Consider the following 57,671-nt stretch of genomic DNA (forward strand, 5'->3'; position numbering starts at 1 on the left):
CGCCCGGTTACATTCCGAACCCGGAAGCTAAGCCTTTCAGCGCCGATGGTACTGCAGGGGGGACCCTGTGGGAGAGTAGGACGCCGCCGAACAATCTTTGGAGGACCCCTGGTCCCAGCGTTCATGCTGGGACCAGGGGTCCTTTTGTTTTTACTGAAACGCGTTGGCGAGGCCGATGCGCGAGAATGGCTGCAGTACCTCAAGACAGGAGTCACGTCGATGTCCACCAACTCCCCCGACGATCGGCCGAACCGGGAGCCGCGGCGCCGGGACGGCGGTGATCGGCGCGACTTCCGTGAGTCCGGACCGCGACGCGACGGTGATCGTGGCGGGTTCCGGCAGGGGCGGGACGACCGCCCGTACCGTCCGCGGCGTGATGACGACCGCGGTGGGTTCCGTCGGGATGATGACCGCGGTGGCCACCGGCGCGACGACGACCGTGGCGGCTACCGCCGCGATGACGATCGTGGTGGTTACCGGCGCGACGACCGGCGCGACGACCGCCGTGGTGAGCGCCGTGATGACCGGCCGCGTGGGCCGCGCCGTGACGATGACCATGGTGGCCGGCCCGGAGGGTATGTGCGTCGGGACGACCGCGGTGGCCGGCCCGGTGGTGGGTTCGACCGGCGTGACGACCGTGGCGGTTTCCGGCGCGACGACCGGCGTGACGACCGCCGCGACGACCGCCGCGATGATCGTCGTGACGACCGGCGTGATGACCGCCCCCGCGGGCCCCGGCGCGATGACCGTGACGGTGGCTACCGCCAGGGTGGGTTCCGTCGTGACCGGGACCGCGATGACCGGCCGGGGTTCCGGCGCGATGACGACCGTGGCGGCTACCGCCGCGATGACGACCGCGGTGGGTTCCGCCGGGACGACGACCGTGGTGGGTTCCGGCGCGACGACGATCGTGGTGGCTACCGCCGCGACGATCGTCGTGATGACCGCAGGGATGACCGGCGCCGTGACGACCGGCGGGATGACCGGCGGGATGACCGGCCTTCGTACCGCCGGGACGACGACCGTGGCGGTTTCCGTCGTGGTGAGCGCCGTGATGACCGGCCTCGTGGGCCGCGTCGCGACGACCGGGACCGTGGTGGCCGCGTCGGTGGGTATGAGCGCCGTGACGATCGGCGTGATGATCGCCGTGACGACCGTCGTGACGACAGGCCCCGAGCCCCGCGCCGGGACGACCGCGAGGGCGGTTACCGGGGCCGTGACGACCGCGGGCCGCGTCGGCCGTATGGCGGTGGGCAGGGCCGTGGGCGCGACGAGCGTCCCGGCGGTGGCTACAAGCGCCGTGACGACCGGTCCGGTGGCTACGGTCGCCGGGACGAGCGCCCCCGTGACCGCGACCGTGACCGCGAGCCGGTCAAGCGGCTGCCGATCCCCGAGGATGTGACCGGGGACGAGATCGACAAGAGTGTGCGGCAGGAGCTCATGAGCCTGCCGAAGACGCTCGCCGACGACGTGGCGAAGAACCTCGTCATGGTCGCCAAGCTGCTGGACGACGAGCCCGAGCGGGCGTACGAGTACTCGCGCGTCGCGCTGCGGCTCGCCTCCCGCGTCGCGGCCGTGCGCGAGGCGGCGGGCTTCGCCTCGTACGGCGTCGCGAAGTACGCGGAGGCGCTGGCGGAGTTCCGCGCGGCGCGGCGGATGACCGGCAGCGCGGACCTGTGGCCCGTGATGGCCGACTGCGAGCGCGGTATGGGCCGCCCGGAGCGGGCGCTGGCGATGGCCGGTGAGCCCGAGGTGCAGAAGCTGGACCGGGCCGGGCAGGTCGAGATGCGGCTGGTCGCGGCGGGTGCCCGGCGCGATATGGGGCAGACGGACGCCGCCGTGGTGACGCTGCAGAGCCCCGAGCTGGCCTCCCAGTCCGTACAGCCGTGGACCGCGCGGCTGCGCTACGCGTATGCCGACGCGCTGCTGGCCGTCGGGCGTGAGGACGAGGCCCGGGAGTGGTTCGCGAAGGCCCTGGAGGCTGATCAGGGCGGGACCACGGACGCCTCCGACCGGCTTGCGGAGCTGGACGGTGTGGAGTTCGTGGACGCGCTCGCCCCCGAGGAGCCTGAGGACGAGCCGGAGCCCGAGCCCGAGCGGGAGCCCGAGCGGGAGCCCGAGCCCGAGCCCGAGGTCGAGGTCGAGGACGAGCCGGAGCTGGTCGAGGACGAGTCGGATGTTGAGGACGAGCCCGCGGGCGAGCCCGAGGCATCAGCCGAGTCGGACGACCTCGAGTCGGACGACCTGAAGAAGGAAGTTGACGAGGGCGACGGTCGCTGACGGCCGCAGACAGCGAGAGACAGTGAGGGCGGAACCCCGGGCCAGGGGTTCCGCCCTTTCTCGTCAGCTTCTCGTCAGCCGAGCGCGAGACTCCGCAGGACCAGCCCGGACGCCGGCTTCGGCCCGAAGGAGGTCGACTTGTGCGGCATGGGGATCCCCTCCCGGGCCAGGTCGTGGACGACCCCCTCCCGCACCGGGTGCATCAGCACCGCCGTACCGCCGTGCCGCTCCGCCTGTTCCACGGCCGCCGCCGCGTCATGGATGTAGCCGATGTGGCTTGGAGTGTCAGGGACCTCCCAGATGTGCTCGAGCAGCACGGAGTGCAGGACCGTCGCGTCGAGGGTGCGCCATGCCTCCGGCCGGTCGGCGGGGATCGTACGGGCCAGGAGCGCCGGATCGGGGCGGTCCAGGAGGAGGAAGCCGCCGTGCCCGGCGAGGAGGAAGGCGTTGCCGGCCCCCGGCTCGTCGGCGGCCTTCGCGAGCGTGGCCAGCGCCTGCGGGAGCGGACCGTCGACCGGCCGTACACGGAAGGCTGCGCTCCCCGAGCCGGGCGGGCCAGGAGGCGTACGGTGCGCGTCCGGGGCGCCCAGGGCGGCCAGTGCTTCGGCCGGGGACAGCTGGTGCAGCAGCCGGTGGATGGCCCTGACCCGCAGCGGGTATCGGGCGGTGTCGACGAGCAGGACCAGGCCGAAGTCCCAGGGGCCGGGCTCCGTCCGCTCCTCGCGCAGCCGCAGGTAGGTGGCCCAGCGGTGGTGCCCGTCGGCGATGAGGGCCTGCCGGTGGCGCAGGTCGGCGGCGATCTGTGCGAGGTCGGCGGGGTCGGTCACCCGCCACAGGTGGTGGCTGAAGCCGTCCTCGGTGGGCGTGGAGAGCAACGGGCGGCCCTGGACGGCGCGTTCGAGGACGGCCGCCGCGCCGGTCACCGAGCCGTCGCTGCGGTAGGCGAGGAGCAGCGGCTCCAGGTTGGCGTCCGTGGCGCGCATCAGGGCGGCGCGGTCCTCGACCACATGCGGCATGACCTCCTCGTGCGGGAGGACCACACCCTCCTCGCGCGGGCTCAGCCGCAGGGCGCCGATGATCCCACGCTGGAGCACATGGCCGTCGCGCTGCTCGTAGACGTAGAGCGCGGGCTCGGGGTCGGGGGCGAGTATCCCGTCGGCCTGCCAGCGGCGCAGCGTCTCGGCGGCCTGCCGGTGGCGGTCGGCGGGGGTGTCGGCCTGGGGGAGGATGAGGCGGACGATGTTGTACGGGTCCGCCGTCTCGAGCGCACGCAGACCCTCGGGGCGCACCACGACGTCGTACGGAGGCGAGGTCACGGCGGCCAGGCTGCCGACCCGCTCCGCGACATAGCGCAATCCCCGGAACGGGGCGAGCTGCAGACCTTGCCCGACAGGCCCTGGAGTGCTCATCAGTGAATGCTATGCCGTTCGACGCGATGAGCGATGATCGGGGGACAGACGCACATGTATGCGAGGAGCGTGTCCCCCGATGAATCCCCCCGTGACCCAGAACGTCCGGACCCGGCCCGCGGCCAGCGAACGGCCGCTGAGCGCGGCGTACGACACCGCCCTGCTGGACCTCGACGGGGTGGTGTACGCGGGCGGCGAGGCCGTTGAGCACGCGGTGGAGTCGCTGGGCACCGTGCGGGGCGGCGGGATGCGGCTGGCGTATGTGACCAACAACGCCCTGCGCACGCCGGAGGCGGTGGCGGAGCATCTGACCCGGCTCGGGGTGCCCGCGCAGCCCGAGGACGTGATCACCTCGGCGCAGGCGGTGGCCCGGCTGATCGCCGAGCAGGTCCCGGCCGGGGCCAGGGTGCTGGCGATCGGCGGCGAGGGGCTGCGGGTGGCGCTGCGCGAGCGGGGCCTGGTGCCGGTGGATTCGGCGGACGACGACCCGGCGGCGGTGGTCCAGGGGTACGGCGGGCCCGAGATGCCCTGGGGGCGGCTGGCGGAGGCCGGGTACGCGGTGGGGCGCGGCGTGCCGTGGTACGCCTCCAACGGGGATCTGACGATTCCGAGCGGGCGGGGCATCGCGCCGGGCAATGGCGCGGCGGTGGAGGTCGTACGCATCGTCACGGGCCGCTCCCCGCAGATCGCCGGGAAGCCGCTGCCCCCGATGCACCGGGAGACGATCCTGCGGACCGGCGCGGAGCGGCCGCTGGTGGTCGGGGACCGGATGGACACCGATATCGAGGGCGCGCATGCGGGCGGCGTCGACTCGCTGCTGGTCCTGACCGGGGTGACCACCCCCGCGCAGCTGCTGGCCGCCGAGCCCGAGCACCGGCCGACGTATGTGGACCGTGACTTGCGGGGCCTGCTGACGCCCCAGGCGGCGGTGGAGCCTGCCGGGGCGGGGGACGACGGCGGCTTTCGGTGCGGGGGCTGGCTGGCTCGGGTGCGCCAGGGCGCACTGGTGCTGGAGGGGGACGGCGGCGACCCGATGGACGGGCTGCGGGCGCTGTGCGCGGCGGCGTGGACCGAGGCCGGGGACGGGGCTTGCGCCGCGGATGCGGGGAAGGCGCTGGCGCGGCTGGGGTTGTGACGAACCCGCCCCTCCCGAGGCGTGACAAGAAAGGTTAGGTTAACCTAACCTCAATTGTGGTCGGCCTTGCTGCGAGGTGGAGTTCCGCGTGACCCTGCTCAGTCCGGCGAGAGCCGGGACCGAAACAGCGACCGCGCCACCCCGGCGGCAGGCCGCGCGCCGCGCGGTCGGGCTCGTCGCCTCCCTGGGGGTCCTGCTGGTGGTCGTGGCCGCCAGCGTCGCGATCGGTGCCAAGCCGACTCCGCTCGGCGACGTGTGGCACGGGCTGTTCCACTACAGCGGCAGCGACACCGATGTGGTGGTCCGGGATGTGCGGGTGCCGCGTACCGTGCTCGGGCTGCTGGTGGGCGCCGCGCTCGGGCTCGCGGGCGCGGTGATCCAGGCGCTCACCCGCAACCCGCTGGCAGACCCGGGGCTGCTCGGGCTGAACGCGGGCGCGTCCGCCGCCGTCGTCACGGCCATCAGCTTTCTCGGCGTCACCTCCCTGACCGGCTATGTGTGGTTCGCCTTCCTCGGTACTGCCGTCGCGTCCGTGCTCGTCTTCGCGCTCGGCGGCAGCCGAGAGGCCACGCCAGTGCGGCTGGCGCTCGCCGGTACGGCCGTGTACGCGGCGCTCTACGGCTATCTCAACGCCGTTGAGCTGCTGGACACGGCCGCCCTGGACAAGATGCGCTTCTGGACGGTCGGTTCGCTCGCCTCCGCGAACATGACGGTCGTCAAGCAGGTCGCGCCGTTCATCGCAGTCGGCGTGGTCCTCGCCCTGGCGCTCGGCCGGGCGCTGAACGCCGTGGCGCTCGGCGACGACACGGCGCGCGCCCTCGGCACCAACCTCACCCGCACCCGCGCGCTCGCCATGGCCGCCGTCACCCTGCTGTGCGGGGCCGCGACGGCCGCCTGCGGGCCGATCGCGTTCGTCGGCCTGATGGTGCCGCATGTCGTACGGGCGCTCACCGGGCCCGATCTGCGCTGGATCCTGCCGTACGCCGCGGTGCTCTCGCCGGTGCTGCTGCTGGGCGCCGATGTGATCGGCCGGGTCGTGTCGCGGCCCTCGGAGCTGCAGGCCGGGGTCGTCACCACGCTCATCGGCGGGCCCGTCTTCATCTACCTCGTCCGGCGCCGAAGGATGGCCCAGCTGTGAACGCGAGCGCGAGCGACAAGGTCGAGGTCGGGAACGGCGGCGAAAGGGCGCGCGGGGCCACGCTGCGGACCCGGGGCGGGCTCTCGGTCCGGGTGGACATCCGCGCGGCGCTGACAGGGCTGCTGCTGGCCGCCGTGGCGCTGACCATGAGCGTGGTGCTGATCGGCACCGGCGACTTCTCGATCCCGCCCGGCGACGTCGTACGCACCCTCTTCGGCGGCGGCACCCCGATCGAGCACTTCATCGTCAACGAGGTGCGGCTGCCGCGCGTCCTGGTCGGGCTGCTCGTCGGCGCGGCCCTGGGCCTGGCGGGCGCATTGTTCCAGAGCGTGTCCCGCAATCCGCTGGGCAGCCCCGACGTGGTCGGCTTCGGGCAGGGATCGGCGGCCGGGGCGCTCACCGTCCTCGTGCTGTTCAAGGGCGACCCCAACCAGGTCGCGGCCGGGGCCGTCGCCGGCGGCCTGCTGACCGGGCTCGGCGTGTACGCGCTGGCCTGGCGGCGGGGCGTACACGGCTACCGGCTGGTGCTGGTGGGCATCGGCGCGTCCTCGACGCTCACCGCCGTCAACGGCTATCTGCTCACCCAGGGCCATCAGGAGGACGCGGCGCGCGCCATGGTGTGGCTGACCGGCTCGCTGAACGGACGGGACTGGGCGCAGGTCTGGCCGCTGGCCTGCACCTGCGCGGTGCTGGTGCCGGTGGTGCTCGGGCACGCCCGGGGCCTGCGGATGCTGGAGATGGGCGACGACAGCGCGTACGCCCTCGGGGTGCGGGTCGAGCGGACGCGGCTGGTGCTGGTCCTCTCGGCCGTCCTGCTGACCGCGGTCGCCACGTCCGCCGCCGGGCCCGTGGCCTTCGTCGCACTCGTCGCGCCACAGCTGGCCCGCAGGCTCACCCGCGCGACCGGGCCCAACCTGGTCCCCGCGGCCCTGATGGGCGCGGCCCTGCTGATCAGCGCCGACTGGTCCGCGCAGCGGCTCTTCGGGGCGGACCAACTGCCGGTGGGGGTGGTCACCGGGGTGCTGGGCGGCTGTTATCTGCTGGGGCTGTTGATCACCGAGCGCCGGGCGGGGCGGATATGACGAGGGACGGTGCGGATGTGACGAGGCGACGTGGACGGTAGGGACGGCAACGACGGTATGGGTGATATGAGCGGCGTCAGTGGAATAGGCGGTACAGGCGGTAAGGGTGCCCGGTCGCAGCGGCTGACCGCCGAAGGGCTCACCCTCGCCTACGACCGGCGCACGGTGGCCGAGGGCCTGACCGTCGCCATCCCCGACCACTCCTTCACGGTGATCGTCGGGCCCAACGCCTGCGGCAAGTCCACCCTGCTGCGCGCGCTGTCCCGGATGCTCAAGCCGACCGCCGGGTCGGTGTTGCTGGACGGGCAGGCGATCGGCTCTATGCCCGCCAAGAAGGTCGCCCGCACCCTCGGGCTGCTGCCGCAGTCCTCGATCGCGCCGGACGGCATCACCGTCGCGGACCTGGTCGCCCGCGGCCGCTATCCGCACCAGGGGCTGCTGCGGCAGTGGTCGGAGACGGACGAGCGGATTGTCGGCGAGTCGATGGCGGCGACCGGCGTGGCCGAGCTCGCGGATCGCTATGTCGACGAATTGTCCGGTGGTCAGCGGCAGCGGGTGTGGATCGCCATGGCCATCGCCCAGCAGACCCCGCTGCTGCTTCTCGACGAGCCGACCACCTACCTGGACATCCAGCACCAGATCGATGTGCTCAACCTGTGCGCGCAGCTCCACGAGGAGCAGGGCCGCACCCTCGTCGCCGTCCTCCACGACCTCAACCACGCCGCCCGCTACGCCACCCACCTGATGGCGATGCGCGGCGGGGAGGTCGTCGCCGAGGGCGCGCCCGGGGAGGTGGTGACGGCCGAGCTGGTGGAGCGGGTCTTCGGGCTGCGCTGCCAGGTGATCGACGACCCCGAGACCGGCACCCCGCTGGTGGTGCCCGCCGCCCGGCGATCCCGTACGCGGGCGGAAGCGGTGCCCGCGAAGGCTACGGCCCCGGGCGGGACGGAGGCGCCCGCGACGGAGATGGCCGCGGCTACAGCAGCTTCCGCAGCCGCAGAAGATCGCGGAAGCCGGCCTCCAGCTTGACCCGGCCGCTGCCCCAGGCGCGCGCGAAGTGCAGCTCGCCGTCGACCAGGGCCACCAGGTCGTCACCGGACATCGTCAGCCGGATCTCGGCGCGCTCGGCGGGCGGGCCGGGCACGGCCGTCACGTCCTCTATGCGGCCATCGGTGAGACGTCCGAAGAAGGTGATGTCGAGGTCGGTGATACGGCAGCTCACCGAGCGATCGAGCGCGGCGGCGCTGCGGAGGTCCCCGTTCGCGCCCGCCAGGTTCTCCGCCAGCTTGTCGAGTGCGCTGCGGCACTCCTCCATGGTCGCCATCGCGACAGACGGTACCCCAGGTCCCGTACGTCGGAGAATGTGTGGTTCGCGGTAGCGTCGAGACCATGAGTGAGCCGATCGAGGGTGCGCGGCCCGGGCCGGAGCCTGATCCCGGGGTGGCAGCCGCCGAGGCGGCGGCCGCGGAGTCCATGGCCGCGCCGACGGCGGGGCCGTCTTCCGAACCGTCTTCGGAGGCTCCCTCGGGGCCTTCTTCGGAGCTTTCCGCGGAGTCGGCGCGTCCGGCGGATCCCGCGCCGCTCGGCGTCACCCGTACGCCCACCGGCGTCGCCGAGATCGACGCGCAGCTGGACCGGCTGGCCGACGCCGACCACCTCGCCGCGAGCGGCCATCTGGAGGTGTACGAGGATGTGCACCGGGGCCTGCGCGACGTGCTGACCGCTCTGGACCGGCGGCCCGGCCCGCCGGCCCCCGCACCGCCGGTGCCGGCCTCGTAGGCCGGCCCCGCCTTCGTAAGACGACCGACCCCGCCTTCGTAAGACGACCCCGCCTCGTAAGACGACCCGTCCCGTAGCCGACCCTCCTCCCCGTAGACGACCTCGTCTCGTATGACGACAGACGACAGGAGCTGAACCACCCGTGGCTGTGACCCGCCCACGACGCGCACGACTCGACGCGGAGCTGGTGCGCCGCGAGCTGGCCCGCTCGCGCGAGCACGCCAGCCAGCTGATCGCCGCGGGCCGGGTGACCGTCGGCGGGCAGGTCGCGACCAAGCCCGCCACCCAGGTGGAGACCAGCGCGGCGCTCGTGGTCAGGGCGGACGACAGCGACCCGGACTACGTCTCGCGCGGCGGGCACAAGCTCGCTGGCGCGCTGCTGGCCTTCAGCGAGGAGTACCGCCAGGGCGCGGGCGCGGGCGTCGTCACAGATGGCACGGCGAGCGGCGGCGGTCTGAAGGTCGCGGGGCGGCGCGCCCTGGACGCGGGGGCGTCCACCGGAGGCTTCACCGATGTCCTGCTGCGCGCCGGCGCCGCCCATGTCCTCGCCGTCGACGTCGGATACGGACAACTCGCGTGGTCCTTGCAGAGCGATGAACGCGTGACCGTCATGGACCGTACGAATGTACGTGAATTGACGCTCGAGCAGATCGGCGGTGACCCCGTGGACCTGGTCGTCGGTGACCTGTCCTTCATCCCTCTGGGGCTGGTGCTGCCCGCCCTGGTGCGCTGTGCCGCGCCCGGGGCCGACCTGGTGCTGATGGTCAAGCCCCAGTTCGAGGTCGGCAAGGAGCGGCTGGGCAGCGGCGGGGTGGTCCGTAGCGCGCGGCTGCGTGCCGAGGCCGTCCGTACGGTCGCGGAGCAGGCGGCGGGTCTTGGGCTTGGAGTCCTGGGGGTCACCGCGAGCCCGTTGCCCGGCCCGGCCGGCAACGTCGAGTACTTTCTGTGGATGCGCGCCGGGGCGCCGGCACTTGACCCGGCCGATGTCGACCGTGCAGTGGCGGAGGGGCCCAGTTGACCACTTCAGAAGCTTCAGCAGCAGCCTCGGCAGCAGCGGAGCGCACCGTATTCCTGCTGGCACACACCGGCCGCCCCGCGGCCATCCGCAGTGCCGAGCTGGTCGTCCAAGGACTGCTGCGCTGCGGCATCGGGGTGCGGGTGCTGGCCGCGGAGGCCGCGGACCTGCCGCTTCCGGCCGCGGTCGAGCTGGTCGACGCGGGCGCGGACGTCCTGGACGGCTGCGAGCTGCTGATCGTCCTCGGCGGTGACGGCACGCTGCTGCGCGGCGCGGAGTTCTCGCGGATCTCCGGGGTGCCGATGCTCGGCGTCAACCTGGGCCGGGTCGGCTTCCTGGCCGAGGCCGAGCGGGACGACCTGGACAAGGTCGTGGACCGGGTCGTGACCCGCAGCTACGAGGTCGAAGAGCGGATGACCATCGATGTGCTGGTCCGCACCGACGGGCAGATCGTGCACACCGACTGGGCGCTGAACGAGGCGTCGGTCGAGAAGGCCGCGCGCGAACGCCTGCTGGAGGTCGTCACCGAGGTCGACGGCCGCCCCGTCTCCCGCTTCGGCGGCGACGGCGTCGTCTGCGCGACCCCGACCGGCTCGACGGCGTACGCCTTCTCGGCAGGCGGGCCTGTGGTGTGGCCCGAGGTCGAGGCGCTGCTGATGGTCCCCATCAGCGCGCACGCCCTCTTCGCCAAGCCGCTGGTCACCTCGCCGCGCTCGGTGCTCGCCGTGGAGGTGCAGCCGCAGACCCCGCACGGGGTGCTGTGGTGCGACGGGCGGCGCACCGTCGAACTGCCCGCGGGCGCGCGGGTGGAGGTGCGGCGGGGGGCGGTGCCGGTGCGGCTGGCGCGGCTGCACCACGCGTCGTTCACGGACCGGCTGGTGGCGAAGTTCGCCCTCCCGGTCGCGGGCTGGCGCGGCGCGCCGCACTAGGGTCTGTCGTCAAGGGGGGCGTCCGGCCGCGAGCGGCGTCTGGTGCAGGGGGCACCTCCCAGCGGTGGCTGGGGGAGGATCGCAAGGCGGAGCGTCGCCCTCGTACTGGGCGCTGCGGTCGATATGCCGCTGACGCGGCGTGGCCGGGCGGTGCGACAACGCGGCGAGGCGCCGCCCGCCGCGGTAGCGGCTGATGTCACTGCGGCGTCGGGAGCAGGGCGCCCCCTTTGACGACAGGCCCTACCCCCCCCGACGGGGCGCCGGGGGCGGGCTCAGCCCGGACCGGGCGCCCCACAGAGGGAACCCGCCGTCGCATCGAGGCCGCGAAACCTCGTATGGTCGTGGGCGTGCTGGAGGAGATGCGGATACGTGCGCTGGGCGTCATCGACGACGCCGTCGTCGAACTGTCGCCCGGCTTCACCGCGGTGACCGGTGAGACCGGAGCGGGTAAGACCATGGTCGTCACCAGTCTCGGCCTGCTGCTGGGCGGGCGGGCCGACGCGGCCCTGGTGCGGATCGGCGCCAAGGCGGCGGTCGTCGAGGGCCGGATCACCGTCGACGGGCGGTCGACGGTGGCCGTCCGGGCCGAGGAGGCGGGCGCCGAACTCGACGACGGCGCGCTGCTGATCAGCCGTACGGTCTCCGCCGAAGGCCGTTCCCGCGCCCATGTGGGCGGCCGCTCGGTGCCCGTGGGGCTGCTGGGCGAGCTGGCGGACGACCTGGTGGCCGTGCACGGCCAGACCGATCAGCAGGGGCTGCTCCGCCCTGCCCGGCAGCGGCAGGCCCTGGACCGGTACGCGGGAGCCGCGGTCGCCGGGCCGCTGGAGAAGTACGGGGCCGCCTACCGGCGGCTGCGTGCGGTCGCGGCCGAGCTGGACGAGCTGACCACCCGGGCGCGGGAGCGGGCGCAGGAGGCCGATCTGCTGCGCTTCGGCCTCGAGGAGATCGCCGCGGCCGAACCGCTGCCCGGCGAGGACACCGAGCTCGCCGCCGAGGCGGAGCGCCTGGGCCACGCCGAAGCCCTCGCCTCCGCCGCCACCGCCGCGCACGCCGCGCTGGCCGGGCACCCGGAGGACCCCGAGGGCGTGGACGCGGCCAGCCTGGTCGCGGGCGCGCACCGGGCGCTGGAGGGCGTGCGCTCCCACGATCCGAAGCTCGCCGCCCTCGCCGACCGGATCGCCGAGGTCGGCATCCTGATGTCCGATGTGGCCGGTGAGCTCGCGGGCTACGCGGACGATCTGGACGCCGATCCGCGGCGGCTGGCGGTCGTCGAGGAGCGCCGGGCCGCGCTGTCCCATCTGACCCGTAAGTACGGCCAGGGCATCGCGGATGTGCTGGCCTGGGCGGAGCAGGGCGCGGCGCGGCTGGCCGAACTGGACGGCGACGACGACCGTATCGGCGAGCTGACCGCCGAGCGCGACGCGCTCCGCGCCGAACTGGGCGAACTCGCGCAGGCGCTCACCGACGCCCGTACGGAGGCGGCGGCGCGCTTCGCCGACGCGGTCACCGCGGAGCTGGCCTCGCTTGCGATGCCACACGCCCGGGTGACCTTCGCGATCAGCCAGAGCGAGGCCGCGGAGGAGACGGCGGGCATCGAGGTGGGCGGCCGTGCGGTGCTGTTCGGGCCGCATGGAGCCGACGAGGTCGAGCTGCTGCTCGCCCCCCACCCGGGCGCCCCGCCCCGGCCGATCGCCAAGGGGGCGTCCGGCGGTGAGCTGTCCCGGGTGATGCTCGCGGTGGAGGTGGTCTTCGCGGGCTCCGACCCCGTGCCGACTTATCTCTTCGACGAGGTGGACCAGGGCGTCGGCGGCAAGGCGGCGGTCGAGGTCGGCCGACGGCTGGCCAAGCTCGCCCAGACCGCGCAGGTCGTGGTCGTCACCCATCTGCCCCAGGTCGCGGCCTTCGCCGACCGGCACTTGGTGGTGGAGAAGACCAACGACGGGGCGGTCACGCGCAGCGGTGTGAAGGCGATGGAGGGCGAGGACCGGGTACGGGAGCTGTCGCGCATGCTGGCGGGCCAGGAGGACTCCGAACTCGCCCGCGCCCACGCGGAAGAGCTTCTGGAGACGGCGCGGGCGACGCGCTGACTGTCGGTCGCGGGTCCGCCGCCGCCGTGGACCGGTGGCCGTGAGCCCGGGCCGGGCCGCCCGGGCCGCCCGGGCCGCAGCGGCCCTAGGGCGTTCCGGTGTTCGGTGCTGTCCTCCGTACGGGTGAATCCGCGGACGTACGGGCGAGCCGACGGCGGGCCCGGTGCGGGGCCGTGGCGGTGGGGGCGGCCTGAAGACTGGCATCCTGGGCGGAGCGCACCCGTACCGCCGCGCGCCGACGACCCCACGCCCGAACGCCGTCCTCTCAGGAGCCCTTCCCGCGTGAGCAGCACCGTGAGCAGCACACCGGCCCCGCCGCACGGGAATCCGCACGGGCAGCCGCCCCTGCACGCCCTCCAAGTGCTCGGCGGCGGCAGTTCCGGCAGCGGGGTGCATGTCCGGTCGCTGACGGCCGGGTTGGTGGCGCGCGGGCTGCGGGTGACGGTGTGCGGGCCGTGGCGGTCGGAGCGGGGGTACGGGTTCACTCAGGCGGGCGCGTGGTTCGCCGGACTGGACGCCCGTACGAACGCGGGGGCCGTCGCGACGCTGCGGGCGGCCGGCGCCGGGGCGGGTCTGGTGCATGCGCACGGGCTGCGGTCCGGGCTGCTGGCCGTGCTGGCGCTGCACGGCCGGGGCGTGCCGCTGATCGTCACCTGGCACAGCAAACCGCATGCCGAGGGCGCCCGAGCTCAAGCCGTACGCCTCATAGAGCGCAGGGTGGCGCGCCATGCCGCGATCGTGCTGGGCGCGTCGTCGGATCTGGTGGAGCGGGCTCGTGCGCGAGGGGCTCGCGATGCCCGGCTCGCGCCGGTCGCGGTGCCCGCGCCGCGCTCCACGCCGCCCAGGGAGGACGGGTGGCGGCAGAAGGCACGGGCCGAACTGGGCGCCGTGGAGCGGCCGTTGCTGCTCGCGGTGGGGCGGCTGGTGCTGGACCGGGGCTTCGGGCCGCTGCTGGACGCGGCCCGGGTGTGGCGTGCGCTGGACCCCCAGCCGCTGCTGGCGGTCGCGGGGGAGGGGCCGGACCGGGCGGCGCTGCAGCGCAGGATCGACGCGGAGGGGCTGCCGGTGCGGCTGCTCGGCCGCCGGGACGATGTGCCCGCGCTGCTGGCCGCCGCCGATGTCGCGGTGCTCTCCAGCCGGTGGGAGGCGCGGTCGCTGCTGGCGCAGGAGGCGTTGCACGCGGGCGTGCCGCTGGTGGCCACGGCGGTCGGCGGGGTGCCGGAGCTGGTGGGGGAGGCGGCCGAACTGGTGCCGTACGGGGCGCCGGAGGACCTGGCGGGCGCGGTGATCCGGCTGCTCGCGGATCCGGTGCGCCGGGTGGAGCTGGCCGCGGCGGGGCGGGCGCGGACCGCGGGCTGGCCGACGGAGGACGACACGGTCGCCCATGTCCTCAGCATCTACGACGAATTGGTCCAGACCTAATCTGATCCAAGTCGGCCCAAGTCCTTGACGCAGGGGGCGGCCGATGGGCAGGGTGCTGGGCTAGGAGCGGGAGAGAGCGCTCTCACGGAGACGGTTCCCGTCACCCCCCACCCCTCTCCAACATCCCGGCAAATCCCCCACAACGCCGAGGAGTAGATGTCATGAGCAGGATGAAGAACGGGACGATCAGCCGCAGGACGCTGCTCGGCGGCCTCGCCGCCGCTGCCGCCGCAGGTTCGGGCCTCACCCTCGCGGGCGGCCGGGCCAATGGCGCGGAGCGCGCCGCCACGATGCCGCTGACGGTCGTCAACAACACAGGTCAGTTCGGCAATTCATCGATATGGATCTACATCGTCGGCAATGAGGGCGGTCGTCAGGTCCGCGTCACCCCGGACGGCAAGGTCGCGCCCATCGCGCTGTCCGACAACGGACCGGACGGCTGGACCGACTACGCCATCCCGCTCACCGCGAGCGGGGACACCAAACTGACCCTGCCCAACATGTCCGGCCGGATCTATGTCGCCCTCGGCTCCAAGCTCAAGTTCAAGGCGGTCACCGACGGCGCGGGCAACGCGGCCCTGCAGTACCCGGCGGGCTGGGTGTCCAGCGACCCCAACTACAACATCCTGCACGACTGCGCGGAGTTCACCTTCAACTCCGCCGGGATGTTCTGCAACACCACCATGGTCGACATGTTCAGCGTCCCGCTGTCGATCCGCCTCACCGGGGCCAAGGACCAGACCACCGGCACGCTCAAGAGCGGCGCCCGCGCCAAGGTCTTCTCCGACCTCGCCGCGGTCGACGCCTTCGCGCCCCTGGTCCTCGGCGACAAGCTGAGGGTCATCGCCCCGGGACACGGCCTCGACGCCGGGCTGTTCGGCAAGGACTACCTCGCCGCCTATATCGACGACGTCTGGGCGGCCTACGCCGCGAAGGACCTGAAGGTCACCACCAACGCGGGCACTTTCACCGGCCGGGTGAGCGGCGGGCGGCTGTCCTTCACCGGCCCCGCCTCCGTGGCCTTCAACAAGCCCTCCACCAGGGACGTGCTCTTCTGTGACGGTGCGCTCGCCGCGCCCAACGACGGGACCACGGGCCCGGTCGCGGCCATCCTCGGCGCGGGCTTCAACCGCACCACCCTGCACAACACACCCGCCCAGCCGACCACCGACCCGGCCGCCTTCTACACCCCGCAGGTCACCAACCACTACGCCAAGGCCATGCACGCGGCGACCGCGGACGGCAAGGCGTACGGCTTCGCCTTCGACGACGTCGCCGACTTCGCGTCGTACATCCAGGACACCGCCCCGACGGGCGTCACGCTGACCCTGACCGCCTTCTGAACGCGAAAACGCGTAAACGCGTCACAGGAGCCCGGGCCGTATGAGCCCGGGCTCCTGCGTCTTCCTGTGTCTTCCTGTGACTTCGGCCGGTGTGACCGGGCCTGCCGGGCTACCCTCCGTACGCCCCGGACGCGGTCAGCCGCAGCGCCGTGTCGATCAGCGGCACATGGCTGAAGGCCTGCGGGAAGTTGCCCACCTGCCGCTGGAGGCGCGGGTCCCACTCCTCCGCCAGCAGCCCCAGGTCGTTGCGGAGCGAGAGCAGCTTCTCGAAGAGCTTGCGCGCCTCGTCGACCCGGCCGATCATCGCCAGGTCGTCGGCGAGCCAGAACGAGCAGGCCAGGAAGGCCCCTTCGTCGCCCTCGAGACCGTCCACGCCCGCGTCCTCGCCGGCCGTCGGGTAGCGCAGCACAAAGCCGTCGGTGGTCGACAGCTCGCGCTGGATGGCCTCGATGGTCCCGATGACCCGTTTGTCGTCCGGCGGCAGAAAGCCCATCTGCGGGATCAGCAGCAGCGAGGCGTCCAGCTCCCGCGAGCCGTAGGACTGGGTGAAGGTGTTGCGCTCGGGGTCGTAGCCCTTCTCGCACACATCCCGGTGGATCTCGTCGCGCAGCTCGCGCCAGCGCTCCAACGGCCCGTCCACGTCGCCCGATTCGATGAGCTTGACGGTGCGGTCCACCGCGACCCAGGCCATCACCTTGGAGTGCACGAAGTGCCGGCGCGGTCCGCGCACCTCCCAGATGCCCTCGTCCGGCTCGTCCCAGTGCTCCTCGAGGTAGCGGATCAGCTTGAGCTGCAGGATGCTCGCGTAGTCGTTGCGGGCCAGGCCGGTCATATGCGCCAGGTGCAGCGCCTCGGTGACCTCTCCGTACACATCCAGCTGGAGCTGCCCGGCCGCGCCGTTGCCGACCCGGACCGGCTGGGAGCCCTCGTAGCCGGGGAGCCAGGGCAGCTCGGCCTCGCCCAGCTCGCGCTCACCCGCGATGCCGTACATGATCTGGAGGTTCTCCGGGTCGCCCGCGACCGCGCGCAGCAGCCACTCGCGCCAGGCGCGCGCCTCCTCGCGGTAGCCGGTGCGCAGCAGCGAGGACAGGGTGATCGCCGCGTCCCGCAGCCAGGTGTAGCGGTAGTCCCAGTTCCGGACGCCGCCGATCTCCTCGGGCAGCGAGGTGGTGGGCGCGGCGACGATGCCGCCGGTGGGGGCGTAGGTGAGCGCCTTGAGGGTGATCAGCGAGCGGACCACCGCGTCCCGGTAGGGGCCGTGGTACGTGCAGTGCTCGACCCATTCGCGCCAGAAGACCTCGGTCGCCTCGAGCGCGCCCTCCGGGTCGGGGAGCGCGGGCGGCTCCTTGTGGGAGGGCTGCCAGCTGATGGTGAAGGCGATCCGGTCGCCGGGGGCGACGGTGAAGTCCGAGTAGGTCGTCAGGTCCTTGCCGTAGGTGTCGATCTCGGTGTCCAGCCACACCGAATCGGGTCCGGCGACCGCGACCGTCCGCCCGTCGATCTTGTGCACCCACGGCACGACCCAGCCGTACGAGAAGCGCATCCGCAGCGCCGAGCGCATCGGCACCCGGCCGCTCACGCCCTCGACGATCCGCACCAGCTGAGGGGCCCCGTCACGGGGCGGCATGAAGTCGATCACGCGGACCGTGCCGCGCGGGGTGTCCCATTCCGATTCGAGGACCAGCGAGTCGCCGCGGTAGCGGCGGCGGTCGGCGGCCGCGGGAGTGGCGCCCGCGGCCTGCGCGGGCCCCAGGTGCCAGAAGCCATGCTCTTCGGTGCCCAGCAGCCCGGCGAAGACGGCATGCGAATCGAAGCGCGGCAGACAAAGCCAGTCGACCGTGCCATCTCTGCAGACCAGGGCGGCGGTCTGCATATCCCCGATCAGTGCGTAATCCTCGATACGCCCGGCCACGTACTATCCCCATTCGAACGGCCGCGGTGCCCCGGAAGGCTATTGTCCACGGTCTTGGAAGTTCTCGACGAGCGCTTGTTCCGGGGACGTGCTGGTGGTCCCTTGCCGGCCGGCTCGCAGCATTGCGTCCGAGCAGGATACGACGGAGAACAGTGATCCGCTTGAGTCGTCCCACATCGTGGCTTGGACCCGGCGGCCGATCGGGTGGCCAGGTCACGCATGGTGTTCGAGCGGTAGCGGATCCGTACCCCCGGCGGCCGCGGGATGCTCCCCGGCTCGCCCGGCTTCTCCCGGGAGGCGCACCCTGCCCAGCCGTAGCCGGGGGAGGGCACTGATACCCTGGTAGCCCGTGGAGCGGTGGGCGCAAAACCCCCGAACCTCACCAACGGCGCCCCCGGAATACCGGGGCGGTCGCCGGACCCCGCACCCTCACCTCGCGACCACGGGAGCCCCGTTTTGGCCATTGCCGCTAAGCCCACGACGACCAAGCACATCTTCGTCACCGGGGGTGTCGCTTCCTCACTCGGCAAGGGCCTGACCGCCTCCAGCCTCGGTGCCCTGCTCAAGGCGCGCGGTCTGCGCGTGACGATGCAGAAGCTGGACCCGTACCTCAACGTGGACCCGGGCACCATGAACCCGTTCCAGCACGGCGAGGTGTTCGTCACCAACGACGGCGCCGAGACCGACCTGGACATCGGCCACTACGAGCGGTTCCTCGACGTCGACCTCGACGGCTCCGCCAACGTCACCACCGGCCAGGTCTACTCCACCGTGATCGCCAAGGAGCGGCGCGGCGAGTACCTGGGCGACACCGTGCAGGTCATCCCGCATATCACCAACGAGATCAAGCACCGTATCCGGCGGATGGCGACGGACGACGTGGACGTCGTGATCACCGAGGTCGGCGGCACCGTCGGCGACATCGAGTCGCTGCCTTTCCTGGAGTCCGTGCGCCAGGTCCGCCACGAGGTCGGCCGGGACAACGTCTTCGTCGTGCACATCTCCCTGCTGCCGTACATCGGCCCCTCCGGCGAGCTCAAGACCAAGCCCACCCAGCACTCGGTCGCCGCCCTGCGCAACATCGGTATCCAGCCCGACGCGATCGTGCTGCGCGCCGACCGTGAGGTCCCGACCTCCATCAAGCGCAAGGTCTCGCTGATGTGCGACGTCGACGAGGCGGCCGTGGTCGCCGCCATCGACGCCAAGTCGATCTACGACATCCCCAAGGTGCTGCACTCCGAGGGCCTGGACGCCTATGTGGTGCGCCGCCTCGACCTGCCCTTCCGGGATGTGGAGTGGACCCAGTGGGACGATCTGCTCAAGCGGGTCCACCAGCCCGACCACGAGGTCACCGTCGCCCTGGTCGGCAAGTACATCGACCTGCCCGACGCCTATCTGTCGGTCACCGAGGCGCTGCGCGCGGGCGGCTTCGCCAACAACGCCCGCGTCAAGATCAAGTGGGTGACCTCGGACGACTGCCGCACCGCCGCCGGTGCCCGGCAGCAGCTCGGCGACGTCGACGCGATCTGTGTCCCGGGCGGCTTCGGCGACCGCGGCGTCAACGGCAAGGTCGGCGCGATCACCTACGCCCGCGAGAACAAGATCCCGCTGCTGGGCCTCTGTCTGGGCCTGCAGTGCATCGTCATCGAGGCCTCGCGGAACCTGGCGGGCATCGAGGGCGCCAACTCCACCGAGTTCGAGCCCGCCACCAGCGACCCGGTCATCTCCACCATGGCCGAGCAGCTCGACATCGTCGCGGGCGAGGGCGATATGGGCGGCACGATGCGGCTGGGCATGTACCCGGCGAAGCTCGGCGAGGGCACCATCGTCCGCGAGGTCTACGGCGACCAGCCGTACGTCGAGGAGCGCCACCGCCACCGCTACGAGGTCAACAACGCCTACCGCGGAGAGCTGGAGAAGAAGGCCGGCCTGGTCTTCTCGGGCACCTCGCCCGACAACAAGCTGGTCGAGTACGTCGAGTACCCGCGCGAGGTGCACCCGTACCTGGTCGGCACCCAGGCCCACCCGGAGCTGCGCTCCCGGCCCACCCGCCCGCACCCGCTCTTCGCGGGCCTGGTGAAGGCCGCGGTGGCCCGGCAGTCGGGGGAGACGGGGCAGTCCGCGCAGTCGGGGCAGCCTGCGGCCGAGGCGGCCCCGGCGGCGCGGTCGGGCGCTCAGGCGGGCGCGGTGGCCGGACAGCCGGGCGCGGCGACCGGACAGCGCGCCAAGGCCTGAGGGATACGGTTGACCTGGGCGGGAGCGGTTTGTGCCGCCCCGCCCGGGCCCCGTTTCGGCTGCGGGCCGTTCGTTGACGAGAGGACGCTGAGTCGAGCATGCGCATCAAGGACACCCCCGAGGAGTGGCGGATCACCGCCACCACCACGCCGTTCACCGGCAACAAGACCGGCGTGCGCACCGACGAGGTCGTCATGCCCGACGGCTCCCGGACCACCCGCGACTACCAGGTCCACCCCGGGTCGGTCGCCATCCTCGCCCTCGACGGCGAAGGCCGCGTCATCGTGGTGCGCCAGTACCGCCACCCGGTGCGGCAGCGGCTGTGGGAGATCCCGGCCGGCCTCCTCGACATCCCCGGCGAGAACCCGCTGCACGCGGCGCAGCGCGAGCTGTACGAGGAGGCACACGTCAAGGCCGAGGACTGGCGGGTGCTGACCGACATCTACACCTCGCCGGGCGGCTCCGACGAGGCCGTACGGATCTTCCTGGCCCGGGGGGTCTCGGAGGCCGAGGGCGAGCGGTACGAGGGGGATCACGAGGAGGCGGACATGGAGCTCGCCCGTATCCCCCTCGACGAGCTGATCGCCGGCGTCCTCGCGGGCGAGCTGCACAACACCTGCCTGGTGGCCGGCGTCCTGGCGGCCCACGCCGCACAGACCGGCGCCGGCTTCGAGTCCCTGCGCCCGGCGGACGCCCCCTGGCCGGCCCGGCCCTTCGAGGCCTGAGGGCCCTCCCGCCGCAGGACGGCTCTTCACGGACCCCAAATCCGAACATCCGTGCATCCGATCAGGTGATTTTCTCCCCGCCGTATCGGCCGGGAGTGCCGAAGCGCTGACGCGCGGTGAACTACGCTCGGACTACCCGACCGCACCCGCGGCGGGCTCGTACGCGCAGGTGGACGGGGATGGGGCCCAGTGGCGGAGCAGGCGGTCGACACCGATGGGGGGCCGACCCCCCGGAAGCGGCTGCCGCCGCCTGCCGCCGAACCCCAGCCCCGTCCCGCGCCTGCCCTCGCGCCTCGTCGCGCCGCCGCCCCGCCGCCCCGGACCGTAGGGCGCGCGGAACCGTCTGCCGCGGACGGGCGCGCGGGATCTTCGGCCGAGGGCGCCGAGGGCCATGAACCCGGGCGCGCCGAACCCGTCGCCGGGCGCGCCGAGTCTCCCGCCAGGCCGCAGGACGACGCCGGCGGGCTGTGGAGCGGCGCGACGCGGGCCGTGTTGTTCGCGGCGGCGGCGTCCGTGGGGCGCGGCTTCGCGGGGCGGCGGCGCGAACTGCTGGCGCTGCGCGCCGATATCGACCGGGCCGGTCTGGACACCCTCGCCGGCCGCAAGGCCCCCCGCAGCCGGGTGCTGCTGATCGCGGGCCGCCCCGGTTCCGGCCGCACCGCGCTGGCCGAGGAGCTGGTGCGGCGGCTCGCCGACGACTACCCCGACGGGACCCTGCGCGCACGGCTGGCCACGTCCGGGGGCGATCCCGTACCCATCGAGCGGACCGCCCGCGAACTGCTGGCTGTGCTCGGGGTGTCCGTCCCGGCCGGGGCGGACGAGGACGAGCTCTGCGAGGCGCTGCGCGACGCCCTGGCGGGGAAGCGCGCGCTGCTGCTGTTCGACGACGCGACCGGCGCCGAGCAGGTGGACGCGTTACTGCCGGACGCCCCGGACAGCCTCGTCGTCGCCGTCTCGCGCGGCCCGCTGACGGGGGTGCCGGACGTACGGCCGTGCACGCTCGGCGGGCTCGATGTGAGCGCGGCCATCGGGCTGCTCGCGCAGTACGCCGGGACCACCCGTATCACCTGCGACCCGGTGGCCGCGCAGTCCCTGGTCGAGGAGTGCGGCGGCCAGCCCGCCGCGCTGGTGCTGGTCGGCGGCTGGCTCGCGGCGCGCCCCCAGGCGTCCGTCGCCGACGCGGTGCAGCGGCTGCGCGAACTGCCGCCGACCGCCGGTGACCAGGACCGGGGCGGGCGCCCGCTGGCCCGCGCCTTCCGGCTGGCGTACGAGGCGCTGCCGCCCGCAGCCGCACGGCTGCTGCGGCTGCTGGTGCTCGCGCCCGGCGGCTGGGCGGACGCCCAGATAGCGTCCGCGCTGGCCGGCTGCTCGGTGGCGGACGCCGAGGCCGCGCTGGAGGGGTTTGTCGCGCACGGGCTGCTGCGCCCGCTGGCCGAGCGCCGGTACCAGGTGCCCGGCTGCCTCGACCCGATGCTGCGGGCGGCGCTGCGGGCCACCGAGCGCCCGGCCGAGGTGCAGCTGGCCGGTGCCCGGATGCTGGAGCGGACCGTACGCCAGCTGCACGCCTGCCGTCTGGCCGCCCAGCCGCCGGGCTCGCCCGCCCGCAAGAAGCTGGCCGCGATGCCGAGGCCGCTGAGGTTCACCTCGTCCGGGGCAGCGTCGGTCTGGCTGGAGTCGCGGCTGCCGGTGCTGCTGGAGATCGCCCGGCTGGCCGTCGAGGACGGCGGGCTCGACACGCTGGCGCGCCGGCTGGTGGCCGGTCTGACGCATGCCCTCGGCGCCCACCGCAGCGCCGAGGAGGCCGCCCCGGAGCTGTACGGGCTGCACCGGCTGGTGCTCGATGTGGCCCGCCGCCGCGATCTGCCGGTGGAGGAGGCGGCGGCGCTGCTGAACCTGGGCGACCTGGACGCGCGGGCGGGCCGGGTGGAGGAGGCGCTGGTCCGCTACAAGCACGCGCTGGAGGCGGCCCGGGACGCGGGCGACCCGTACACCACGGGGCGTTCGCTGGAGTCCATCGGCGGCACGTACGAGGACCTGGGGGACTGGCACCGGGCGGCCGACTGGTACGGGCGGGCGCTTCAGCTGCGGCTGTCCCGCGGCGACCGGATCGGCGAGGCGCTGCTGTACGAGCGGCTGGGCACGGTCCAGGCCCGCACCGGCCAGTGGGGCGAGGCGCTGCGGGCCTGGCGGGCGGCGGGGGCCGCGTTCCGCCGGGCGGGCAATCCGCAGGGCGCGCTGCGGGCCGCGGACGCCCTGGACCGGCTCGGCGACCCGGCGGCCGCGGATGCGCACCGGCGCGCCGCGCGGCGGCTGGCGGCGCGACAACGGGGTGGCAGTGGGGTGGGGGGAGTACAGGGTGGCAGTGGGGTGGGGGAAGTACAGGGTGGCAGTGGGGTGGGGGAAGTACAGCGCGGGGGCGGCGGCGTGCGGACAGATGGAGCCGAAGAGGCAGAGTGACCTAAGAAAGGGGCAGCGGATCGGCAAAAGGTTGATGCAATGCAAGGCTAGACAGCGGGGCATCCTTCATTAGACTGGCTGTACCGCGATTGTTGCGGTCGTCTCCGGCATGCGGACGCATTCCGGTTTGTCTGCTTAAAACCCGGATATCCCTCAGATTCAAGGACCGTGATCGACGTGAAGGTCGGTATCCCCCGCGAGGTCAAGAACAACGAGTTCCGCGTGGCCATCACCCCCGCCGGTGTGCATGAGCTGGTCCGCGATGGCCATGAGGTCTTCCTGGAGCGGGGGGCCGGCGTCGGCTCCTCGATCACGGACGAGGAGTACACCGCCGCCGGTGCGAGCATCCTCGGCTCGGCCGACGACGTATGGGCCACCGCCGACCTGCTGCTGAAGGTCAAGGAGCCCGTCGCGGAGGAGTACCACCGGCTGCGCAAGGACCAGACCCTCTTCACCTACCTCCACCTGGCCGCCTCCCGCGAGTGCACGGACGCGCTGCTGGAGTCCGGCACCACCGCCATCGCCTACGAGACGGTCGAGACCGCGAACCGCGCGCTGCCGCTGCTCGCGCCGATGTCCGAGGTCGCGGGCCGGATCGCGCCGCAGGTCGGCGCGTACCACCTGATGCGGTCGGCGGGCGGGCGCGGGGTGCTGCCCGGCGGGGTGCCGGGCGTGGCCGCGGGCCGGGCCGTGGTCATCGGCGGCGGCGTCTCCGGCTGGAACGCCACGCAGATCGCCCTCGGCATGGGCTTCCACGTCACCCTGCTCGACAGGGACATCAACAAGCTGCGCGAGGCCGACAAGGTCTTCGGCAACCGGGTGCAGACCATCTCCTCCAACGCCTACGAGCTGGAGAAGGCCGTGCTCGCCGCCGACCTCGTCATCGGCGCGGTGCTCATCCCCGGCGCCAAGGCGCCCAAGCTGGTCACCAACGAGCTGGTCTCCCGGATGAAGCCCGGAAGTGTACTTGTCGACATCGCGATCGACCAGGGCGGCTGCTTCGAGGACTCCCGGCCCACCACCCACGCCGAGCCCACCTTCACGGTGCACGACTCGGTCTTCTACTGCGTGGCCAACATGCCGGGGGCGGTGCCCAACACCTCCACCCACGCGCTCACCAACGCCACGCTGCCGTACATCGTGGAGCTGGCCAACCGCGGCTGGCGGGACGCGCTGCGCCGGGACGCCGCGCTGGCCAGGGGGCTCAATGTCCATGAGGGCGAGGTCGTTTACGGTCCGGTCGCCGAGGCGCACGGTCTGTCGACCGTCGAACTGACCTCGCTGATCGGCTGAAACCGGCCGAGCGGTCAACGTCGACCGTCAACAACAGGTCAATAACGGGCATCCGGCCGGGTCTTGCCGTGAGGCGGGGTCCGGCCGTTGATGTGTCCGATACGACCCGTAACGCGGATGACAGTTCGCTTCGCCAACTCGCCCTAAAAGTAACTATTCAGACGCTTTACCCGTCGAGGAATCCTCGCTTCACCCCCCATACGCCCTTGACAGCGCGGTGTTCGATTGCCGACACATCGTGCCGTGTCCGGTGGATTGTGTTGCTGCGAACCGCCGACACGCCATAGAGTCGCCAACCGTCGGCATGGTGTCACGCTGACCTATCTAGAAATTTCCTGGTCACCAAGGAGGTAGGACGACTTGTGAATGAGTCGACATTTTCTCCCGGGGGTGGTCAACCAGGATCGGCTGCGCGGGGCCAGGGTCCCTCGGGGCTCGAGGCTGTCGGCTCTGTAGCTGTCCGCACCTTCGCCACGCACCAGAACTTGACGACAGCCCACCAGAGTCAGAGCATGGACGGCCATCACGTGAACGCCATGGCCGGCGACCAGGGGGGCATGGATCCCGCCCGCTTCGCCGCCTACGACGACCTCCCCGACGGGCACTTCTACGACCCGGACGCCGAGTACGAGCCGGACCCCGAGTACGCGGCCACACTCGCGCCCGACGCGGCCCGCCAGCGACGCGAACGCATCGGCCCCACCGGGCGGCCGCTGCCGTACTTCCCGATCCCCGGACCGCTGACCGACCACGGCCCCGCGAAGATCATCGCGATGTGCAACCAGAAGGGCGGCGTCGGCAAGACCACCTCCACCATCAACCTCGGCGCGGCCCTCGCCGAATACGGACGCCGGGTCCTGCTCGTCGACTTCGACCCGCAGGGCGCCCTGTCGGTCGGCCTCGGCGTCAACCCGATGGAGCTCGACCTCACGGTCTACAACCTGCTCATGGAGCGGGGCATGTCGGCCGACGAGGTGCTGCTCAAGACGGCCGTGCCCAATATGGACCTGCTGCCCAGCAATATCGACTTGTCGGCCGCCGAGGTGCAGCTGGTCAGCGAGGTCGCCCGGGAGTCCACCCTGCAGCGCGCGCTCAAGCCGTTGATGGCGGACTACGACTACATCGTCATCGACTGCCAGCCCTCGCTCGGCCTGCTCACCGTGAACGCGCTCACCGCGGCGCACAAGGTGATCGTGCCGCTCGAGTGCGAGTTCTTCGCCCTGCGCGGTGTGGCGTTGCTCACGGAGACGATCGAGAAGGTCCAGGAACGGCTCAACCCCGAGCTCGAACTGGACGGCATCCTCGCCACGATGTACGACTCGCGCACCGTGCACAGCCGTGAGGTCCTGGCCCGCGTGGTCGAGGCGTTCGACGACCACGTCTACCACACGGTCATCGGCCGCACGGTCCGCTTCCCCGAGACCACGGTCGCGGGTGAGCCGATCACCACGTACGCGTCCAACTCCGTCGGTGCCGCCGCCTACCGCCAGCTCGCCAGGGAGGTGCTCGCCCGGTGTCACGCCGAGTGAGTCTGCCGGGAGCCGACGAACTGTTCCGCACCACCGGAGGAACGGCGCTGCAGTCGTCCTCCCCCGCGTCCTCCCGCCGTCAGAACGGCGGCGAGGCGCGGGTGCCCGCACCCGCCGGCGACCCCGACACGGCCGCTGACGGGGCCGAGGGCGGCCCAGGAGAGCGACGGGCGACGGAGGACGCGGAGCAGTCAGGACCGGCCGAGCACAGCGGCCGGGAGGCCGCCGCCCGCGCCGACGCCGTCGGCGACCGCCGCCCGCCGGGCGGCGGGGAGCGGCGGGGCGGCCGCCAGCCGCAGGACGGCCCGTCCGCGCCCGCCCAGGCGGGCCCGGCCCGCCGCCGCGGCCGCGCGGCCAACCGGCGCCCCAGCGGGCGCGAGCGCCACGACGAGAAGATCACGGTCTATGTCTCCGCCGAGGAGCTGATGGACCTCGAGCACGCCCGCCTGGTGCTCCGCGGTGAGCACGGCCTCGCCGTCGACCGCGGCCGGATCGTCCGCGAGGCGGTCGCGGTCGTCCTCGCCGACCTCGAGTCGCGCGGCGACGCGAGCATCCTGGTGCGCCGCTTGCGCGGTCGCTGACGGGGTCGGGCGATAGCCTGCCCGCTTGTTGTAGGGCCGAGCTGCCCCGACCCCCGCCCCCTGGACCGCGATGCCCACGAACCCCACCCCCGCCCAGCCCCCTCGCTCACCCCGCCGCAGCCTCGGCCGGGGCCCCGGCACGGGGCCGCGCGCGACGGGCACCGCACCCGGTAACCAGGCCCCGGCCCCTGAGGCCCCACCAGCCGAGGCGCCGCAGCCTGTCGAGCCGCCGCAGCCCGCTGAGCCGCCGCAGCCTCCCGAGCCCGTCGCGGCGCCCACGGACACCGACAACGGCGCGGCGCTCACGGACGCCGAGCCCGTCGCGGAGCCCCCGCCGGAGGCCGCACCCGACGACGCGGTGCGGGACGCCGAGCCCCCGGCTCACCCGAAGCCCGAGCAGCCCCCTGCCGCGGACGCGGGGGAGGGCCCCGGCGACGGGGATGCGCGTGGGGATGGGCAAGGGAAGTTCACCGTCCGGCTGGCGAACTTCGAGGGGCCCTTTGATCTGCTGCTCCAGCTGATCTCCAAGCACAAGCTCGATGTCACCGAGGTCGCCCTCTCCAAGGTCACCGACGAGTTCATGGCGTATATCCGGGCCATGGGGCCGGACTGGGACCTCGACCAGACCACCGAGTTCCTGGTCGTCGCCGCGACCCTGCTCGATCTCAAGGCCGCCCGGCTGCTGCCCGCGGCCGAGGTCGAGGACGAGGCCGACCTGGCCCTGCTGGAGGCGCGGGACCTGCTCTTCGCGCGTCTTTTGCAGTACCGCGCGTTCAAACAGATCGCAGACATCCTCAACGACCGGCTGATCGCGGAGTCCCGCCGCTACCCCCGCACCGTGGGCCTGGAGCCGCACCACGCGGACCTCCTTCCCGAAGTCGTCATCAGCATCGGCGCGGAGGGCTTCGCGAAGCTGGCCGTGAAGGCGATGCAGCCCAAGCCCAAGCCGCAGGTGTACGTCGACCACATCCACGCCCCGCTGGTCAGCGTCCGGGAGCAGGCCGAGGTCGTGGTGGCGCGGCTGCGGGAGCTGGGGGAGGCGAGCTTTCAGACGCTCACCGAGGACGCGCCCGATGTGCTGACCGTCGTCGCGCGGTTCCTGGCGCTGCTGGAGCTCTACCGGGAGCGCGCGGTGCAGCTGGACCAGGAAGAGGCGCTCGGCTCGCTCATGGTGCGCTGGACGGGCGCGGAGGGCCGGCAGCCGCTGGTGACCGACGAGTTCGACCAGGAACCGCAGTCGCGGCCCGAAAAGGAGGCAGAGACGTGAGCGAGCAGCAGCCATCCCGCACCGCCGAGGCCCCGGCCGAAGCCTCGGACCTTGCCGAGCTCGACCTCAAGCCGGCCCTTGAGGCCGTGCTCATGGTCGTCGACGAACCTGCCACCGAGGAACACCTGGCCAAGATCCTGGACCGGCCGCGCCGGGCGGTCCGGGGCGCGCTGCGCGAGCTGGCCGACGAGTACACCGCGCAGGGCCGCGGCTTCGAGCTGAGGCTGGTCGCGGGCGGCTGGCGCTTCTACACCAGCCCCGCCTACTCCGCGGCTGTCGAGCGCTTCGTCCTGGACGGTCAGCAGGCCCGGCTCACCCAGGCCGCTTTGGAAACCCTCGCCGTGGTCGCGTACCGTCAGCCGGTCAGCCGTTCCCGCGTTTCGGCCGTACGCGGCGTGAACTGCGACGGTGTGATGCGGACCCTCCTGCAGCGCGGTCTGGTGGAGGAGGCGGGAACAGAACCTGAAACAGGTGCGATCCTGTACAGGACGACGAACTACTTCCTGGAGCGGATGGGCCTGCGCGGCCTGGACGAGCTTCCCGAGCTCGCCCCGTTCCTCCCGGAGGCGGATGCGGTCGAGGGCGAGTCCCAGGAGGGGCTGCCGTCCTTCGACCCGGACGCACCGGACCCGCAGGACGACGACCGAGCCCACGACAACCAGGGCCATGACCACCAGGGCCACGACAGCGGCCACTCTCAGACGGAATCTTGATGCGAAGCAGCGGCAGGAACAGCAGGGGCACCGGCGGTAGCCAGAACTACCGGGGCGCGGGCAACGGGCGCGACGACAAGCAGAAGCGCGCGGGCCGGCCCCGTCCTGAGGAGCGCCGCTACGACGTGGGCGGTGGCCAGCCCGGCGGCGCGAAGAGCGGCGGCCCGAAGGGCGGCGGCCGGGGCAGCGGAGGCCCGAAGTCCGGTGCCGGGGCCGGTGGCGCCCAGGGCGGCGGCCCCAGGGGTGGTGGCCGCGGCCGCAAGCCCGCCGCCCCGGCCCGCCCGCGCGAGTACGAGGCGCAGATAGAGGAACGCAATCGCGCCCGGCACGACAAGCCGCGGGTCAAGCTGCCCAAGACGTTCCCCGGAGCCGAGCAGGAGGGCGAGCGGCTGCAGAAGGTCCTCGCCCGCGCCGGCATGGGCTCGCGCCGTGCCTGTGAAGAGCTCATCGACCAGGCCCGGGTCGAGGTCAACGGCAAGATCGTCACGGAGCAGGGGCTCCGCGTCGACCCGGAGAAGGACGAGATCAAGGTCGACGGGCTGACCGTCGCCACCCAGTCGTACCTCTTCTTCGCGCTGAACAAGCCCGCGGGCGTCGTCTCCACCATGGAGGACCCGGACGGCCGCCAGTGCCTGGGCGACTATGTCACCAACCGCGAGACCAGGCTCTTCCACGTCGGCCGCCTCGACACCGAGACCGAGGGCATCATCCTGCTCACCAACCACGGCGAGCTGGCCCACCGCCTCACCCACCCCCGTTACGGCGTCACCAAGACCTATCTCGCCGCGATCCAGGGCCCCCTCCCGCGCGACCTCGGCAAGCGGCTCAAGGACGGCATCCAGCTCGAGGACGGCTACGCCCGCGCCGACCACTTCAGGGTCGTGCAGAACACCGGCAAGAACTATCTGGTCGAGGTGAGCCTGCACGAGGGGCGCAAGCACATCGTGCGGCGCATGCTCGCCGAGGCCGGCTTCCCGGTCGACAAGCTGGTGCGTACGGCCTTCGGCCCGATCGCGCTGGGCGACCAGAAGTCCGGCTGGCTGCGGCGGCTGACCAACACCGAGGTGGGCATGCTGATGCGCGAGGTCGACCTCTAACCACCGCATTCCCTTCGGTTCCCCCGCCCCGTCCCATCCCGTCCCGCACCCGTGACGGTGGGTGTCCGCAGGATGGGCGCGGCGTCGTCGCGCCCGGTCCGCCTCGCTAGGCTGACCGGGGGACGCCGGGTACGGAAGGGAGCCCAGACGTGGCGGTACGAGCGGTCCGCGGGGCCGTCCAGCTGGAGCGGGACGAGCCGGGGCACATGCACGAGCAGGTTTCCGCGCTGCTCACCGCCATCCTGGAGCGCAACGGCCTGACGCCGGACGACCTGATCAGCGTGTGGTTCACGGCCACCCCCGATCTGCACAGCGACTTCCCGGCCGTCGCCGCCCGCAAGCTCGGGATCACCGACGTGCCGCTGATCTGCGCACAGGAGCTCGATATCGCCGGGGCCATGCCGCGCGTGGTCCGCATCCTCGCGCATATCGAGACCGACCTGGCCAAGTCCGATCTCGCCCATGTCTACCTCGGCGGCGCCGCCGCCCTCCGTAAGGACATCGCCCAGTGAGAACCGCCCTCGTCATCGGCACCGGCCTGATCGGCACCTCCGTGGCGCTCGCCCTGGCGGGCCGCGGGGTCCGGGTGTATCTCAGCGACCACGACCCGGACCGGGCCCGTACCGCGGCGGCCCTCGGCGGCGGCACGGTGGACGAGCCGGAGGGCCCGGTCGACCTGGCGGTCGTCGCCGTACCGCCCGCGCATGTGGCCCGGACCATCGCCGACGCGATGCGCCGCGGCATCGCGCGCGGCTTCCTGGACGTCGCCAGCGTCAAGGGCGGGCCGCGCCGCGAGCTGGAAGCGCTCGGCTGCCCGCTGACCCGGTACCTCGGCACCCACCCCATGGCGGGCGCCGAACGCTCCGGGCCGCTGGCCGGGACGGCCGACCTCTTCGAGGGCCGCCCGTGGGTGCTCACGCCGACCAGTGCCACCGACACCGAAGTGCTCAACCTCGCGCTCGAACTGGTCGCGCTGTGCCGGGCCGTGCCCGTGGTGATGGACGCGGACGCCCACGACCGGGCCGTCGCGCTGGTCTCGCACACCCCCCAGCTGCTCTCCAGCATGGTCGCGGCGCGGCTGGAGGACGCGGACGAGACGGCGGTACGGCTGTGCGGGCAGGGCATCCGCGATGTGACCCGGATCGCCGCCTCCGACCCCGCGCTGTGGGTCGACATCCTCTCCGCCAACCCGGGCCCGGTGGCCGACATACTCGCCGCGGTCGCCACCGACCTCGACGAGACCGTCCGGGCGCTGCGCGCACTCCAGTCGGCCGACGACGCCAAGCGCCGCGACGGCACGCAGGGCATCGAGGACGTACTGCGGCGCGGCAACGCGGGGCGCGAGCGGGTGCCGGGCAAGCACGGCGCGGCCCCGGCCGCGTACGAGACGGTGTCGGTGCTCATCGGCGACCAGCCCGGCGAGCTGGCCCGTATCTTCGCCGACGCGGGCCGCGCCGGGGTCAACATCGAAGACGTACGGATCGAGCACGCGACCGGCCAGCAGGCCGGCCTGATCCAGCTCTTCGTCGAACCCCTCGCCGCGCCGGGCCTCACGGCCGCACTGCGGGAAAAAGGTTGGTCGATCCGGCAGTAACCTTGTGCGAGGCCCTTGAGTGGGGCTGCGAAACCGCCCGTGCGCAAGAAACGCAAGAAAGGTGTCTGTCACCGTGGAAACCGCCGCCCGGACCGCCCCGGCAGCAGTGATTGTCGCGATCGACGGCCCCGCAGGCACGGGCAAGTCCAGCACCTCCAAGGCGGTCGCGGCCAAGCTCGGCCTCGGCTACCTCGACACCGGCGCCCAGTACCGGGCGATCACGTGGTGGATGGTGAACAACGGCATCGACGTCGACGACGCCACCGCCGTGGCCGACGCCGCCGCCAAGCCCGTCATCGTCTCCGGCACCGACCCGGCGGGCCCCACCATCACCGTGGACGGCGTGGACGTCGCCGGCCCGATCCGCACCCAGGAGGTCACCTCCAGGGTCAGCGCGGTCAGCGCGGTCCCCGAGGTGCGGACGCAGATCACCGAGCTGCAGCGGTCCATCGCCGCCGAGGCGCCGCGCGGCATCGTCGTGGAGGGCCGGGACATCGGCACCACCGTGCTGCCCGACGCCGACGTCAAGATCTTCCTGACCGCCTCCGCCGAGGCGCGGGCCGCCCGCCGCAGCGGGGAGCTCAAGGGCAAGGAGGCCGTGGACCTGGCCGCCACCCAGGCCGCGCTGGCCAAGCGGGACGCCGCCGACTCGGGCCGTAAGACCTCGCCGCTCGCCAAGGCGGACGACGCGATCGAGGTCGACACCACCAGCCTCACCCTTGAGCAGGTCATCGAGTGCGTGGTGACCCTCGTCGAGGAGAAGCGTTCCGCGTGACCCGAACCCCCAGCACGACCGGCAAGGCCGACAAGGCCGCCGCCGCGCTGCCCAGCGCGAGCGGCGCCGCGGTCGGCCGCCGGATCGGCATCGGTCTGATGTACGGGCTGTGGAAGCCGCGGGTGCTGGGCGCCTGGCGGATTCCGGCCAGCGGTCCGGTCATCCTCGCGGGAAACCACTCCCACAACCTCGACGGCCCGATGCTGATCGGCACCTCGCCGCGGCCGGTGCACTTCCTGGTCAAGAAGGAGGCGTTCGTCGGCCCGCTGGACCCATTCCTGCGCGGGATCGGTCAGCTGAAGGTGGACCGGGCGAACGCCGACCGGACGGCGATCACGGACGCTCTTGGCGTGCTGGAGCGCGGCGGCGTGCTGGGGATCTTCCCGGAGGGCACCCGCGGCGACGGCGACTTCGCCTCGCTGCGCGCCGGGCTCGCCTACTTCGCCGTACGGTCGGGCGCCCCGATCGTGCCGGTGGCGGTGCTGGGCACCGCGTTGCGGCGTGGCCGGGTGGTGCCGGGGCTGCCGCCGCTGCGCAGCAGGATCGACGTGGTCTTCGGTGACCCCTTCGAGGCGGGGGACGGCAGCGGCCGGCGGACCCGCTCGGCCCTGGACGAGGCGACCGTGCGCGTCCAGAAGCGGCTGGGAGCGCATCTGGCGGACGCCAGACGGCTCACCGGCCGAGCCGACCATCCATAGCGGCCGCCCATTGACGTGACACACCAGCGGGCCGTACGGGCCCGCGGCAGCTGCGGACAGCAGCGAAGGACGACGAGGAATGACTTCATGAACGACCAGATCCACACCGGCGACCAGCAGCACGGTGAGCTTGGCGACGCCGAGTACGCGGAGTTCATGGAGCTCGCCGCGCAGGAAGGCTTCGACCTGGAGGAGGTCGAGGGCGACCTGGCCGCGGCAGGGCATGGCCCGCTGCCCGTCCTCGCCGTCGTCGGCCGCCCCAATGTCGGCAAGTCGACCCTGGTGAACCGCATCATCGGCCGCCGCGAGGCGGTCGTGGAGGACCGCCCGGGCGTCACCCGCGACCGGGTGACCTACGAGGCCGAATGGTCCGGCCGTCGCTTCAAGGTGGTCGACACCGGCGGCTGGGAGCAGGACGTGCTCGGCATCGACGCGTCCGTGGCCGCCCAGGCCGAGTTCGCCATCGAGGCCGCCGACGCGGTGGTCTTCGTGGTGGACGCCACGGTCGGCGCCACCGACACCGACGAGGCCGTGGTCAAGCTGTTGCGCCGGGCCGGGAAGCCCGTCGTACTGTGCGCCAACAAGGTCGACGGCCCCAGCGCCGAGGCGGACGCGGCGATGCTGTGGTCGCTCGGCCTCGGCGAGCCGTACCCGGTCTCCGCGCTGCACGGCCGCGGCACCGGCGACATGCTGGACGCCGTGCTGGAGGCGCTGCCCGAGGCCCCGGCCCAGACCTTCGGCGCCACCATCGGCGGTCCGCGCCGTATCGCGCTCATCGGCCGCCCGAACGTCGGTAAGTCGTCCCTGCTCAACAAGGTGGCGGGCGAGGAGCGGGTGGTCGTCAACGAGATGGCGGGCACCACCCGCGACCCGGTCGACGAGCTGATCGAACTCGGCGGGGTGACCTGGAAGTTCGTGGACACGGCCGGTATCCGCCGCCGGGTGCACCTCCAGGAGGGCGCGGACTACTACGCCTCGCTGCGCACCGCCGCCGCCGTGGAGAAGGCCGAGCTGGCGGTCGTCCTGATCGATTCCAGCGAGTCGATCAGCGTCCAGGACCAGCGGATCATCTCGATGGCGGTCGAGGCCGGGCGCGCGATCGTCGTGGCGTACAACAAGTGGGACACGCTCGACGAGGAGCGCCGCTACTACCTCGAGCGCGAGATCGAGACCGAGCTGGGGCAGATCCAGTGGGCGCCGCGGGTCAATGTCTCGGCGCGCACCGGCCGCCATATGGAGAAGCTGGTTCCGGCGATCGAGACCGCGCTGGCCGGGTGGGAGACCCGGGTGCCGACCGGGCGGCTGAACGCCTTCCTCGGTGAGATCGTCGCCTCCCACCCGCACCCGGTCCGCGGCGGCAAGCAGCCCCGCATCCTCTTCGGGACGCAGGCCGGGACCAAGCCGCCGCGCTTTGTGCTGTTCGCCTCGGGCTTCCTGGAGGCGGGCTACCGACGGTTCGTCGAGCGGCGGCTGCGCGAGGAGTTCGGCTTCGAGGGGACTCCGCTGCAGATCTCGGTGCGGGTGCGCGAGAAGCGCGGCCGCAAGAAGTAGCTTCCGCGAGCCGGAACGGTCCGGAAGCGTCCGGAAGCAGTCACGGGCGGGGCGCGGGGTCAGTACCCGTGGCCCCGCCCGTCGCGCTGTCCGGGCGGCAGTGCGGGCAGATAGGTGCGGTGGTGGCGCCCGATGGGCTCCCAGACCCCGGTGTGACCCCCCGCGTGGCCGCCCGTGTGCCCCGTGTATCCCGTGTGCCCGGTGTGCCCTGTATGGCCGTGGCCTCCCGTATGGCCGTGCCCGCTCGTGGGACCGTGGCCGCCCGTATGGCCCGGGTAGCCGCCCGTGTGGCCGTGGCCGCCGCTGGTCAGCCCGCGGGGCTGGCCGGGCTGCCCGATGGCGCTGAACGCCGTGAACTCCAGGTTCTCCTCGTCCGAGCGGTCGCCGGGCAGGGCCCGGAACAGCCTCCGGTACTCCGCGTACAGCGCGTCGTAGATCGGCGTGGCGGACGGCCACCGATGATCGCTCAGCATGTCCTGCGCCGGGCGCATGGCCGGAATGTGGGCGTGCTGCAGGGCCCGGGCGGGCGGGGGATACGGGGCCCGGGCGGGCGGGGGATACGAAGCCCGGGGAAGCGGGTCATACGGGGCTCGGGAGGGTGGGGGAGAAGAGGCTCGGGAGGGTGGGGGAGAAGAGGCTCGGGAGGGAGGGTCGTATGCGTGCACGTATGTGCCAACGACCCGGCCGCCCGTCGGATGCGGGATCGGCGGTGAATGGGCCGCGTGTACGAGGTCGGCGCGGCGGGGTGCGGGCGCGGTCATGGGGATCAGGTGCCCGCGAGCGGCATGGCGGCGCCGACCAGGGCGCCGCGTGCGGCGGCCCGGTCCAGGGCGGTGCGCAGCTGGTCCTCGCGCGGCTGGGTGCCGATCGTGCCGGCCGAGGCGGCGTAGAGCAGCACCTGCTGGGAGCGGCCGACGGCGGATCGCCAGCCGTCGCTGACCGGCATCGGGTGGTGGGCCTGCCACCACGCCACGGGCGCGCCGCCGCCCGGGGCCGGCATCAGTACGGCGTGCAGCTGACCCGCGGCCAGCAGTACGGACCAGCCGGGGATGGGCGTCGGCGGCCGGCCGAGGTCGTACACCGGCAGAAAGCCCTGCTCGGTCAGGAGGGGCAGGAAGTCGTCGCCCGCGCCGCCGATACCGGGCCGGGTGATCGGCTCGGTCGGCTCGACGACGAGCGCGGGCCGGGCCTCGCCGCCCACCAGGACCACCCCGCTGGTGACGCCGAGCACCGCCTGGGTGTCGGCGGCGGGCGGCGGTTCGGGGGCGGGCGGCACGGCTTCCTCGGCGGTGATGGACCGTACGGCGCCGCGCAGCTGATCCTCGGAGACCGGGACGACCTGGGAGGGGACACAGGTGGCATGCGCGAAGGCGAGCACCGCGGTCTCCTGGCCCACGAAGAGCACGGTGCTGGTGCGCTCCTGGTCGGTGTTCCCGGGCGTGCGGCAGGAGGTGCAGTCGTAGCTGCCCGGGGCGTTCTCGCCGGCCAGCAGCCTGTCGGCTTCTTCGTCGCCGATCTCGGCGCGTACGTCATCGCTGACGTCGAGCATGCGCGGCACGGGTGGCTCCTCGGTATCGGTCCGTGGCACCGGGTGGTTTCCCGGCTCCATGTAGTCAACGGGCCATCCGCGGCTGGGTCACTGCACTTGAGGCTCTGATGAGCTAAGACCGGTAAAAGTTCCGCACGTTCGCTACCAATTTGACATATGTTCAAGAACAAGACGGTTATGGAGACCAACCCAGCAACCGTTTCCCGGGTCTGACCCATTGATAGGCGGACGTGTGAGGCTGTCCGCGGGGAAACGGTGGGAAACGGTTGGATACCGGGACGGATGCATATCTCATTCCTGATTCACAACGCGTACGGGATCGGCGGGACGATCCGAACCACGTACAACCTCGCCCGAACGCTGGGCGAACAGCACGACGTGGAGATCGTGTCGGTGTTCCGCCACCGTGACGTGCCGGTCTTCGACCCCGGCCCGAACGTGCGGCTCAGCCACCTTGTGGACATCCGCAAGAAGAGCCCGGCCTACGAGGGTGACGACCCCGAGCACGCCCGCCCCGCGCGGGTCTTCCCGAGGAGCGAGGGCCGGTACAAGCAGTACAGCCGGCTCACCGACCGGCGGATAGCCGAGCACCTGAGGCGGCTGGACTGCGATGTCGTCGTCGGCACCCGCCCCGGTCTGAATGTGCACATAGCCCGCGAGGCCCGCCGCGGGCCCGCGCGCGTCGGCCAGGAGCATCTGACCCTGGGCACCCACTCCAAGGCGCTGAAGCGGACGCTGCGCGGTGTGTACCCGCGGCTGGACGCGGTCACCACCGTCACTCAGGCGGACGCCGAGACGTACCGGGGTCAGATGCGGCTGCCGGGCGTACGGCTGGAGGCGGTGCCCAACAGCGTGCCCGAACCGGACCTCGAGCCCGCCGACGGCACTGGCAAGTGGGTCGTGGCGGCCGGCAGGCTCGCCCCGGTGAAACGGTACGACCTGCTGATACGGGCGTTCGAGAAGGTCAGCGCGGAACGCCCCGACTGGCGGCTGCGGATCTACGGCGGCGGCGACCAGCGGGCCAAGCTGCGGACCCTGATAGACCGGCTCGGCCTGTACAACCACATCTATCTGATGGGCCCGGCCAACCCCCTGGACCCGGAGTGGGCCAAGGGCTCGATCGCCGCCGTGACCTCCAGCATGGAGTCCTTCGGGATGACCATCGTCGAGGCGATGCGCTGCGGTCTTCCCGTGGTCTCCACCGACTGCCCGCACGGGCCCGCGGAGATCATCGATGACGGCGTGGACGGCCGTCTGGTCCCCACTGGAGACGTCGACGCCATCGCCACGGCCCTCCTGGGCCTCATCAACGACGACGAACTGCGGCAGCGGATGGGCCGGGAGGCGCTGAAGCGCTCCGCCCGCTTCGACCCGTCCCAGGTGGCCGGGCGCTACGAGTCGCTTTTCGCCGACCTCGTGGGGCGCAGCACCGTACGCGGCGCCCTGCACCGCGCCCGCGGCACCCTCCTCAGCGGTGTGTTCGCGACGAAGGACGTGGGCTACTCGATGTTCGGAAGGGCGCGTACCGCATGAGCGACGCAAGCACGGCCGCCGAGTTCGCTCCGCCGCGCGCCGACTGCGTGGCGGACTCCGCCGGCGGGCTCACCTTCCAGGTCGCGGATTGGGCCCGTCCCGGGCTGGACGCCGGCCCGGACGCCGCGCTGGTGCTGGTGCGCCGGGGCGCGGACCCCGGCCCCGAGGGGGAGGTGCGGCTGCCGCTGGTGCCCACCGAGGGCGGCAGGCTGCAGGCCGCGCTGCCGAGCACGGTGCCGCTGCCGGAGGGGCGCTGGGACGTCCATATGGTCCTCGGCGAGGCCGAAACGCAGCGGCTCGCGCCGGGCCTGAACGATCTGCGCTCGCTCGTCGACCGCAAGCCGGGCCCCAGCACCTCGCCGCTGGCCGTCCGTATCCCGTACCCGACCAAGCACGGCAACCTCTCGCTGCGCAGCTGGCGCCGCACCCCGCACGCGGAGGCGGGGGAGCTACGGGTCGAGGGCGGCGGGCTGGTGGTGCGCGGCCGGCTGTACCGGGTGGCGCACCCGGCCGAGTGGCTGGCCGGCGCGGTCGCCGAGGCCCGCTTCCGGTCCGAGCCTTCGCGGGTGTGGACGGGGCAACTCGAGGTGAACGGTGCGAACGCCGGCAACGGCGCGGACGGCGCGGACTTCTCCTGCACGCTGCCGCTCGCGGAGTTGGCGGACGGCTGGAAGGGCGGTGAGGAGGCGTGGGACCTGTGGCTGCGCCCGGCCGACCCGGACGCGGCCCCGGCGCGGCTGGCGCGGATCCTGGACGACGTCCCGGACAAGAAGGAGATCTTCACCTACCCGGCACAGGCCATCGCCGCTCCGCACGGCGCCGCGAAGGCCGGCCCGTACTACACCGTCAACAACGATCTGGCGGTGCGCGTCGAAGGCGCCTAGCGAGCGCGGGGATCCTTAATGACAGGCCGGTATTAATCTGGGCATAAGGTGCACATAAGGGGTGTGCACCAGGGGAACTCGCACCGCGGAGGTGTGAACGATGATGCCTGTCCTTCTGGTCCTGCTTCTCGCGGTGGTCCTGTTCGGAGTCGGATTCCTCGTCAAGGCGCTGTGGTGGATCGCCCTCGCGGTCCTGGTGGTCTGGCTGCTCGGCTTCCTGTTCCACCGCACCGGGGCGACCGGCGGACACCGGACGCACTGGTACCGCTGGTGAGCGGTGACGGCAGCGGCTGACGCCGCTGTCCCAGCCGCCGAGGACAACGTCCCCCGGCTACCGCTGGGAGGTGCCCCCTGTCCTCGGCGGCTGGCACACTCGGCGCCATGTTGGAGACCTCCGCACGCCTGCTCCGCCTGCTCTCCCTGCTGCAGGCCCACCGCGAGTGGTCCGGCGGCGAGCTCGCCGACCGCCTCGGGGTGACCACGCGCACCGTGCGCCGCGATATCGACCGGCTGCGCGAACTCGGCTATCCCGTGCACTCCAGCCCCGGGACGGCCGGCGGCTATCAGCTCGGCCCGGGCGCCCAGCTGCCGCCACTGCTGCTCGACGACGAGGAGGCGGTGGCCGTCGCGGTCGGGCTGCGCCAGGCGGCGGGCGGCGGGGTGGAGGGCATCGAGGAGACCTCGGTACGCGCCCTCGCCAAGCTGGAACAGGTGCTGCCGGACCGGCTGCGCCGCCGGGTGAGCGCGCTGAGCGCCTTCACCGTGCCCATGCTGGGCGGTTTCCAGGGCCCCACGGTCGATCCGGCGGTGCTGACCGAGCTGGCGAACGCCTGCCGGGACTGCCGTCAGCTGCGCTTCGAGTACCGCGCCCACGGCGGCGCCGTCAGCCGCCGTACTGCCGAGCCGCACCGGCTGGTGGCCGCGCAGCGTCACTGGTACCTCGTCGCCTGGGATCTGGACCGGGGCGACTGGCGTACGTTCCGGGCCGACCGCATCACCCCGACGCCCCCGCACGGCCCGCGCTTCGCCCCGCGCCGGCCGCCCGCCGAGGACCTGGCCGCGTATGTCCGCGAGGGCGTGTCCACCACCGTGTACGCCGAGAAGGCCACCGTGCTGCTGCGGGTGTCCGCCGAGCGCGCGGCCGAGCGGGTGTCGCCGGCCGCCGGGGTGCTGGAGCCGGTCGACGAGCACAGCTGTCTGCTGCACACCGGCGCCGGGAGCCTGGACGTCATGGTGATCCATATCGCCCTGCTGGGGCTGGACTTCGAGGTGCGGGAGCCGCCCGAGCTGAACGATCACATCCAGGAGCTCAGGGACCGGCTGACCCGGGCCCTGGACTGAACGGGCCGCGCCCCGGGCCGAGCGGGCCCCGCGGCCCCGGCCCCCGCTCCGCCTCCGCGGCCGGGGCGAACCTCGGGTGGTGCAGATCGAAGGCGGGGGACTCGGAGCGGATACGCGGCAGCGCGAGGAAGTTGTGCCGGGGCGGCGGGCAGGAGGTCGCCCACTCCAGGGAGCGGCCGAAGCCCCAGGGGTCGTCGACCGTCACCTTGGCGCCGTGCTTGCTGGTCTTCCAGACGTTGTAGAGGAACGGCAGCGTCGACATGCCCAGCAGGAAGGAGCCGATGGAGGAGACGGTGTTGAGGGCGGTGAAGCCGTCGGCCACCAGATAGTCGGCGTAGCGGCGCGGCATGCCCTCGGCACCCAGCCAGTGGTGCACCAGGAAGGTGGTGTGGAAGCCGACGAACAGCGTCCAGAAGTGGATCCGGGCGAGCCGTTCGTCGAGCAGTTTGCCGGTGAACTTCGGCCACCAGAAGTAGAACCCCGCGAACGTCGCGAAGGTCACCGTCCCGAAGACGACGTAGTGGAAGTGGCCCACCACGAAGTAGGAGTCGGTGACGTGGAAGTCCATCGGCGGCGACGCCAGGATCACCCCGGTCAGCCCCCCGAACAGAAAGCTGACGAGAAAGCCGACCGCCCACAGCATCGGTGATTCGAAGGACAACGAGCCGCCCAGCATCGTGCCGATCCAGTTGAAGAACTTCACCCCGGTCGGCACCGCGATCAAGAAGGACAGCAGTGAGAAGAACGGCAGCAGCACCGCGGCGGTCGCGAACATATGGTGCGCCCACACCATCATCGACAGCGCGGTGATGGCGATCGTCGCGCCGATCAGCGTCACATAACCGAACACCGGCTTACGGGAGAAGACCGGAATGATCTCGGTGATGATGCCGAAGAACGGCAGCGCGATGATGTACACCTCGGGGTGGCCGAAGAACCAGAACAGATGCTGCCACAGCAGCGCGCCACCGAATCGGGCGTCGAAGACCACCGCCCCGAACCGCCGGTCCGCCTCCAGGCAGAGCAGCGCCGCCGCCAGCACCGGGAACGCCATCAGGATCATGATCGAGGTGAAGAGGGTGTTCCAGGTGAAGATCGGCATCCGGAACATCGTCATGCCCGGGGCGCGCATCGTGACGATGGTCGTCAGGAAGTTCACCGCGCCGAGGATCGTGCCGAACCCCGCCAGCGCAAGCCCCATGATCCACATATCGGCGCCCACGCCGGGGGAGCGGACCGCGCTGTTGAGCGGGGCATATGCGGTCCAGCCGTAATCCGGACCGCCCCCGGGCAGCGCCAGACCGCACAGCACGATGATTCCGCCGAACAGAAAGAACCAGTACGAGAGCATGTTCAGACGCGGAAAGGCCACATCAGGCGCGCCGATCTGAAGCGGCATGATCTCGTTGGCGAACCCCGCGAAGGCCGGCGTCGCGAACAGCAGCAGCATGATCGTGCCATGCATGGTGAACGCCTGGTTGTACGCCTCGTTCGACATCAGCTGCAGCCCTGGCCTGGCCAACTCGGCGCGCATCACCATCGCCAGCGCCCCCGCCACCAGAAAGAAGCCGAACGCGGTGATCAGATACAGATGCCCGATCTTCTTGTGGTCCGTGGTGGTCAGCCAGTCCACCAGGATCTGGCCCACGCCCGGCACCCGCGCCGGTCCGGCAGCCGCCGCCTGTGCGGTCTCCGTCCCCATCGGCGCTCCCTTTAGGTGATTTCGGCGGGATTTGGGCTGTGGCCATGATGCGCACGGCGGGCGGGCGGGCGCGAGGGTCCACCCCTTGCGTCACTCGGTCGGCGGCACCCGGGTGCCGCAGCCGAGTACGGCATGCCGCAGCCGGGTAGGGCGCCCGGGTACCGCCGATCGGCCGGGGAAACCCGCGGTTCCCTACTCGGTCAGTTTGTGGCGGAATTGTGTATTCCGTGGGCGTGAGCGGTCGATTTCCGCCGGGCTTCGGGAATTTACTCGGAAGTTGCTGTGAGCCGGTCTCCGCCAATACCAGAGCGGCGTCAATGCGAGAGATTTGCCGGGGAAACCGGCGGAAACTCGCCGTCACCTTTGTGCCGTCAACACGGAACACGGACGAGTGACAGAGAAGGAAACAAACCCGGGCGTGTTTTCTGTGACACAAGTGTGACGAGTGAGGGACGCGGTACGGGTGAGTATGTGTCAGCGGTCGGGGAGAGTCGGGTTCCACCGCCGAGTCGCGGCGCATACGGTGGCGTTATGGCACCTGTACCGACGCCCTCCGCCGAACCCGACGACGATCTCGACAGCTATGTGGGCCTCAACGCCCGGACCGCCCAGGAGCGCGCTCGTGAGCGGGGTTGGAGCACCGTGCGCACACTTCCGACGGGCGCGATCATCACCATGGAGTATCTGCGGGGGAGGATCAACTTCGAGGTGGCCGACGACGCCGTGAAGCGCTGCTGGAAGGGGTGACGGCAGGGCGCACACGCTGAGGCGGCCGAGCCGGTCGAGGCGGCCGATACGGCGACGGCCCCGGACGCTCGGCAGGAGCGTCCGGGGCCGTGGTGCGTTCGGCTCAGCGCGACCGGTGGGCGGCGGGGCTGGGGGAGAGGCGTGCGTACCGTCCCCGCGGGCCCGGCTGCCGTACCGGCGGCGGATCAGCCGCCGGTGCTGGCCGCGCGCCCGCGGCCCGCGGTCGGACCCAGCGGCGCCGTGGCGCGCGGCACCCGGTCGGCGTGCGGCGGGCGGCGGCTGCCGCCCGGGGCGCCGGCCCGCTCGGTGCGGATCGGATGCGGGCGCAGCGGGTGGTGCGGGCGGGCCTCGGACATATGCGCCGCGACACCGCTCGGCCGGCCGCCGACCCCCACCGCCTCGCGGGCCGGCAGCTCGTCGTCGTGCGCCGTACGCGGGGTGGCCAGGGCCGAACCGGCCACCGGCCGCGACAGCGGCCGCGGCGCCGACGCCCGGTCCCGGTACTCGCGCACCTTGCGGTACAGGGCACGCAGCAGCACCTCGGCGCGCGCCATCGCCGGCTCCAGCCACGGCAGCGCCAGCAGCACCAGCACCCCGGCGGCCCAGCCGAGCACCACATCGCTGACCCAGTGAGTGCCGAGGTAGACGGTGGTCATGCCGACGCCGAAGGCGAAGACCGCGGCGATGACCGAGGCGATCCTGCGGGCGTGGGGAGTGGTCGCCAGATAGGCCAGCACACCCCAGGTGACCACCGCGTTCGCGGTGTGACCCGAAGGAAATATATCGCCGTTGCCCCACATCTCATTGGAGCCGACGCTGGTCGCGTAGTGCGGACCGAGCCTGCCGAGGCCGAGCTTGACGGACCCGACGGTGATGTTGAGCAGCAGCAGGGAGGTCCCCAGCACGATCAGCGGGCGCAGGGTGCGCTGCTGGTAGCAGCACCATCCGATCCAGGCGGTCACCGCCACCGCGGTGGGGCCGCGCTGGCCCATGACCACGAAGTAGTCCAGGAAGGTGTGGATCTCCGGCCAGTGTTTGTACGGCCGGAACAGCATGACCTGCCAGTCGAGCCGCACCAGCCACGAGGTGGTGAGCACCCCGATCACCGTCGCCGCGTACACAGCGAGGGTGGACCCGAGCAGCCAGCGGCGTGTTCGGGTCATGCGCGGTCGCGCCAGATCGGTCGGGCGCCCCTTCACCTGAGGGAGCTTGTCATCGGTACGCACTCAATCGACGTTACATTGCGTGACAGGCCGCTTCGGTCGATCACGTCGCTTTGTGATGACGATGTGATGTGGAGTGTGTCTCGTCCGGGGTTTTTGAACTCGCCATTCGGGCGGAAATCCCCGGGTGGTCGCGGCTTTTCCGGGAGCCGCGTTCCCGAAGCGGCTCCCCGACTTCTTTATGGAATTCTTACAGGGTCGTTTATCGGCGATTAGCCGGGGCGTTCCTCGGAGTTTCCCCAGCCGTCGCCCGGCCGCCGGGCCGCCCCGCCACCCCCCTCACGGCGGCCCCGTCCCGTTCAGCCAGAAGGCCCCGTACGCCGCCGAGGCGAGCCCCACCGACCCCAGGATCAGCGCGGCCCTGGCCGTACGCAGGCGTGCGAGGGCGGCCGCGAGCGGCAGCAGGATCGGGAAGGCGGGGAGCAGCAGCCGCGGCTTGGAGCCGAAGTAGCCCTTCGCGGTCAGCGCGAGGGTCAGCACCACCCCGGCGTACACCAGCAGCGGCAGCGGGTCGCGCCGCCGTACGCACCGGATGAACACCCAGATCAGCAGGGCCACGCCGATCAGCATCGCCAGCCCGGCCGCGAAGCCCGGCCCCGCCAGCAGGTCCCATGTGAAGCGCGCGAAGGCCGCACCGCCGTCGAATCCGTTCCGCCAGCCGCTCTGTACGTCGAGATAGCCGGTGACGCTGCCGGTCCGCACCCCCACCCACACCACATAGCCCAGCCAGCCGAGCGGTGCGAGGGCCACACCGAGCAGCACCCGCCGGTGCTCCGGGCGCCCTGCGAGCCGCCGCCCGGCGGGCAGCAGGGCCGCGGCCGCCGTGATCCACACCGCAGCGATCACCGCCGCCCCCACCGGCCGGGTCAGCCCGGCCAGTGCCGCCAGTGACCCGGCCCATACCCACCGGCCGGTGAGCAGCGCGTACACCGCCCAGGCGGCCAGCGCGGTGAACAGCGATTCGGAGTACGCCATCGACTGCACGATGCTGACGGGCAGCACCGCCCACAGCGCCACCAGCGCCGTGCCCACGCGCCGCCCGCGCAGCCGGTCACCGATCGCGAAGATCCCCCATGCGGCGAACAGCGATGCGAGCCAGCTCACCGCCAGGCCCGCGGCGGCGGCGTCCAGCGGGGTGAGGGCCGAGATCAGCCGCTCCAGCCAGGGCAGCAGCGGGAAGAAGGCCAGATCGGAGTGGACCGAGCCGTCGGGCAGCCGGAGCGTGTAGCCATAGCCCTCCTCGGCGATGCGCGAGTACCAGACGGCGTCCCAGCGCCCGGAGAGCAGCGTGTGCCAGCTCTTGCCCGTCGCCGACGACCAGATCGCGAGAACCACGACGCCCAGCAGCCGCGTCCCCGTATATGCCAGGAGCGCAGGAGCGGCCCGGCGCAGCGTGGCGGGAACCGCGCGGCCCGTCCGGTCGTCGTGTTTTCCGGCCGGGGGGTCGGTTTGGGCGAGTCCGGTCACGGACCCGATTATCCAGGCGCCCAGCCATGCGCCCTGCCCATGCGACCTGGTCGGCCGACCGGCGCCGAAGGGGCGGTGCGGCGCGGGACGAGGTGTGGAGGGCTAGACGATGGGGACGGGGCACAGAGGAAAAACGGGAGGGACAAATGGGGGACACCGGAACGTACGCCTTCGTTCACCCCTGCGACGTGGGTCTCAACATGGGATGGGCCACACGACCCGCGTGACGACTCGCGTACGCTGACCATTCACTCGCCCTCGCCGCCGGGTCGCCGGACGTCCTCAGCCTGCGACGTCCCGCTCCCGAGGGGTCGCGAGCGCACGACAGGGAGGTGCGGTTTATGTCCGGGACGACCACGGCCGGCAATCGACGGACGACGGGCGTCCCCCGGCAGTGGCGCGGCACCGGCGCGGACGGCGGAGCCCACCGCTGGATCGTGCTCCTCGTGCTCTGCGTCAGCTTGCTGCTGGTCGCCGTCGACGCGACCGTGCTGCATGTCGCGGTGCCCGCCGTCACCGAGGACCTGCGGCCGGGCTCCATCGAGCTGCTGTGGATAGTCGACGCGTACCCGCTGGTCTGCGCCTCCCTGCTGATCCTGTTCGGCACGCTCGGCGACCGGGTCGGCCGCCGCCGGGTGCTGCTGCTCGGCTACGGCCTCTTCGGCGTGGCCTCGGCCCTGGCCGCCGAGGCAGGCAATCCGAAGGTCCTCATCGTGGCCCGCGCCCTGCTGGGCGTCGGCGGCGCGATGATCATGCCCGCGACGCTGTCGATCCTGCGCCAGGTCTTCCCGGACCGCCGCGAGCGCGCCCTGGCCATCGGCGTCTGGAGCGCGGTGGCCGCCGTGGGCGCGGCCGTCGGGCCGCTGCTCGGTGGCTTCCTGCTGGAGCACTTCTGGTGGGGCTCGGTCTTCCTCATCAACATCCCGCTGATGGCGGTCGCCCTGCCCGTCGGCCGCTGGCTGCTGCCGGAGTCCACCGGCGACCGCGACGGCCCCTGGGACGTGCTGGGCGCGATCATGGCCGCCTGCGGGCTGTTCTGTCTGGTCTTCGGCGTCAAGCGGGTGGGCAGCGGCGCGGCCCCGCTGGATCCCCTCACCGCCGCGCCCGCCCTGTTCGGCGTGGTCCTGCTGGTGCTCTTCGTACGCCGGCAGCGCCGCCGCAAGCATCCGCTGGTCGATCTGCGGCTGTTCACCCGGCCCGCGTTCTCCATCTCCGTCGGCTGCATCGTGCTCGCCCTGCTGGCGCTCGTCGGCCTGGAGCTCATAGCCGCCCAGTATCTGCAGCTCGTCCTCGGCCTCACGCCGCTCGAGACGGGCATGCGGCTGCTGCCGCTCACCCTCGCCGCGATGGCCGCCGGGCTCGCCGGGTCCCGGATGCTGCAGCGGCTCGGCCCCCGCACCATGGTCGCCTTCGGCTTCTCGCTCACCGCGGCGGCCGTCCTCTCGCTGGTCGTCATGGGCCAGTCCGACCGGCCCGCGGTCCTGGTCGGCGCCTTCCTCTTCCTCGGCTTCGGCCTGGAGACCACGCTCTTCGGCGCATACGAGTCGATGCTCAACGAGGCGTCGGTCAAGTCCGCGGGCGGCGCGGCCGCGATCGGCGAGACCTCGTACCAACTCGGCGCCGGGATCGGTATCGCCCTCCTGGGCAGCGTCATGAACGCCACCTACGCGCCCGGCGTCTCCCACGCCGCGGGCGTCCCGGAGTCCGCGAGCGAGGCCGCGAGCTCGTCGCTCGGCGCGGCCTACAAGGTCTCCGACCGGCTCGGCGGCAAGGAGGGCGAGTCGCTGCGCGCGGTGGCGCGTGAGTCCTTCGTCCACGGTCTGCATGTCACGCTGGCGGTCAGCGCCGGTCTGCTGCTGGTGGGGGCGCTGGCGGCGCTGCGGCTGCCGAAGTCGATGGAGTGCGCGCCCGACGAGGACGGTACGGACACCGGACGCGGTACGGACACCGGGTGCGGTGCGGATACCGGACGCGGTACCGATGCCGGGGATACGACGAACGCCGGCGCCGGGCATGACCTGGAGCCGGCCCCCGCCCCGGACACCGCCCGCGACGCGGCGCAGGACACGGGCACCGCGCGCGTGCCCCGCCCGAACCGCCCCGACCGCGTCGGCCCCGACCGCGCCGACCGTGCGGCGGTCGGCGCGGAGACTTCCGGCTGACGGCGGTTCCCTCCGGCCCCGCATCCGCGCCGCCGGGCGGCCGGGCGCGGTCTGGACGCCGGGGATTACCCGGCCGTAGCGTCGGATCCGACCGGAACGATCACCCCGGCGGCACCGAGACCGCACCCCGACGCAGCTCAACGCAGCCCAACGCAGCCGAACCGAACCGCACCGGAACCGGAGGCCGAACCATGTCCGAGGGCGCCACCCGCAAGCTGCCGCCGTTCGACCCCGCCGACCCGCTCGGGATCGACGACCTGCTCGCCCCGGACGACCTCGCCGTCCGCACCACCGTCCGCCAGTGGGCCGCCACCCGCGTCCTGCCGGATATCGCCGACTGGTACGAGCGCGGCGAACTGCCCGGCATCCGGGAGCTGGCCCGCGAGCTCGGCTCCCTCGGGGCGCTCGGCATGTCGCTCACGGGATACGGCTGTACGGGCGCGAGCGCCGTCCAGTACGGGCTGGCCTGCCTGGAGCTGGAGGCCGCCGACTCCGGGATCCGCTCCCTGGTGTCCGTACAGGGCTCCCTCGCCATGTACGCCATCCACCGCTTCGGCTCGGAGGAGCAGAAGGAGCGGTGGCTGCCCCCGATGGCCGCGGGCGAGACCATCGGCTGCTTCGGGCTGACCGAGCCCGACCACGGCTCGGACCCGGCCGGGATGCGCACCTACGCCAAGCGGGACGGCTCCGACTGGGTGCTCACCGGCCGCAAGATGTGGATCACCAACGGCTCGGTGGCCGGGGTCGCCGTGGTCTGGGCCCGTACGGACGAGGGGATCCGGGGATTCGTCGTGCCGACGGACACCCCCGGCTTCTCGGCCCCCGAGATCCGGCACAAGTGGTCGCTGCGCGCCTCGGTGACCAGCGAGCTGGTGATGGACGAGGTGCGGCTGCCCGCCGACGCCGTGCTGCCGGAGGTCACCGGGTTGCGCGGCCCGCTCAGCTGTCTCAGCCACGCCCGCTACGGCATCGTCTGGGGATCGATGGGCGCGGCCCGGGCGTGTTTCGAGGCGGCGCTGGAGTACGCGGGGTCCCGCGAGCAGTTCGGCCGGCCCATCGGCGGCTTCCAGCTCACCCAGGCCAAGCTCGCCGATATGGCGGTCGAGCTGCACAAGGGCGTGCTGCTGGCCCATCACCTGGGAATGCGTATGGACGCCGGAACGCTCCGCCCCGAGCAGGTCAGCTTCGGCAAGCTCAACAATGTGCGGGAGGCGATCGAGATCTGCCGTACGGCCCGGACGATCCTGGGCGCCAACGGGATCTCCTTGGAGTACCCGGTGATGCGGCACGCGACGAATCTGGAATCGGTGCTCACCTATGAGGGCACCGTCGAAATGCACCAACTGGTGCTCGGCAAGGCGCTCACCGGACTGGATGCGTTCCGGTGAGCGGCCTTGCCTAGCTCTGGTTGAAGAAGCCGGTGGCGTGGTGTCTGTTGGCGCTGAGGACTTCGTAGTCCGGCGGCGTCAGCAGGAAGACGCGGTTGGCCACGCGGTCGATCGAGCCGCGCAGCCCGAAGATCAGCCCAGCCGCGAAGTCGACGACGCGCTTGGCGTCGGCGGGCTCCATGGTCGTCAGATTGACGATGACCGGCACGCCCTCCCGGAACATCTCGCCGATGCCGCGCGCGTCCCGGAAGCTCTCGGGGGTGACCGTGGCGATACGGGTGCCCTCGTCCCGCGCGGCCTGGTCGGCCACCCGCACCCGCGGGTCGGTCACCCAGGCGTCGCCGGGCTCGGGTCCCTCGGCGTAGTCGTCGTCGTAGTAGCGCTCGTCATCGCTGTCGTCGACGAGGCCAAGCCAAGCACTCGCCTTGCGCACCGATCCCATGGACGCCTCCTTTCACTGCCGCTCTCTGTACTGCACCTGCCCCCTCTATCGTCGTCCATGATGCAGAAGGTGTGCCACGTGGATTGCGGCCGCACAGGGGATTCGTGACGGTACTGGTGCACAACGTATGGCGACGAATCAGAGTTCCTCCTGCTAGCAGGCCCTGACGAGGCGATGGGTAGACTCCGCCGGGCCGGACGGGTGACGCCGGGGACGTATGGGTGAACGGGGAGAAAGTTGTTTGGCATTATCCGCCCTTGTCGGCACAGGCTGTCGGAAAACCTGCGCACCGAGTGGATGGCGCATCTGTGCGGGTTGTGCCTCGCGTTGCGCGGAGCCCGTGGCCAGTTCGCGCGGGTCGCCACCAATTACGACGGACTGGTCGTCTCGGTGCTCGTGGAGGCCCAGTCGCGGCGTACGGAGGGATGGCGGCGCACCGCCGGGCCCTGTCCGCTGCGCGGAATGCGGAGCGCGCCGGTCGCCCAGGGCGAGGGTGCGCGGCTGGCGGCCACCGTCTCCCTGGTGCTGGCCTCGGCGAAGATACGCGACCATGTGGCCGACGGTGACGGGGCGTTGGCGCGCCGGCCGGTCGCCGTGGCCGCCCGCCGGGTCGCCGCCGGATGGGACCGGGCGGGCGCCCGCAGCGGTGCGGAGCTCGGCTTCGATACGGCCGTGCTGCTGGACGCGGTCGGCCGTCAGGAGGGGATAGAGCGGGCGGCGGGCCTCGGCACCCCGCTGCTGGCCGTCACCGAGCCGACCGAGACCGCGACCGCCGCGGCCTTCGGACACACCGCCGTACTGGCCGAGCGGCCCGGCAACCGGGCGCCGCTTGAGGAGGCGGGGCGGCTGTTCGGCCGGCTCGCGCATCTGCTGGACGCGGTGGAGGACCTGGCCGAGGACACCGCGGCCGGAGCCTGGAACCCGATCACGGCCACCGGTACGGACCTGGCCGAGGTGCGCAGGCTGTGCGACGACGCGGTGCACGGGGTGCGTCTCGCGCTGCGCGAGGCGGAGTTCGAGAACGGCAAGCTCGCCCATGTGCTGCTGGCGCATGAGCTGCGGCGCGCGGTGGACCGGGCGTTCGGCACCACGTCCTGTTCGCACGGGCCATCCACCGGGAACGCCCCGCACGCCCCGTACGCCGCGCAGGGTGCGCCGCCGCCGCAGTCGCCCTGGATCAACAACCCGTACGGGCCCGGCCCGGGCGGCCCCGGGGGCGCCCCGCCCGAGCCTCCGAACCGCAGGCGGCGCGGGCTGATAGCCGGATGCGCGGTGTGGGCCGGGCTCTTCTGCACCTGTCAGGTGTGCTGTAAGAACCCGTACGACGACCCGTGGACCGGCGAGCCGCGCGAGGGCTGGTGCCATAAGTGCGATGACTGCAGCGACTGCTGTGACTGCTGTGACTGTGGCGATTGCTGTGGAAACTGCTGTAGCTGCGACTGCTGTGACTGCAGCTGCGATTGTTAGGCGGGGAGTTGGAAGCGCGAGGGGAGGGGGAGAGCGCTGAAGCGTGGGTGAAGGCGCGTGCTGCGTGAACTACGTGAATACGGGAACTGCGCGGACTGCGCGGAACAGGGACGGCCGCGCCGAACCCGGACAGCGGGCGGCGGGCAGCCGGAGCAGATGAGAAAGCCTCGGGACGCCTGGGCGGCGGAGGCGGCGGTCAGCCCGTACAGGAACCCGAACAGGACGCGGACCACACCCGACCGAAGTCGATGTGTCCGCGCGTGATCAGTCGCTGACGTGGCTGCATGGCCCAAGTGGAACAGCCTTGCGGTTCCGCGTCAACTGGCCATGAGACGCGCCGCCCACAGTTCGGACAACCTTGACAACGGGTCGTGGGGACGGCTTAGCCTCGGCAACAGGCCGTGCTGAGGGGCGCGGCCGGGTGTGAAGGCCACTGGCGTGTTCGGTGACGAACCGACGGAGCCTTCCGCATGTCCGTGCGACCGGACCTTCCCTCCCGACCCCCCGCCCTTGTGATCGTCGGCGCGGGCCCCCGCGGCACCGGCCTCGTGGAGCGCATCGCCGCCAACGCCCCCGAGCTGTACGGCGAGGCCGCCCCCCTCGATCTGCACCTGGTCGATCCGCATCCGCCCGGCGGCGGCCGGATCTGGCGCCCGGACCAGTCCCCGCTGCTGTGGATGAACTCCATGGCCGAGGACGTCACCGTGTTCTCGGACGAGACCGTCGAGCAGGACGGCCCGGTCCGCCCCGGCCCCTCTCTCGCCGAGTGGGCGGAGCGCGCCCGCGCCGGGGCGCTCCCCGACGGCCCCGCGCCCGAGTTTCCCCCCGAGCTTTCGCCTGACCTTTCCCCCGAACTCGCCGCCGAAGCCGCCGCGCTGACCGGCCGTGGCTTCGCCAGCCGACGGCTGCAGAGCGCGTATCTGGCCTGGGTGCACCAGCGCGCGGTGGCCGCCCTGCCGCCCACCGTCACGGTCCACCGGCACCGCCGCCGCGCCGTACGGATCACCGGCCCGCGCGACGGGGTGCAGCAGGTGTGGCTGGAGGGGCGGGCCACCCCGCTGGCCGCCGACGCCGTCGTGCTCGCCCTCGGTCACCTCGACGCCGAACCCGACCAAGAACAGCGGGCGCTGGCCGCCTTCGCAGCCGAACACGGACTCGTGCACCTGCCGCCGGAGTTCACCGCCGACAGCGATTTGAGCCGACTGCGCCCCGGCGAGCCGGTGATCGTGCGCGGCTTCGGGCTCGCCTTCGTGGACCTGATGGTCCTGCTCACCGAGGGGCGCGGCGGGGCTTATGAGGAGACCGGCGCCGGGGAGCTGACGTACCGGCCCTCCGGCCGCGAGCCCGTGCTCCACGTCGGCTCGCGGCGCGGCGTCCCGTACCGCGCCAAGATCGGCTACGGATGGCGGGGCGAACGTCCACCGCTGCCCCGCTTCTTCGGACCGGCCCAGGTCGAGGAGTTGCTGCGGCGCCCCGGCCGGCCCGACTACCGCCGCGACATCTGGCCGCTGATCGCCAAGGAGCTCGGCTTCGCCCACTACCACCGGCTGTTCACGGCCCATGCCGACCGTACGGCCATGCCCTGGCCGGACTTCGAGGAGCGCTACGCCGCCTGCCCGCCCGGCGGCCCCGAACTGCGCGCCCTGGTCGCGGCCGCCGTCCCCGACCCGGCGGACCGGCTCGACCTCGACGCCCTCGACCGGCCCCTGGCCGGGCGGCGGTTCGCGAGCCACGAGGCGCTGGAGCAGGGCCTGCGCGCGCATATCGAGGCCGATCTCGCCCGCCGCCACGACCCCGGCCACAGCCCCGACCTCGCGGTCTTCCTCGCCCTGCTGTCCGTATACGGCCAGCTGACGCGGCTCGGCGACATCGGCGGCCAGTGGCACGGCTTCTTCAGCTACCTCGCCTCCGGCCCGCCCGGCCCCCGGTTGCGCCAACTGCTCGCGCTCTCCCGCGCCGGTGTGGTGCGCTTCCTCGGCCCGGAACTGCGGGTGGTCGCCGATCCGCTGCGCAAGGTCTTCCGGGCGAGCGGCGCCGAAGTAGCGGGCCCGGCGGTGGAGGCCCGTGCACTGGTCGAGGCCCGGCTGCCCGAGCCGACCGTGGCACACACCCGCGACGCGCTGCTGCACTCGCTGCACCAGGACGGCGCCGCCGCCACCCCCGCCGGGCTGCTCGCCGTCAGCCCCGACGACGGCCGGATCCTGGACCGGGCCGGCCGCCCCCACCCGTGCCGCTTCGCGCTCGGCCCGCACACCGACGCCCGCGGCTCCGGGGGGTTCGCCCGGCCCCGTACGAACGCGCCCGTCTTCCGCCAGAACGACGCGACGGCGCGCGCCCTGCTGTCGCTGCTCCGTTCCATGTCCCCGCGTGCCCCGCGTGCCCCGCGTGCCCCGCAGGCCCCGCGCGCCCAAGGCGCCTCGCTCACTGTCCGAGCCCAGGCCCGCTGAACCGTCGACCCCTCACCAGGAAGGCCCCTGACCCATGGCCGAATCCCAGCCTCCTCCCGCCCCGCACCGCCGCGCCCCGTACCCCCACGGGGCCCGCCCCGCGCCCCGGCCCCGTCTGCTCCACCTGGCCGCCGCCATCGACGGCACCGGGCATTACCAGGCGCCGTACTTCGTCGAGCTCGCGCGCCTCGCCGAGCGCGGCATGCTCGACTTCATCACCCTGGACGACTCCCTGGGCCCGCCCGGGGAGGGGCAGGGCAGGCTCGACGCGCTCGCGGTGCTCTCGCGCGTGGCGCCCGGCACCGGGCGGATCGGCCTGGTGCCGACCGTCACCACCACCCACACAGAACCGTTCCACCTCTCCTGCGCCGTGGCCACCTTGGACTGGGTCAGCCACGGCCGGGCGGGCTGGCGGGCCGAGGTGTCGCCGACCGAGGCGGAGGCCCGGCTGATCGGCCGCCGCACCGCCGCCCCCGCCGAGGAGCTGTGGGCGGAGGCCGGGGAGGTCGCGGACGTCGCGGCCCGGCTGTGGGACAGCTGGGAGGACGACGCCGAGATCCGCGATGAGGCCACGGGCCGCTTCGTCGACCGCGACAAGCTGCACTATGTCGACTTCGAGTCCGCCCGGTTCAGCGTGCGCGGCCCGTCCATCGTGCCCAGGCCGCCCCAGGGCCACCCGGTCGTCGTGGTCGACGCCACCGACCCGGTCGCCCGGCGGACCGCGGCCCGCCACGCCGATGTGGCGTACGTACGGGCCGCCACGCCCAAGGCGGCCGGCGCGATCCGCGACGAGCTGCGGCGGCGCGCGGTGGCGTACGGCCGCGACGAGGACGCGCTCACCGTGCTCGCCGCCCTCGCGGTCGACCTGTGCGAGGGCGAACCGGCCTCCGAACTCCCGCCGCCCAGCGGCCCGCTGACGGCACGGGCCGACGGACTCCCGCTGTACCGCGGCGGCCCGGTCGATCTCGCGGAGCTGATCGCGCGCTGGCACCAGGCGGGGGCCGTGGACGGCTTCCACATCACGCCCGTCGTACCGCGCCATGACCTGGAACGTTTCGTCAACGGCACGGTGGCGCTGCTCCAGCACCGCGGGCTCTTCCGCACCTTCTACCCCGGCACCACACTCCGCGACCACCTGGGCCTGACCCGCCCGGCCAACCGATACGCGCAGCCGAACGCGCAGCCGAGGGAGACTGTCCAATGAGCGAGGGGACGAGGAAGACGATGCACCTGGCAGCGCACTTCCCAGGGGTCAACAACACCACCGTCTGGGCCGGCCCGCCCGCCAGCCCGACCACCACCCCTGGCCGAAGCGCTACGCGCAGCCCCTCCTTCGGGAGCCAGATCGAGTTCTCGTCCTTCGAACACCTCGCGCGCACCGCCGAGCGCGGTCTGTTCGACTTCTTCTTCCTCGCCGAGGGGCTGCGGCTGCGCGAGCACAACGGCCGCATCCACGACCTCGACGTGGTCGGCCGACCGGAGTCGATCACGGTGCTGAACGCGCTGGCCGCCGTCACCGAGCGGCTGGGCCTGGCCGCCACGGTCAACGCGACCTTCAACGAGCCGTACGAACTCGCCCGCCGGCTGGCCTCGCTGGACCACCTCAGCGGCGGTCGCGCGGCCTGGAACGTGGTCACCTCCTCCGACGCCTTCACCGGCGAGAACTTCCGGCGCGGCGGCTATCTCGACCGGGCCGACCGCTACACCCGGGCCGCGGAGTTCGTCGCCACGGCGCGCGAGTTGTGGGACTCCTGGCCGGACGGCGGCGCCCCCGGCACCTTCGACCACACCGGGCCGCAGTTCCGGATCTCGGGGCGGTTCGGCGTGCCGCGGAGCCCGCAGGGCCACCCCGTGATCATCCAGGCCGGGGACTCCGACGAGGGGCGCGAGTTCGCCGCGTCCGCCGCCGACATCATCTTCACCCGGCACGGCACGCTGGAGTCGGGCCGCGCCTTCTACGCCGACGTCAAGCGGCGGCTGGCCGACTACGGTCGTGCTCCGCAGGATCTGAAGATCATGCCCGGGGTGACCTTCGTGCTGGGGGACACCGCGGCCGAGGCGCAGGAGAAGGCCGCCGAGATCCGTCGGCAGCAGGTCTCCCCGCAGACCGCGATCCTCACCCTGGAGCAGATCTGGGGCGTCGACCTGTCCGGCTACGACCCGGACGGGCCGCTTCCGGACATCGACCCGGACCCCGACTCCCAACGGGTCCAGGGCCGGGTGCGGCATGGTGATCCGGGCGCCCTGGCCGCCAAGTGGCGGGCGCTGTCGGAGGAGAAGGGGCTGTCCATCCGGCAGACCGTCATCGAGGCGACCGGACGGCAGTCCTTCATCGGCACACCGGAGGCGGTCGCCGAGGAGATGGCCGCTTTCGTACGGGCCGGGGCCGCCGACGGCTTCATCCTCGTACCGCATCTGACCCCCGGCGGGCTCGACGAGTTCGTCGACCGGGTGGTGCCGCTGCTCCAGGAGCGCGGTGCGTTCCGGACCCGGTACGAGGGGAGAACGCTGCGCGAACATCTCGGTCTTTCACGGCCCGGGGCGAAGTCGTCGGCAGAGGGCGGAACCTGATCCCCCGCTGACTCGTCCAACCAGGTACCCGAGGGGATGGGTGCACAGCCCCGGTGGCCGGAAGCCGCCGGGGCCATGTGACTTGCGCCGACGACTTTTTTAATTGACCTCTTGCGCACCTTGGTTGACTCCACGAATACTTCCGGGAGCGCTTGTCAGGAGCACGCCGGAAACGACCGCGGCGTTCCCGTTCGTGTGCTCATTGACTGCGCCTCACGGGCCTGCCCACCCAAGCGGACCCCCGATTCCCCCGGAGGAAGAGTTGAGGATCAAGCGCAACGCCCCCCACAGCAAGCACGCGAGACGTCTCGCCCTGGTCGCCGCCACCTCGGCCCTGGTGGCCGGGACGGCGCTCGCCGCCCCCGCCTACGCCGGAAACGACGCGACTCCCAAGACCACCGCGGCCGAGGCCAAGGCGGCCGGTAGCGCCGTGCTCGAGGCCGATGTCGCGGGCACCGCCTGGTATGTCGACAAGGCGACCAACACCCTTGTGGTCACCGCCGACAGCACCGTCTCGCAGGCCGAGATATCCAAGATCAAGAGCACCGCCGGCGCGAACGCCGACGCGATCGAGATCAAGCGCACCCCGGGCAAGATAAACAAACTGATCTCCGGCGGCGACGCTATCTACGCGGATAGCTGGCGCTGCTCCCTCGGCTTCAACGTGCGCAACAGCAGTGGCGCCAACTACTTCGTCACCGCCGGTCACTGCACCGACGGCGCGGGCACCTGGTGGAGCAACTCCGGCCACACCACGACCATCGGCCCCACCGCCGGCTCCAGCTTCCCGACCAACGACTACGGTCTGGTCCGGTACAGCGGCTCGGTGACCCCCTCCGGCACCGTCGGCAGCCAGGACATCACCAGCGCCGCCAACCCCACCGTCGGCCAGACGGTCACCCGCCGCGGCTCCACCACCGGCATCCACAGCGGCCGGGTCACCGCGCTGAACGCCACGGTGAACTACGGCAACGGTGACATCGTCTACGGCATGATCCAGACCACCGTCTGCGCCGAGCCCGGCGACAGCGGCGGCCCGCTGTACGCCGGCAGCACCGCCCTCGGCCTCACCTCCGGCGGCAGCGGAAACTGCACCTCCGGCGGTACGACCTTCTTCCAGCCGGTCGTCGAGGCGCTGAACGCGTACGGCGTGAGCGTCTACTGATCCGCTGATCCACCGCTGATCCGCTGATCCACCGCCGATCTGCTGGTCGATCGCTGATCCGCTGATCCACTGCTGATCCACCCGATCCACGGCCGGTACGGATCCCCACGGCCGTACCGACCCACGGCCTGGCTGCCCGGCCGAGCCCCGTGACCCCCGCCCGGTCCTCCGGGCGGGGGTTCCTGTCTTGACCCGCCCCGGTGCGTCGGGGCGGGACTATCGTGGACAACAGCGCCCCATATGGGGCATCGCTCGCGATACGGACGGCAGGTGGCCGTGATGGTCCAGGAGCTTGTGACAGCAGGCGCGGTCGTGCTCTCGTGCGGGGCCGTCTACGCGATGGCGGCGGCGCGCGTGATCAAGCAGTACGAGCGGGGCGTGGTCCTCCGGCTCGGCCGGCTGCGGTCGGCGATCCGGCCCCCGGGGTTCACGATGATCGCTCCGGGCTTCGACCGGCTCCGCAAGGTGAACATGCAGATCGTGACCATGCCCGTGCCCGCCCAGGAGGGCATCACCCGGGACAATGTGACCGTGCGGGTCGATGCGGTCGTCTACTTCAAGGTCGTGGACCCGGCGGACGCGATCATCCAGGTCGAGGACTACCGCTTCGCGGTCTCCCAGATGGCCCAGACCTCGCTGCGTTCGATCATCGGCAAGAGCGACCTGGATGATCTGCTGTCCAACCGCGAAAAGCTCAACCAGGGCCTGGAGCTGATGATCGACAGCCCGGCCGTGGGGTGGGGCGTGCATATCGACCGGGTGGAGATCAAGGACGTCTCGCTGCCGGAGACCATGAAGCGCTCCATGGCCCGCCAGGCCGAGGCCGACCGGGAGCGGCGGGCCCGCGTCATCAACGCGGACGCGGAGCTGCAGGCATCGAAGAAGCTGGCGGAGGCGGCCGCGCAGATGGCCGAGACGCCGTCCGCGCTGCAGCTGCGGCTGCTGCAGACCGTGATGGCGGTGGCCGCCGAGAAGAACTCCACGCTGGTGCTGCCCATCCCCGTGGAGCTGCTGCGCTTCCTTGAGAGGGGCCAGCAGGAGGCGCCCCACCCCGACGGCACCCGGGCCGCCCCGGAGCCCCGGCCCGCGGATCGGCCGACGGATCGGCCGACGGATCGGCCCGCGGATCGGCCGGCCGCCGCGGCATCCGCCGGCATGCCCGAACTGGTCGAGCCGACCGAGCCCCGTGCCGAGCCCCGTCCGCGCCGTGAAGTGCGGACGGAGACGAGCCCCGAGACCGTGACCCGCCGGAGGAGCTGATCCCCGCACCAGCGGCACAGCAGAGCCAGCGGTCCGCATCGGCGGACCGCTGGCTCTGTTGTGCGCCGTTATGACTAACTATTTCCCCTTTTGGGCTGGCGCGTCGTGCTTGTGGCTCTTTCAAAAGATTTGATAGGGAGGCATCCACGTAATGTTGGCGCTCTTCACCGGGAGTGACGATGCTGGTCGAAAGACAACGGCAAGACGGCCTGACCCTGCACGCGGAGTTGCTGGAGGGGCTGATGGCACGGCCTGAGGCGCCGGTGAGCGGCGCTCC

Annotated in this window: 49 protein-coding genes and 1 rRNA gene (1 of these 50 running past the window's edge); 41 read left to right on the top strand and 9 right to left on the bottom strand. The window is 72.3% G+C overall.

The features are described from left to right. From rrf to ACH4U7_RS37275, 3 genes are all read left to right on the top strand, one after another. Positions 1–92, top strand: a 5S ribosomal RNA gene (rrf, locus tag ACH4U7_RS37265); the annotation flags it as partial. Positions 93–415: 323 nt separating this feature from the next. Beyond that, entirely contained in the window at positions 416–1,402 is a 987-nt protein-coding gene (locus ACH4U7_RS37270; protein ID WP_398532202.1) for a hypothetical protein, read from the top strand. Between the two features lie 23 nt (positions 1,403–1,425). Next, entirely contained in the window at positions 1,426–2,280 is an 855-nt protein-coding gene (locus tag ACH4U7_RS37275; protein WP_398532414.1) for a hypothetical protein, read from the top strand. A gap of 74 nt (positions 2,281–2,354) precedes the next feature. On the opposite strand, the gene ACH4U7_RS37280 is transcribed toward ACH4U7_RS37275, so the two are convergent. After that, positions 2,355–3,689: a DUF1015 domain-containing protein gene (locus ACH4U7_RS37280; RefSeq protein WP_398532203.1), complete on the bottom strand. Its 1,335-nt coding sequence runs from the start codon at positions 3,687–3,689 to the stop codon at positions 2,355–2,357. Between the two features lie 79 nt (positions 3,690–3,768). Here ACH4U7_RS37280 and ACH4U7_RS37285 point away from each other — a divergent pair, with 79 nt between their 5' ends. From ACH4U7_RS37285 to ACH4U7_RS37300, 4 genes are all read left to right on the top strand, one after another. Continuing rightward, the gene (locus ACH4U7_RS37285) at positions 3,769–4,824 is read left to right on the top strand and encodes an HAD-IIA family hydrolase (RefSeq protein ID WP_398532204.1); all 1,056 of its coding nucleotides are present in this window, start codon (positions 3,769–3,771) and stop codon (positions 4,822–4,824) included. 88 nt (positions 4,825–4,912) lie between these two features. Beyond that, the gene (locus ACH4U7_RS37290; RefSeq protein WP_398532205.1) at positions 4,913–5,962 is read left to right on the top strand and encodes a FecCD family ABC transporter permease; all 1,050 of its coding nucleotides are present in this window, start codon (positions 4,913–4,915) and stop codon (positions 5,960–5,962) included. Continuing rightward, complete coding sequence (locus tag ACH4U7_RS37295) at positions 5,959–7,044, top strand: FecCD family ABC transporter permease (protein WP_398532206.1); 1,086 nt, start codon at positions 5,959–5,961, stop codon at positions 7,042–7,044. The genes ACH4U7_RS37290 and ACH4U7_RS37295 overlap by 4 nt, the downstream gene beginning before the upstream one ends. A gap of 66 nt (positions 7,045–7,110) precedes the next feature. Next, complete coding sequence (locus ACH4U7_RS37300; protein WP_398532415.1) at positions 7,111–8,073, top strand: ABC transporter ATP-binding protein; 963 nt, start codon at positions 7,111–7,113, stop codon at positions 8,071–8,073. Here the strand turns inward: ACH4U7_RS37300 and ACH4U7_RS37305 are convergent. Next, positions 8,021–8,368, bottom strand: coding sequence for a sterol-binding protein (locus ACH4U7_RS37305; protein WP_089513330.1), 348 nt, complete (start codon positions 8,366–8,368; stop codon positions 8,021–8,023). The genes ACH4U7_RS37300 and ACH4U7_RS37305 overlap by 53 nt on opposite strands. Before the next feature lie 65 nt (positions 8,369–8,433). On the opposite strand from ACH4U7_RS37305, the gene ACH4U7_RS37310 reads away from it, so the two are divergent. The 6 genes from ACH4U7_RS37310 (at position 8,434) to ACH4U7_RS37335 (ending at position 15,619) form a co-directional block, all read left to right on the top strand. Beyond that, positions 8,434–8,823 (top strand): hypothetical protein, encoded by a 390-nt coding sequence (locus ACH4U7_RS37310; RefSeq protein ID WP_398532207.1) that lies wholly within the window; start codon positions 8,434–8,436, stop codon positions 8,821–8,823. 148 nt (positions 8,824–8,971) lie between these two features. Then, positions 8,972–9,841 carry a TlyA family RNA methyltransferase gene (locus ACH4U7_RS37315; RefSeq protein WP_398532416.1) on the top strand — a complete coding sequence of 290 codons (870 nt, stop codon included), beginning with the start codon at positions 8,972–8,974 and terminating at the stop codon, positions 9,839–9,841. Beyond that, entirely contained in the window at positions 9,838–10,767 is a 930-nt protein-coding gene (locus ACH4U7_RS37320) for an NAD kinase (protein ID WP_089513324.1), read from the top strand. The genes ACH4U7_RS37315 and ACH4U7_RS37320 overlap by 4 nt, the downstream gene beginning before the upstream one ends. Before the next feature lie 335 nt (positions 10,768–11,102). Beyond that, on the top strand, positions 11,103–12,854 hold the full coding sequence (gene recN / locus ACH4U7_RS37325; RefSeq protein ID WP_398532208.1) for a DNA repair protein RecN: 1,752 nt from the start codon (positions 11,103–11,105) through the stop codon (positions 12,852–12,854). A gap of 294 nt (positions 12,855–13,148) precedes the next feature. Then, a complete protein-coding gene (locus ACH4U7_RS37330; protein WP_398532417.1) occupies positions 13,149–14,276 on the top strand; it encodes a glycosyltransferase family 4 protein in 1,128 nt (375 codons plus the stop codon). 161 nt (positions 14,277–14,437) lie between these two features. Continuing rightward, positions 14,438–15,619, top strand: coding sequence for a glycoside hydrolase family 64 protein (locus ACH4U7_RS37335; protein WP_398532209.1), 1,182 nt, complete (start codon positions 14,438–14,440; stop codon positions 15,617–15,619). 109 nt (positions 15,620–15,728) lie between these two features. Here ACH4U7_RS37335 and ACH4U7_RS37340 read toward each other — a convergent pair whose 3' ends face one another. Further along, entirely contained in the window at positions 15,729–17,531 is a 1,803-nt protein-coding gene (locus ACH4U7_RS37340) for a glycoside hydrolase family 15 protein (protein ID WP_398532210.1), read from the bottom strand. 456 nt (positions 17,532–17,987) lie between these two features. Here ACH4U7_RS37340 and ACH4U7_RS37345 point away from each other — a divergent pair, with 456 nt between their 5' ends. The 14 genes from ACH4U7_RS37345 to der all read left to right on the top strand — a co-directional run bounded on the left by ACH4U7_RS37345 (position 17,988) and on the right by der (position 34,046). Beyond that, positions 17,988–19,766, top strand: a complete 1,779-nt coding sequence (locus ACH4U7_RS37345) for a CTP synthase (RefSeq protein WP_398532211.1) — start codon at positions 17,988–17,990, stop codon at positions 19,764–19,766. A gap of 98 nt (positions 19,767–19,864) precedes the next feature. Then, on the top strand, positions 19,865–20,491 hold the full coding sequence (locus tag ACH4U7_RS37350; protein ID WP_398532212.1) for an NUDIX domain-containing protein: 627 nt from the start codon (positions 19,865–19,867) through the stop codon (positions 20,489–20,491). 189 nt (positions 20,492–20,680) lie between these two features. Next, positions 20,681–22,948 (top strand): tetratricopeptide repeat protein, encoded by a 2,268-nt coding sequence (locus ACH4U7_RS37355; protein WP_398532213.1) that lies wholly within the window; start codon positions 20,681–20,683, stop codon positions 22,946–22,948. Between the two features lie 177 nt (positions 22,949–23,125). Continuing rightward, on the top strand, positions 23,126–24,241 hold the full coding sequence (ald, locus tag ACH4U7_RS37360; RefSeq protein ID WP_398532418.1) for an alanine dehydrogenase: 1,116 nt from the start codon (positions 23,126–23,128) through the stop codon (positions 24,239–24,241). A 362-nt stretch (positions 24,242–24,603) separates the two neighbouring features. Beyond that, on the top strand, positions 24,604–25,770 hold the full coding sequence (locus ACH4U7_RS37365) for a ParA family protein (RefSeq protein ID WP_089513310.1): 1,167 nt from the start codon (positions 24,604–24,606) through the stop codon (positions 25,768–25,770). Beyond that, positions 25,755–26,351 carry a hypothetical protein gene (locus ACH4U7_RS37370; RefSeq protein WP_398532214.1) on the top strand — a complete coding sequence of 199 codons (597 nt, stop codon included), beginning with the start codon at positions 25,755–25,757 and terminating at the stop codon, positions 26,349–26,351. Before ACH4U7_RS37365 ends, ACH4U7_RS37370 begins: the two co-directional genes overlap by 16 nt. Before the next feature lie 70 nt (positions 26,352–26,421). Next, positions 26,422–27,618 carry a segregation/condensation protein A gene (locus ACH4U7_RS37375; RefSeq protein WP_398532215.1) on the top strand — a complete coding sequence of 399 codons (1,197 nt, stop codon included), beginning with the start codon at positions 26,422–26,424 and terminating at the stop codon, positions 27,616–27,618. Continuing rightward, positions 27,615–28,331 (top strand): SMC-Scp complex subunit ScpB, encoded by a 717-nt coding sequence (scpB, locus tag ACH4U7_RS37380; protein WP_398532216.1) that lies wholly within the window; start codon positions 27,615–27,617, stop codon positions 28,329–28,331. The genes ACH4U7_RS37375 and scpB overlap by 4 nt, the downstream gene beginning before the upstream one ends. Beyond that, positions 28,331–29,428 carry a pseudouridine synthase gene (locus ACH4U7_RS37385; RefSeq protein WP_398532217.1) on the top strand — a complete coding sequence of 366 codons (1,098 nt, stop codon included), beginning with the start codon at positions 28,331–28,333 and terminating at the stop codon, positions 29,426–29,428. The genes scpB and ACH4U7_RS37385 overlap by 1 nt, the downstream gene beginning before the upstream one ends. A 149-nt stretch (positions 29,429–29,577) precedes the next feature. Beyond that, the gene (gene aroH / locus ACH4U7_RS37390; protein ID WP_398532218.1) at positions 29,578–29,940 is read left to right on the top strand and encodes a chorismate mutase; all 363 of its coding nucleotides are present in this window, start codon (positions 29,578–29,580) and stop codon (positions 29,938–29,940) included. Then, the gene (locus ACH4U7_RS37395; protein WP_398532219.1) at positions 29,937–31,022 is read left to right on the top strand and encodes a prephenate dehydrogenase; all 1,086 of its coding nucleotides are present in this window, start codon (positions 29,937–29,939) and stop codon (positions 31,020–31,022) included. The genes aroH and ACH4U7_RS37395 overlap by 4 nt, the downstream gene beginning before the upstream one ends. A 61-nt stretch (positions 31,023–31,083) precedes the next feature. Beyond that, the gene (gene cmk / locus ACH4U7_RS37400; protein ID WP_398532220.1) at positions 31,084–31,797 is read left to right on the top strand and encodes a (d)CMP kinase; all 714 of its coding nucleotides are present in this window, start codon (positions 31,084–31,086) and stop codon (positions 31,795–31,797) included. Between the two features lie 98 nt (positions 31,798–31,895). Beyond that, positions 31,896–32,495 carry a lysophospholipid acyltransferase family protein gene (locus ACH4U7_RS37405; protein WP_398532419.1) on the top strand — a complete coding sequence of 200 codons (600 nt, stop codon included), beginning with the start codon at positions 31,896–31,898 and terminating at the stop codon, positions 32,493–32,495. A gap of 87 nt (positions 32,496–32,582) precedes the next feature. Next, a complete protein-coding gene (gene der, locus ACH4U7_RS37410) occupies positions 32,583–34,046 on the top strand; it encodes a ribosome biogenesis GTPase Der (RefSeq protein ID WP_398532221.1) in 1,464 nt (487 codons plus the stop codon). Between the two features lie 59 nt (positions 34,047–34,105). Here der and ACH4U7_RS37415 read toward each other — a convergent pair whose 3' ends face one another. Next, positions 34,106–34,537 carry a hypothetical protein gene (locus ACH4U7_RS37415; RefSeq protein ID WP_398532222.1) on the bottom strand — a complete coding sequence of 144 codons (432 nt, stop codon included), beginning with the start codon at positions 34,535–34,537 and terminating at the stop codon, positions 34,106–34,108. 275 nt (positions 34,538–34,812) lie between these two features. Next, the gene (locus tag ACH4U7_RS37420; RefSeq protein WP_398532223.1) at positions 34,813–35,604 is read right to left on the bottom strand and encodes a hypothetical protein; all 792 of its coding nucleotides are present in this window, start codon (positions 35,602–35,604) and stop codon (positions 34,813–34,815) included. A gap of 273 nt (positions 35,605–35,877) precedes the next feature. Between ACH4U7_RS37420 and ACH4U7_RS37425 the strand changes: the two genes are divergently transcribed. From ACH4U7_RS37425 to ACH4U7_RS37440, 4 genes are all read left to right on the top strand, one after another. Next, a complete protein-coding gene (locus tag ACH4U7_RS37425; RefSeq protein ID WP_398532224.1) occupies positions 35,878–37,128 on the top strand; it encodes a glycosyltransferase family 4 protein in 1,251 nt (416 codons plus the stop codon). After that, positions 37,125–38,012, top strand: a complete 888-nt coding sequence (locus tag ACH4U7_RS37430) for a hypothetical protein (protein ID WP_398532225.1) — start codon at positions 37,125–37,127, stop codon at positions 38,010–38,012. The genes ACH4U7_RS37425 and ACH4U7_RS37430 overlap by 4 nt, the downstream gene beginning before the upstream one ends. 100 nt (positions 38,013–38,112) lie before the next feature. Further along, complete coding sequence (locus ACH4U7_RS37435; RefSeq protein ID WP_398532226.1) at positions 38,113–38,286, top strand: hydrophobic protein; 174 nt, start codon at positions 38,113–38,115, stop codon at positions 38,284–38,286. Between the two features lie 107 nt (positions 38,287–38,393). After that, a complete protein-coding gene (locus tag ACH4U7_RS37440) occupies positions 38,394–39,353 on the top strand; it encodes a helix-turn-helix transcriptional regulator (RefSeq protein WP_398532227.1) in 960 nt (319 codons plus the stop codon). Here ACH4U7_RS37440 and ctaD read toward each other — a convergent pair. Further along, complete coding sequence (gene ctaD / locus ACH4U7_RS37445) at positions 39,322–41,055, bottom strand: cytochrome c oxidase subunit I (protein ID WP_398532228.1); 1,734 nt, start codon at positions 41,053–41,055, stop codon at positions 39,322–39,324. The genes ACH4U7_RS37440 and ctaD overlap by 32 nt on opposite strands. Positions 41,056–41,586: 531 nt before the next feature. On the opposite strand from ctaD, the gene ACH4U7_RS37450 reads away from it, so the two are divergent. After that, positions 41,587–41,802, top strand: a complete 216-nt coding sequence (locus tag ACH4U7_RS37450; protein ID WP_398532229.1) for a proteinase inhibitor I78 — start codon at positions 41,587–41,589, stop codon at positions 41,800–41,802. Positions 41,803–41,987: 185 nt separating this feature from the next. Here ACH4U7_RS37450 and ACH4U7_RS37455 read toward each other — a convergent pair whose 3' ends face one another. Further along, positions 41,988–43,028, bottom strand: coding sequence for a phosphatase PAP2 family protein (locus ACH4U7_RS37455; RefSeq protein WP_398532230.1), 1,041 nt, complete (start codon positions 43,026–43,028; stop codon positions 41,988–41,990). 276 nt (positions 43,029–43,304) lie between these two features. Beyond that, entirely contained in the window at positions 43,305–44,492 is a 1,188-nt protein-coding gene (locus ACH4U7_RS37460) for a mannosyltransferase family protein (protein ID WP_398532231.1), read from the bottom strand. A 341-nt stretch (positions 44,493–44,833) separates the two neighbouring features. On the opposite strand from ACH4U7_RS37460, the gene ACH4U7_RS37465 reads away from it, so the two are divergent. Together ACH4U7_RS37465 and ACH4U7_RS37470 are read left to right on the top strand one after the other, a co-directional pair. Beyond that, the gene (locus ACH4U7_RS37465) at positions 44,834–46,654 is read left to right on the top strand and encodes an MFS transporter (RefSeq protein WP_398532232.1); all 1,821 of its coding nucleotides are present in this window, start codon (positions 44,834–44,836) and stop codon (positions 46,652–46,654) included. A 191-nt stretch (positions 46,655–46,845) separates the two neighbouring features. After that, entirely contained in the window at positions 46,846–48,042 is a 1,197-nt protein-coding gene (locus tag ACH4U7_RS37470) for an acyl-CoA dehydrogenase family protein (RefSeq protein WP_398532233.1), read from the top strand. Between the two features lie 10 nt (positions 48,043–48,052). On the opposite strand, the gene ACH4U7_RS37475 is transcribed toward ACH4U7_RS37470, so the two are convergent. Next, positions 48,053–48,484 carry a cell division protein SepF gene (locus ACH4U7_RS37475; protein WP_319697288.1) on the bottom strand — a complete coding sequence of 144 codons (432 nt, stop codon included), beginning with the start codon at positions 48,482–48,484 and terminating at the stop codon, positions 48,053–48,055. Between the two features lie 237 nt (positions 48,485–48,721). On the opposite strand from ACH4U7_RS37475, the gene ACH4U7_RS37480 reads away from it, so the two are divergent. From ACH4U7_RS37480 to ACH4U7_RS37510, 7 genes are all read left to right on the top strand, one after another. Next, a complete protein-coding gene (locus tag ACH4U7_RS37480; protein ID WP_398532234.1) occupies positions 48,722–49,951 on the top strand; it encodes a DUF5685 family protein in 1,230 nt (409 codons plus the stop codon). A gap of 470 nt (positions 49,952–50,421) precedes the next feature. Continuing rightward, entirely contained in the window at positions 50,422–52,398 is a 1,977-nt protein-coding gene (locus ACH4U7_RS37485; RefSeq protein ID WP_398532235.1) for an FAD/NAD(P)-binding protein, read from the top strand. Between the two features lie 34 nt (positions 52,399–52,432). After that, the gene (locus tag ACH4U7_RS37490; RefSeq protein WP_398532236.1) at positions 52,433–53,602 is read left to right on the top strand and encodes an LLM class flavin-dependent oxidoreductase; all 1,170 of its coding nucleotides are present in this window, start codon (positions 52,433–52,435) and stop codon (positions 53,600–53,602) included. Beyond that, positions 53,599–54,969 carry an NtaA/DmoA family FMN-dependent monooxygenase gene (locus ACH4U7_RS37495; RefSeq protein ID WP_398532237.1) on the top strand — a complete coding sequence of 457 codons (1,371 nt, stop codon included), beginning with the start codon at positions 53,599–53,601 and terminating at the stop codon, positions 54,967–54,969. The genes ACH4U7_RS37490 and ACH4U7_RS37495 overlap by 4 nt, the downstream gene beginning before the upstream one ends. A gap of 262 nt (positions 54,970–55,231) precedes the next feature. Further along, positions 55,232–56,134, top strand: coding sequence for a S1 family peptidase (locus tag ACH4U7_RS37500; protein WP_398532238.1), 903 nt, complete (start codon positions 55,232–55,234; stop codon positions 56,132–56,134). A 279-nt stretch (positions 56,135–56,413) separates the two neighbouring features. Further along, complete coding sequence (locus ACH4U7_RS37505; protein ID WP_398532239.1) at positions 56,414–57,394, top strand: slipin family protein; 981 nt, start codon at positions 56,414–56,416, stop codon at positions 57,392–57,394. A 179-nt stretch (positions 57,395–57,573) separates the two neighbouring features. Further along, on the top strand, positions 57,574–57,671 hold the 5' portion of the coding sequence (locus ACH4U7_RS37510; RefSeq protein ID WP_398532240.1) for a hypothetical protein. 97 nt of this gene lie beyond the right edge of the window; the window shows 98 of its 195 coding nt (coding positions 1–98); the start codon lies at positions 57,574–57,576; its stop codon lies off the right edge, out of view.

This window comes from Streptomyces sp. NPDC020845 (genome assembly GCF_044334165.1).
In the GTDB taxonomy this organism is placed as follows: Bacteria; Actinomycetota; Actinomycetes; order Streptomycetales; family Streptomycetaceae; genus Streptomyces.

What these genes read in the sequence shown, in the direction of transcription:
- ACH4U7_RS37280 (WP_398532203.1), bottom strand. Translation starts at nt 3,689, where the DNA reads ATGAGCACTCCAGGGCCTGTCGGGCAAGGTCTGCAGCTCGCCCCGTTC.
- ACH4U7_RS37285 (WP_398532204.1), top strand. Translation starts at nt 3,769, where the DNA reads ATGAATCCCCCCGTGACCCAGAACGTCCGGACCCGGCCCGCGGCCAGC.
- ACH4U7_RS37300 (WP_398532415.1), top strand. Translation starts at nt 7,111, where the DNA reads ATGAGCGGCGTCAGTGGAATAGGCGGTACAGGCGGTAAGGGTGCCCGG.
- ACH4U7_RS37305 (WP_089513330.1), bottom strand. Translation starts at nt 8,368, where the DNA reads ATGGCGACCATGGAGGAGTGCCGCAGCGCACTCGACAAGCTGGCGGAG.
- ACH4U7_RS37310 (WP_398532207.1), top strand. Translation starts at nt 8,434, where the DNA reads ATGAGTGAGCCGATCGAGGGTGCGCGGCCCGGGCCGGAGCCTGATCCC.
- recN (WP_398532208.1), top strand. Translation starts at nt 11,103, where the DNA reads ATGGTCGTGGGCGTGCTGGAGGAGATGCGGATACGTGCGCTGGGCGTC.
- ACH4U7_RS37335 (WP_398532209.1), top strand. Translation starts at nt 14,438, where the DNA reads ATGAGCAGGATGAAGAACGGGACGATCAGCCGCAGGACGCTGCTCGGC.
- ACH4U7_RS37350 (WP_398532212.1), top strand. Translation starts at nt 19,865, where the DNA reads ATGCGCATCAAGGACACCCCCGAGGAGTGGCGGATCACCGCCACCACC.
- ACH4U7_RS37375 (WP_398532215.1), top strand. Translation starts at nt 26,422, where the DNA reads ATGCCCACGAACCCCACCCCCGCCCAGCCCCCTCGCTCACCCCGCCGC.
- ACH4U7_RS37385 (WP_398532217.1), top strand. Translation starts at nt 28,331, where the DNA reads ATGCGAAGCAGCGGCAGGAACAGCAGGGGCACCGGCGGTAGCCAGAAC.
- ACH4U7_RS37405 (WP_398532419.1), top strand. Translation starts at nt 31,896, where the DNA reads ATGTACGGGCTGTGGAAGCCGCGGGTGCTGGGCGCCTGGCGGATTCCG.
- der (WP_398532221.1), top strand. Translation starts at nt 32,583, where the DNA reads ATGAACGACCAGATCCACACCGGCGACCAGCAGCACGGTGAGCTTGGC.
- ACH4U7_RS37415 (WP_398532222.1), bottom strand. Translation starts at nt 34,537, where the DNA reads ATGCGCCCGGCGCAGGACATGCTGAGCGATCATCGGTGGCCGTCCGCC.
- ACH4U7_RS37425 (WP_398532224.1), top strand. Translation starts at nt 35,878, where the DNA reads ATGCATATCTCATTCCTGATTCACAACGCGTACGGGATCGGCGGGACG.
- ACH4U7_RS37430 (WP_398532225.1), top strand. Translation starts at nt 37,125, where the DNA reads ATGAGCGACGCAAGCACGGCCGCCGAGTTCGCTCCGCCGCGCGCCGAC.
- ACH4U7_RS37435 (WP_398532226.1), top strand. Translation starts at nt 38,113, where the DNA reads ATGATGCCTGTCCTTCTGGTCCTGCTTCTCGCGGTGGTCCTGTTCGGA.
- ACH4U7_RS37440 (WP_398532227.1), top strand. Translation starts at nt 38,394, where the DNA reads ATGTTGGAGACCTCCGCACGCCTGCTCCGCCTGCTCTCCCTGCTGCAG.
- ctaD (WP_398532228.1), bottom strand. Translation starts at nt 41,055, where the DNA reads ATGGGGACGGAGACCGCACAGGCGGCGGCTGCCGGACCGGCGCGGGTG.
- ACH4U7_RS37450 (WP_398532229.1), top strand. Translation starts at nt 41,587, where the DNA reads ATGGCACCTGTACCGACGCCCTCCGCCGAACCCGACGACGATCTCGAC.
- ACH4U7_RS37465 (WP_398532232.1), top strand. Translation starts at nt 44,834, where the DNA reads ATGTCCGGGACGACCACGGCCGGCAATCGACGGACGACGGGCGTCCCC.
- ACH4U7_RS37470 (WP_398532233.1), top strand. Translation starts at nt 46,846, where the DNA reads ATGTCCGAGGGCGCCACCCGCAAGCTGCCGCCGTTCGACCCCGCCGAC.
- ACH4U7_RS37475 (WP_319697288.1), bottom strand. Translation starts at nt 48,484, where the DNA reads ATGGGATCGGTGCGCAAGGCGAGTGCTTGGCTTGGCCTCGTCGACGAC.
- ACH4U7_RS37485 (WP_398532235.1), top strand. Translation starts at nt 50,422, where the DNA reads ATGTCCGTGCGACCGGACCTTCCCTCCCGACCCCCCGCCCTTGTGATC.
- ACH4U7_RS37490 (WP_398532236.1), top strand. Translation starts at nt 52,433, where the DNA reads ATGGCCGAATCCCAGCCTCCTCCCGCCCCGCACCGCCGCGCCCCGTAC.
- ACH4U7_RS37495 (WP_398532237.1), top strand. Translation starts at nt 53,599, where the DNA reads ATGAGCGAGGGGACGAGGAAGACGATGCACCTGGCAGCGCACTTCCCA.
- ACH4U7_RS37505 (WP_398532239.1), top strand. Translation starts at nt 56,414, where the DNA reads ATGGTCCAGGAGCTTGTGACAGCAGGCGCGGTCGTGCTCTCGTGCGGG.